Source organism: Photobacterium sp. DNB22_13_2 (assembly GCF_052873915.1).
Genome location: NZ_JBNNXU010000017.1, coordinates 57,672 through 115,342, shown reverse-complemented (window position 1 = coordinate 115,342; position 57,671 = coordinate 57,672). Strand labels below are relative to the sequence as shown.

49 protein-coding genes and 1 tRNA gene (2 of these 50 cut by a window edge) are annotated in these 57,671 nt (G+C 50.4%); 24 read left to right on the top strand and 26 right to left on the bottom strand.

What is annotated here, in order from left to right:
• The 10 genes from ACVA58_RS20875 to ACVA58_RS20830 all read left to right on the top strand — a co-directional run.
• A protein-coding gene (locus ACVA58_RS20875; RefSeq protein ID WP_446512292.1) for a hypothetical protein crosses the window boundary here: on the top strand, window positions 1-47 show its end. Its footprint begins 172 nt before the window's first position; only the last 47 of its 219 coding nucleotides appear in the window; its start codon lies off the left edge, out of view; the stop codon is at window positions 45-47.
• A gap of 147 nt (window positions 48-194) precedes the next feature.
• A complete protein-coding gene (locus ACVA58_RS20870; RefSeq protein WP_446512291.1) occupies window positions 195-1,640 on the top strand; it encodes a YfcC family protein in 1,446 nt (481 codons plus the stop codon).
• 848 nt (window positions 1,641-2,488) lie between these two features.
• Complete coding sequence (arcA, locus tag ACVA58_RS20865) at window positions 2,489-3,709, top strand: arginine deiminase (RefSeq protein WP_428655905.1); 1,221 nt, start codon at window positions 2,489-2,491, stop codon at window positions 3,707-3,709.
• Window positions 3,710-3,839: 130 nt separating this feature from the next.
• Window positions 3,840-4,751, top strand: coding sequence for a carbamate kinase (gene arcC, locus ACVA58_RS20860; RefSeq protein WP_446512290.1), 912 nt, complete (start codon window positions 3,840-3,842; stop codon window positions 4,749-4,751).
• A gap of 127 nt (window positions 4,752-4,878) precedes the next feature.
• Complete coding sequence (locus ACVA58_RS20855; RefSeq protein ID WP_446512289.1) at window positions 4,879-5,889, top strand: ornithine carbamoyltransferase; 1,011 nt, start codon at window positions 4,879-4,881, stop codon at window positions 5,887-5,889.
• 440 nt (window positions 5,890-6,329) lie between these two features.
• Window positions 6,330-7,259 carry an aspartate carbamoyltransferase gene (gene pyrB / locus ACVA58_RS20850; protein ID WP_446512288.1) on the top strand — a complete coding sequence of 310 codons (930 nt, stop codon included), beginning with the start codon at window positions 6,330-6,332 and terminating at the stop codon, window positions 7,257-7,259.
• A gap of 15 nt (window positions 7,260-7,274) precedes the next feature.
• Window positions 7,275-7,739: an aspartate carbamoyltransferase regulatory subunit gene (pyrI, locus tag ACVA58_RS20845; RefSeq protein ID WP_446512287.1), complete on the top strand. Its 465-nt coding sequence runs from the start codon at window positions 7,275-7,277 to the stop codon at window positions 7,737-7,739.
• Between the two features lie 207 nt (window positions 7,740-7,946).
• Entirely contained in the window at window positions 7,947-8,897 is a 951-nt protein-coding gene (locus ACVA58_RS20840) for a S1 family peptidase (RefSeq protein ID WP_446512286.1), read from the top strand.
• Window positions 8,898-9,135: 238 nt separating this feature from the next.
• Window positions 9,136-9,615 (top strand): arginine repressor, encoded by a 480-nt coding sequence (locus ACVA58_RS20835; protein WP_446512314.1) that lies wholly within the window; start codon window positions 9,136-9,138, stop codon window positions 9,613-9,615.
• A gap of 172 nt (window positions 9,616-9,787) precedes the next feature.
• Window positions 9,788-10,174: a RidA family protein gene (locus ACVA58_RS20830; RefSeq protein WP_446512285.1), complete on the top strand. Its 387-nt coding sequence runs from the start codon at window positions 9,788-9,790 to the stop codon at window positions 10,172-10,174.
• Window positions 10,175-10,264: 90 nt separating this feature from the next.
• Here the strand turns inward: ACVA58_RS20830 and idi are convergent, their stop codons facing one another.
• The 8 genes from idi to nudF form a co-directional block, all read right to left on the bottom strand.
• Window positions 10,265-10,795, bottom strand: a complete 531-nt coding sequence (gene idi / locus ACVA58_RS20825; protein ID WP_446512284.1) for an isopentenyl-diphosphate Delta-isomerase — start codon at window positions 10,793-10,795, stop codon at window positions 10,265-10,267.
• A 133-nt stretch (window positions 10,796-10,928) separates the two neighbouring features.
• Window positions 10,929-11,651 (bottom strand): 1-acylglycerol-3-phosphate O-acyltransferase, encoded by a 723-nt coding sequence (locus ACVA58_RS20820; RefSeq protein WP_446512283.1) that lies wholly within the window; start codon window positions 11,649-11,651, stop codon window positions 10,929-10,931.
• 173 nt (window positions 11,652-11,824) lie between these two features.
• The gene (gene parC / locus ACVA58_RS20815; RefSeq protein ID WP_446512282.1) at window positions 11,825-14,089 is read right to left on the bottom strand and encodes a DNA topoisomerase IV subunit A; all 2,265 of its coding nucleotides are present in this window, start codon (window positions 14,087-14,089) and stop codon (window positions 11,825-11,827) included.
• Window positions 14,090-14,200: 111 nt separating this feature from the next.
• Window positions 14,201-16,084 (bottom strand): DNA topoisomerase IV subunit B, encoded by a 1,884-nt coding sequence (parE, locus tag ACVA58_RS20810; RefSeq protein WP_446512281.1) that lies wholly within the window; start codon window positions 16,082-16,084, stop codon window positions 14,201-14,203.
• A 154-nt stretch (window positions 16,085-16,238) separates the two neighbouring features.
• The gene (yqiA, locus tag ACVA58_RS20805; RefSeq protein ID WP_446512280.1) at window positions 16,239-16,817 is read right to left on the bottom strand and encodes an esterase YqiA; all 579 of its coding nucleotides are present in this window, start codon (window positions 16,815-16,817) and stop codon (window positions 16,239-16,241) included.
• Entirely contained in the window at window positions 16,818-17,642 is an 825-nt protein-coding gene (cpdA, locus tag ACVA58_RS20800) for a 3',5'-cyclic-AMP phosphodiesterase (protein ID WP_446512279.1), read from the bottom strand.
• Window positions 17,643-17,672: 30 nt separating this feature from the next.
• Window positions 17,673-18,101 (bottom strand): DUF1249 family protein, encoded by a 429-nt coding sequence (locus ACVA58_RS20795; protein WP_446512278.1) that lies wholly within the window; start codon window positions 18,099-18,101, stop codon window positions 17,673-17,675.
• A gap of 26 nt (window positions 18,102-18,127) precedes the next feature.
• Window positions 18,128-18,766 carry an ADP-ribose diphosphatase gene (nudF, locus tag ACVA58_RS20790; RefSeq protein WP_446512277.1) on the bottom strand — a complete coding sequence of 213 codons (639 nt, stop codon included), beginning with the start codon at window positions 18,764-18,766 and terminating at the stop codon, window positions 18,128-18,130.
• Between the two features lie 278 nt (window positions 18,767-19,044).
• On the opposite strand from nudF, the gene tolC reads away from it, so the two are divergent.
• Entirely contained in the window at window positions 19,045-20,328 is a 1,284-nt protein-coding gene (tolC, locus tag ACVA58_RS20785; protein ID WP_446512276.1) for an outer membrane channel protein TolC, read from the top strand.
• Between the two features lie 88 nt (window positions 20,329-20,416).
• On the opposite strand, the gene hldE is transcribed toward tolC, so the two are convergent.
• From hldE to ACVA58_RS20770, 3 genes are all read right to left on the bottom strand, one after another.
• Window positions 20,417-21,847, bottom strand: coding sequence for a bifunctional D-glycero-beta-D-manno-heptose-7-phosphate kinase/D-glycero-beta-D-manno-heptose 1-phosphate adenylyltransferase HldE (hldE, locus tag ACVA58_RS20780; protein WP_446512275.1), 1,431 nt, complete (start codon window positions 21,845-21,847; stop codon window positions 20,417-20,419).
• A gap of 185 nt (window positions 21,848-22,032) precedes the next feature.
• Window positions 22,033-24,888, bottom strand: a complete 2,856-nt coding sequence (gene glnE, locus ACVA58_RS20775; protein ID WP_446512274.1) for a bifunctional [glutamate--ammonia ligase]-adenylyl-L-tyrosine phosphorylase/[glutamate--ammonia-ligase] adenylyltransferase — start codon at window positions 24,886-24,888, stop codon at window positions 22,033-22,035.
• A 162-nt stretch (window positions 24,889-25,050) separates the two neighbouring features.
• Window positions 25,051-26,652, bottom strand: a complete 1,602-nt coding sequence (locus tag ACVA58_RS20770) for a methyl-accepting chemotaxis protein (protein ID WP_446512273.1) — start codon at window positions 26,650-26,652, stop codon at window positions 25,051-25,053.
• 175 nt (window positions 26,653-26,827) lie between these two features.
• On the opposite strand from ACVA58_RS20770, the gene ACVA58_RS20765 reads away from it, so the two are divergent.
• Entirely contained in the window at window positions 26,828-27,586 is a 759-nt protein-coding gene (locus tag ACVA58_RS20765) for a potassium channel family protein (protein WP_446512313.1), read from the top strand.
• Window positions 27,587-27,642: 56 nt separating this feature from the next.
• On the opposite strand, the gene ACVA58_RS20760 is transcribed toward ACVA58_RS20765, so the two are convergent.
• Complete coding sequence (locus tag ACVA58_RS20760; protein WP_446512272.1) at window positions 27,643-29,160, bottom strand: CYTH and CHAD domain-containing protein; 1,518 nt, start codon at window positions 29,158-29,160, stop codon at window positions 27,643-27,645.
• A 184-nt stretch (window positions 29,161-29,344) separates the two neighbouring features.
• On the opposite strand from ACVA58_RS20760, the gene ACVA58_RS20755 reads away from it, so the two are divergent.
• The 3 genes from ACVA58_RS20755 to ACVA58_RS20745 all read left to right on the top strand — a co-directional run bounded on the left by ACVA58_RS20755 (window position 29,345) and on the right by ACVA58_RS20745 (window position 32,069).
• Window positions 29,345-30,025, top strand: coding sequence for a TIGR00153 family protein (locus ACVA58_RS20755; RefSeq protein ID WP_428655859.1), 681 nt, complete (start codon window positions 29,345-29,347; stop codon window positions 30,023-30,025).
• Window positions 30,026-30,057: 32 nt separating this feature from the next.
• Window positions 30,058-31,326, top strand: coding sequence for an inorganic phosphate transporter (locus tag ACVA58_RS20750; protein WP_446512271.1), 1,269 nt, complete (start codon window positions 30,058-30,060; stop codon window positions 31,324-31,326).
• Window positions 31,327-31,454: 128 nt separating this feature from the next.
• On the top strand, window positions 31,455-32,069 hold the full coding sequence (locus ACVA58_RS20745) for a TIGR04211 family SH3 domain-containing protein (protein ID WP_446512270.1): 615 nt from the start codon (window positions 31,455-31,457) through the stop codon (window positions 32,067-32,069).
• Between the two features lie 92 nt (window positions 32,070-32,161).
• On the opposite strand, the gene ACVA58_RS20740 is transcribed toward ACVA58_RS20745, so the two are convergent.
• On the bottom strand, window positions 32,162-33,085 hold the full coding sequence (locus ACVA58_RS20740) for a general secretion pathway protein GspB (RefSeq protein WP_446512269.1): 924 nt from the start codon (window positions 33,083-33,085) through the stop codon (window positions 32,162-32,164).
• The gene (locus ACVA58_RS20735) at window positions 33,085-34,794 is read right to left on the bottom strand and encodes an AAA family ATPase (protein ID WP_446512268.1); all 1,710 of its coding nucleotides are present in this window, start codon (window positions 34,792-34,794) and stop codon (window positions 33,085-33,087) included. Before ACVA58_RS20735 ends, ACVA58_RS20740 begins: the two co-directional genes overlap by 1 nt.
• A gap of 202 nt (window positions 34,795-34,996) precedes the next feature.
• Here ACVA58_RS20735 and ACVA58_RS20730 point away from each other — a divergent pair, with 202 nt between their 5' ends.
• On the top strand, window positions 34,997-36,235 hold the full coding sequence (locus ACVA58_RS20730) for a multifunctional CCA addition/repair protein (RefSeq protein ID WP_446512267.1): 1,239 nt from the start codon (window positions 34,997-34,999) through the stop codon (window positions 36,233-36,235).
• 80 nt (window positions 36,236-36,315) lie between these two features.
• On the opposite strand, the gene ACVA58_RS20725 is transcribed toward ACVA58_RS20730, so the two are convergent.
• The 3 genes from ACVA58_RS20725 to folB are packed head-to-tail and all read right to left on the bottom strand — an operon-like array spanning window position 36,316 to window position 37,966.
• Complete coding sequence (locus tag ACVA58_RS20725; protein ID WP_446512266.1) at window positions 36,316-37,119, bottom strand: undecaprenyl-diphosphate phosphatase; 804 nt, start codon at window positions 37,117-37,119, stop codon at window positions 36,316-36,318.
• An 8-nt stretch (window positions 37,120-37,127) separates the two neighbouring features.
• Window positions 37,128-37,616 (bottom strand): 2-amino-4-hydroxy-6-hydroxymethyldihydropteridine diphosphokinase, encoded by a 489-nt coding sequence (gene folK / locus ACVA58_RS20720; RefSeq protein WP_446512265.1) that lies wholly within the window; start codon window positions 37,614-37,616, stop codon window positions 37,128-37,130.
• Entirely contained in the window at window positions 37,613-37,966 is a 354-nt protein-coding gene (folB, locus tag ACVA58_RS20715; RefSeq protein WP_446512264.1) for a dihydroneopterin aldolase, read from the bottom strand. The genes folK and folB overlap by 4 nt, the downstream gene beginning before the upstream one ends.
• Before the next feature lie 214 nt (window positions 37,967-38,180).
• Between folB and plsY the strand changes: the two genes are divergently transcribed.
• Window positions 38,181-38,804 (top strand): glycerol-3-phosphate 1-O-acyltransferase PlsY, encoded by a 624-nt coding sequence (gene plsY, locus ACVA58_RS20710; RefSeq protein ID WP_446512263.1) that lies wholly within the window; start codon window positions 38,181-38,183, stop codon window positions 38,802-38,804.
• Window positions 38,805-38,858: 54 nt separating this feature from the next.
• Here plsY and tsaD read toward each other — a convergent pair whose 3' ends face one another.
• The gene (tsaD, locus tag ACVA58_RS20705; protein ID WP_446512262.1) at window positions 38,859-39,881 is read right to left on the bottom strand and encodes a tRNA (adenosine(37)-N6)-threonylcarbamoyltransferase complex transferase subunit TsaD; all 1,023 of its coding nucleotides are present in this window, start codon (window positions 39,879-39,881) and stop codon (window positions 38,859-38,861) included.
• Between the two features lie 184 nt (window positions 39,882-40,065).
• Between tsaD and rpsU the strand changes: the two genes are divergently transcribed.
• The 7 genes from rpsU to ACVA58_RS20670 all read left to right on the top strand — a co-directional run bounded on the left by rpsU (window position 40,066) and on the right by ACVA58_RS20670 (window position 47,875).
• Window positions 40,066-40,281, top strand: a complete 216-nt coding sequence (rpsU, locus tag ACVA58_RS20700; protein WP_005301411.1) for a 30S ribosomal protein S21 — start codon at window positions 40,066-40,068, stop codon at window positions 40,279-40,281.
• 28 nt (window positions 40,282-40,309) lie between these two features.
• Window positions 40,310-40,753: a GatB/YqeY domain-containing protein gene (locus tag ACVA58_RS20695; protein ID WP_446512261.1), complete on the top strand. Its 444-nt coding sequence runs from the start codon at window positions 40,310-40,312 to the stop codon at window positions 40,751-40,753.
• A gap of 167 nt (window positions 40,754-40,920) precedes the next feature.
• On the top strand, window positions 40,921-42,681 hold the full coding sequence (gene dnaG, locus ACVA58_RS20690) for a DNA primase (RefSeq protein WP_446512260.1): 1,761 nt from the start codon (window positions 40,921-40,923) through the stop codon (window positions 42,679-42,681).
• Between the two features lie 93 nt (window positions 42,682-42,774).
• A complete protein-coding gene (gene rpoD, locus ACVA58_RS20685) occupies window positions 42,775-44,616 on the top strand; it encodes an RNA polymerase sigma factor RpoD (protein WP_446512259.1) in 1,842 nt (613 codons plus the stop codon).
• A 195-nt stretch (window positions 44,617-44,811) separates the two neighbouring features.
• Window positions 44,812-44,887 (top strand) — tRNA-Ile (locus ACVA58_RS20680).
• A gap of 655 nt (window positions 44,888-45,542) precedes the next feature.
• The gene (pykF, locus tag ACVA58_RS20675; RefSeq protein WP_446512258.1) at window positions 45,543-46,955 is read left to right on the top strand and encodes a pyruvate kinase PykF; all 1,413 of its coding nucleotides are present in this window, start codon (window positions 45,543-45,545) and stop codon (window positions 46,953-46,955) included.
• Between the two features lie 293 nt (window positions 46,956-47,248).
• A complete protein-coding gene (locus ACVA58_RS20670; RefSeq protein WP_446512312.1) occupies window positions 47,249-47,875 on the top strand; it encodes a GntR family transcriptional regulator in 627 nt (208 codons plus the stop codon).
• Between the two features lie 11 nt (window positions 47,876-47,886).
• Here the strand turns inward: ACVA58_RS20670 and ACVA58_RS20665 are convergent, their stop codons facing one another.
• The 8 genes from ACVA58_RS20665 to ACVA58_RS20630 form a co-directional block, all read right to left on the bottom strand.
• Window positions 47,887-48,015 carry a hypothetical protein gene (locus tag ACVA58_RS20665; RefSeq protein WP_275937938.1) on the bottom strand — a complete coding sequence of 43 codons (129 nt, stop codon included), beginning with the start codon at window positions 48,013-48,015 and terminating at the stop codon, window positions 47,887-47,889.
• A 147-nt stretch (window positions 48,016-48,162) separates the two neighbouring features.
• The gene (gene ilvN, locus ACVA58_RS20660; RefSeq protein WP_255043053.1) at window positions 48,163-48,657 is read right to left on the bottom strand and encodes an acetolactate synthase small subunit; all 495 of its coding nucleotides are present in this window, start codon (window positions 48,655-48,657) and stop codon (window positions 48,163-48,165) included.
• Window position 48,658: 1 nt separating this feature from the next.
• Window positions 48,659-50,377, bottom strand: coding sequence for an acetolactate synthase 3 large subunit (locus tag ACVA58_RS20655; protein ID WP_446512257.1), 1,719 nt, complete (start codon window positions 50,375-50,377; stop codon window positions 48,659-48,661).
• 581 nt (window positions 50,378-50,958) lie between these two features.
• Window positions 50,959-52,773: an AMP-dependent synthetase/ligase gene (locus ACVA58_RS20650; RefSeq protein WP_446512256.1), complete on the bottom strand. Its 1,815-nt coding sequence runs from the start codon at window positions 52,771-52,773 to the stop codon at window positions 50,959-50,961.
• Between the two features lie 296 nt (window positions 52,774-53,069).
• A complete protein-coding gene (gene leuO / locus ACVA58_RS20645) occupies window positions 53,070-54,026 on the bottom strand; it encodes a transcriptional regulator LeuO (RefSeq protein WP_446512255.1) in 957 nt (318 codons plus the stop codon).
• Between the two features lie 348 nt (window positions 54,027-54,374).
• Window positions 54,375-55,481 (bottom strand): MJ1255/VC2487 family glycosyltransferase, encoded by a 1,107-nt coding sequence (locus tag ACVA58_RS20640; RefSeq protein ID WP_446512254.1) that lies wholly within the window; start codon window positions 55,479-55,481, stop codon window positions 54,375-54,377.
• Window positions 55,482-55,495: 14 nt separating this feature from the next.
• Window positions 55,496-55,999 (bottom strand): phosphatase PAP2 family protein, encoded by a 504-nt coding sequence (locus tag ACVA58_RS20635; RefSeq protein WP_446512253.1) that lies wholly within the window; start codon window positions 55,997-55,999, stop codon window positions 55,496-55,498.
• Window positions 56,000-56,133: 134 nt separating this feature from the next.
• Window positions 56,134-57,671, bottom strand: partial view of an efflux RND transporter permease subunit gene (locus ACVA58_RS20630; RefSeq protein ID WP_446512252.1) — the 3' portion only. It continues 1,573 nt past the right edge of the window; 1,538 of the gene's 3,111 nt are visible here — the last part of the coding sequence; its start codon lies beyond the right edge, outside the window; its stop codon occupies window positions 56,134-56,136.

Sequence of the window (57,671 nt, the reverse complement as noted above, 5' to 3'; positions counted from 1 at the left end):
ACCCATCGTTGACACCTCTATCCAGCCTGTTTCGACAGCAAGGATAAACAACCTGTAAACCATTTCCGTTAGCAACCGCTAATGCCTGGTTCTGCCTGCTCCGGCGTCATGTCCGGCGAGTCCCGTCATGCCTGACGACAGGCCTGGTAGATGAATCACCTTTGTACTGGATGTACAGAGGTAAGGAGATAACAATGACAACCGAAACAATGAAACAGGAAAAGAAAGGCGGCTTTTTTGCCAATTTCAAATTCCCTTCTGCTTACACCATTTTATTCGCTCTTATTGCCCTCGTCGCATTGATGACCTGGATTGTACCGGCTGGCCAGTACGACCGAGTAATGAATGAAGATCTTGGCAAAGAAGTGCCAATCACCGGTACCTACCATGCGGTAGAAAGCAACCCGCAAGGCGTCGTCGATGTCCTGCTGGCACCAATTGACGGCTTCTACGACCACAATACATATGAAGCAGCTGCAATCGATGTTTCACTATTCATCTTGGTGATCGGTGGCTTCCTCGGTCTCGTCACCAAGACTGGTGCGATTGATGCCGGTATCGAACGGGTAACCGCTCGCTTACAGGGGCGTGAAGAAATGATGATACCGATACTGATGGCACTGTTTGCCGCAGGCGGTACTATCTACGGCATGGCGGAAGAATCTCTACCTTTCTACACCCTATTGGTGCCAGTCATGATGGCTGCCCGTTTTGACCCTGTTGTTGCTGCAGCAACAGTACTACTCGGTGCCGGTATCGGTACCCTGGGCTCAACCATCAACCCGTTTGCCACCGTTATCGCGGCTAACGCTGCTGGCATCCCATTCACCGATGGTATTATGCTTCGCGTCGCGATGCTGGTAGTCGGCTGGTTGATCTGTGTTGCCTATGTTATGCGCTATGCCAAAATGGTTCGCGCCGATAAAACCAAATCAATTGTCTACGACAAGTACGAAGAGAACAAAGCCCACTTCTTGGGTAACCAGTCTGGCGAAATGCTGGAGTTCACCGCAACCCGTAAAGTCATCTTGGCTATCTTCGCCGCTTCATTCGGTATCATGATTTACGGCGTAGCCGTTGCAGGATGGTGGATGGCTGAGATTTCAGGCATGTTCCTGGCTTCGACCATCATCATCGGCTTGATTGCCCGCATGAGCGAAGAAGAATTCACGTCAAGCTTCATCGACGGTGCTCGAGACCTACTGGGCGTTGCACTTATTATCGGTATCGCCCGCGGTATCGTGGTAATAATGGACCGCGGTATGATCACAGATACCATCCTGAATGCTGCAGAGCATACAGTAACCGGCCTGTCTTCAATCGTATTCATCAACGTCATGTACTGGCTAGAGATCCTGTTGTCATTCTTGGTGCCTTCATCGTCAGGTCTAGCGGTATTGACCATGCCTATCATGGCACCGTTGGCAGACTTTGCCGGTGTTAGCCGTGACCTTGTTGTAACGGCATACCAATCAGCATCAGGTATTGTGAACCTAATGACACCAACATCAGCGGTAGTAATGGGTGGTCTGGCTATCGCCCGTGTCCCTTATGTACGCTGGGTGAAGTGGGTTGCTCCGCTGCTGGGTATCCTAACCGTTCTTATCATGGCGATGCTGAGTGTCGGCGCCATGCTGTAAATAACAATCCCCCCTTTCGATCTTGCTTGTTTCGCCGCCCCCTTTGGGGCGGCTTTTTTTTCTTGTCCAACCATACAGCCAACTACGACAGCGCAATAAGCGGTCGTGATACCCCGCATAACAGCTAGGTCACTCGCCTCAGCATAGGCCGTCAATGCCATTCTATTCCCCACTTTAAACTGAACCCATTGCTCACGCTCTGCCCCAGCGACTTAAGATCACCTGGTTATACCAGTACTTAACTTAGAACGTCACCGCACTCATATTCCACTGCCCTGAGATACTATTAACCAAAATATAAATAAAACACCATAAAAACGACACGCGTTATATTTACGACCCAGCCATCACATTTAATTCATCAACAAAAAAGCACGGATAAACCTGTGTATATAAATTACAAAAAAGCACTCACATCAAATAAAAAGAAAAATATTTGTTACCAACACAGTAACATTCCGATTATTTTTATATAGACAAACACTTTTAATGCATAAGATTATACTTTTTACATTACCATAACCTGAAACTTTCTGAATAAGATTCCAAGCACACCAAACAATCACATAAAAAACATAGACTTAAACAAAACAAAGCCACTTAAAACTTAGCGAAAACACATAAATACCCATGCATGTAACCCAGTGACAACTGCATTAAAAATGTTAATAAATCAGTCATATAGCGTTACCATGTTAATAATAAAAGTGTGATAGACCTCTAAGACTGCCCCCCCCTTTGGAGTAAAATGGACCCCAGATACGAAAGCAAAGAAATAAACAAACCTTTACTTTGCAATAAAATAAATACAGCCAAACAATTGGCAATAAATAAAGAGAGATACGATCATGAGTAAGTTCTACGTAGGTTCTGAAATAGGTCAATTACGCCGCGTTCTTATCCACCGTCCAGAGCGTGCACTAACTCACCTAACTCCATCAAACTGTCACGATCTACTATTTGATGATGTATTAGCGGTTGAGCGCGCTGGCCAAGAACACGACGTATTTGCTAACACACTACGTGAGCAAGGTGTTGAAGTAATGCTTCTTGGTGATTTGCTAGCAGATACGCTAGAAGTGCCAGAAGCAAAAGATTGGCTTCTTCAAACGCAAATCTCTGACTACCGCCTAGGTATGGCATTCGCTAACGATGTACGTTGCTTCCTTGCAGACCTACCAAGCAAAGAGTTGTCTTCAATTCTTCTTGGCGGCCTTAGCTACGCTGAGCTACCTATTCAATCTTCTTCAATGATGCAAGGCATGCACGAGCCAACTGACTTCATCATTGAACCACTACCAAACCACCTATTTACTCGCGATACATCTTGCTGGGTATACGGCGGTGTATCTATCAACCCAATGGCGAAAGCAGCTCGTCAACGTGAAACAAACCACGTTCGTGCTATCTACCGCTGGCACCCAACCTTCGCAGGTCAGGACTTCATCAAGTACTTCGGCGACGAAGAGAAGATGTACGACAACTCTACTATCGAAGGCGGTGACGTACTGGTTATCGGTAAAGGCGCGGTTCTTATCGGTATGTCTGAGCGCACAACTCCACAAGGTGTTGAGCAACTAGCATCAAGCCTATTTAAGCACGGTGAAGCGAAGCAAGTTATCGCAATGCAACTACCTAAGCACCGTTCTTGCATGCACCTAGATACTGTTATGACGCACATGCGTGAAGATACTTTCTCTGTTTACCCAGAAGTTGTACGTAAAGACGTTCAGTGCTGGAGCCTAACTGGCGACGAATCTGGCGCGGTCAACGTGAAGGAAGAAGGTTACTTCGTGACCGCTATCGAAAAAGCACTAGGCGTCGACAAGCTAAACCTAATCACTACAGGTGGTGACAGCTTCGAAGCAGAGCGCGAGCAGTGGAACGATGCGAACAACGTACTGACTGTGAAACCTGGTGTGGTTATTGGTTACGAGCGTAACACTTACACCAACGAGAAGTACGACAAAGCTGGCATCACAGTACTACCTATCCCAGGTGATGAACTAGGCCGCGGTCGTGGTGGTGCTCGCTGCATGAGCTGCCCAATCGAGCGTGACGGTATCTAATACCGAGGTAATTAGCCAAACCTGACGGCCGGTGCTTGGCACCGGCTACCAAACAGCAAGACCTCTCAGAATCCAGGCGAAAAGCCAAACAAAACACAATAACTGAGAGTAAACCAAGAGAGACGATCACATGACCAAGCAAACTGTTGTAGTAGCTCTGGGCGGTAATGCCCTGCTTCGCCGCGGCGAGCCACTCGAAGCCGATATCCAGCGCCAGAACATTGCCAAAGCGGCACAGACGATCGCGGAAATTGGCAAGGATTACAACGTTGTTCTCGTGCACGGCAATGGTCCACAGGTTGGCCTGCTAGCGCTACAAGGGTTGGAGTACAAAAAAGTTAACCCATACCCATTGGACGTACTGGGTTCAGAAACCCAGGGCATGATTGGCTACATGCTGATGCAAGAACTGAAAAACCTACTGCCGGAGCAAGATGTCTCCTGCATGCTAACCCAGATGACTGTAGATCCGAACGATCCGGCCTTTGCGGATCCAACCAAGCCTATCGGTCCGGTCTACGGAGAAGCCGAAGCCCGCGAAATGGCGGAAAAATACCACTGGACAGTCAAGCCTGACGGTCAGTACTTCCGTCGCGTGGTACCAAGCCCACTACCAACCGGTATTGTCGAAAGCGATGCGATCACGACCTTGATCAAACAAGAGCACCTCGTGATCTGCACCGGTGGCGGCGGTATCCCGGTCAAAAAAGAAAATGGCAAATTGGTTGGTGTAGAAGCGGTTATCGACAAAGACATGTCTGCGGCATACCTTGCCCAGCAGCTTAATGCCGATGCCCTGCTGATCCTGACCGATGCCGATGCGGTTTACCTAGACTGGGGTAAACCAACTCAGAAAGCACTGCGTAGCACCACCCCACGTGAACTAGCTCAATATGCCTTTGATGCTGGCTCCATGGGACCAAAAATCGATGCCTCCTGCAAGTTCATCGAAAAAGGCGGCAAGCTTGTTGGGATCGGTGCCCTAGCAGATGGCCTAGCCATCCTAAAAGGTGAAGCTGGCACAAATATTATTGCAGAATAAGAGAATACTTATTCACAAATCATACATAATGCGTTAAACAATACATAATAACTTCCGGTCGTGGGGCAGACTCATTAAACCCTGCCCCATCCGGCCAGAGAGATACAGATTCAGAGAGGATAACATCATGGCTTTTAACCTTCGCAACCGTAACTTCCTAAAACTACTAGACTTCACTCCTCGTGAGATTCAACACATGCTAGACCTATCTGCTGAGTTGAAAAAAGCGAAGTACAACGGTTACGAGCAACCTCGCCTAACAGGTAAGAACATCGCGCTAATCTTTGAAAAATCGTCAACTCGTACTCGTTGTGCATTCGAAGTAGCTGCATTCGACCAAGGCGCTAAAGTGACATACTTAGGCCCATCGGGTTCTCAAATCGGTCACAAAGAGTCAATGAAAGATACAGCACGTGTACTAGGCCGTATGTACGATGGTATCGAGTACCGTGGCTTTGGTCAGGAAATCGTTGAAGAGTTAGGCGCACACGCAGGTGTTCCTGTATGGAACGGCCTAACAGACGAATTCCACCCAACACAAATCCTAGCTGACTTCCTGACTATGATGGAACACGGCCGTGGCAAGCAACTACACGAAATGAAGTTTGCTTACCTAGGCGATGCGCGCAACAACATGGGTAACTCTCTAATGGTTGGCGCAGCGAAAATGGGCATGGATATCCGCCTAGTTGCTCCAAAAGCATTCTGGCCTGAAGAAGCGCTAGTGGCACAATGCCGCGAAATTGCAGAAGAAACTGGCGCAAAAATCACCCTGACTGAAGACGTGCAAGAAGGCGTTCAGGGCTGTGACTTCCTATACACTGACGTATGGGTATCAATGGGTGAAGCGAAAGAAGCATGGGCTGAGCGTATCAACCTAATGCTACCTTACCAAGTAAACATGGATATGCTTAAAGCAACCGGTAACCCACATGTGAAATTCATGCACTGCCTACCAGCTTTCCACGGTGAAGACACAACAGTTGGTAAAGAGCTAGCTCAAGAATACCCAATGCTGAAAGACGGCGTTGAAGTAACAGACGAAGTGGTTGAGTCTAAGCACTCAATCGTATTCGACGAAGCGGAAAACCGTATGCACACAATCAAAGCAATCATGGTTGCCACGCTAGGTCAGTAATCGACTCTCTTGAGTGTAATTACTCTCAAACCCATACCGGCCTTCGGGCCGGTATTTTTTATGCCTCCCTACCCACTTTCCGCTTTCTACCTACAAAAACAAGCCCTTATAGATCACAGGGTTAGTTCACCTTTCCTAGCCCGAAAAATACCCAACAAAACTGCATAAAGTTCCACTAAATGAATACTTTAGGCAAACGCTTGCGTTCGTTAGAAATGGGGGTATAATCCTTCGCAATTTGTCTAGAGAGAGATAAAAAATGCGCCCGTCTTTTCAGCTAAACCTGATGACCCTACACCGACTTTCGGTGCAGGCGCCGTTTTTTGTTTTTCCTGTTTTTGTAAAAAGAGCCTCCTTTATTAAGGGGGCTTTTTTTTGCCTGCTGCCCACACCAGCGGGCACCTGTCGTTCATCATCGTAATTAAAAGGGAAGAGAAGCCATGGCGAATTCGCTGTTTCAAAAGCACATCATCTCCATTCCGGAACTGAGCCGTAGTGAGCTTGAGCTAGTAGTAGAGACTGCCGGTAAATTGAAAGCCGATCCGAACCCTGAACTTCTGAAGAACAAGGTCGTTGCAAGCTGTTTCTTCGAGCCATCCACCCGTACCCGCCTATCTTTTGAAACCGCTATCCAGCGCCTGGGCGGTACCGTGATTGGCTTTGACAACGGCGGTAACACGTCACTGGCGAAGAAAGGTGAAACCCTTGCTGACTCCGTCCAGGTCATCTCCTCGTATGTTGATGCCTTCGTTATGCGCCATCCGCAAGAAGGAGCAGCGCGCCTGGCTTCTGAATTTTCAAACGGTGTCCCAGTGATTAACGGTGGTGACGGTGCCAACCAACACCCAACCCAGACCCTGCTGGATCTGTTCACCATCTACGAAACTCAAGGCACGCTGGATAACCTCAATGTTGCTTTCGTTGGTGACCTAAAATACGGACGTACTGTTCACTCCCTAACCCAAGCTCTTGCTAAGTTCAACAACGTGAAGTTCTTCTTCATCGCACCGGAAGTGTTGGAAATGCCAGACTACATCTGCGAAGAGCTGGACGAAGCTGGTATCAGCTACAGCGTTCACAGCGCGATGGAAGAGGTGATCCCTGAGCTAGACATCCTGTATATGACTCGTGTCCAGAAAGAGCGCTTCGACGAGTCTGAATACGCCCACATGAAAGCGGCTTACATCCTGACCGCATCAATGCTGGCCGATGCCCGTAGCAACCTCAAAGTACTGCACCCACTACCACGCATTGACGAAATCACCACCGACGTCGACAAGACAAAACATGCTTACTTCTTCCAGCAAGCAGAAAACGGTGTGTACGCACGTGAAGCCTTATTGGCACTGGTCCTAAACGAAGCAATCTAAGCAGGAGAGAAAACAATGGCGAAGGAAACACAACTACAGGTTGAAGCGATTAAGAACGGTACGGTTATCGACCATATCCCTGCAAATGTGGGCTTCAAAGTACTGAAACTTTTCAAAATGCACAAGACCAACCAGCGCGTCACTGTTGGCCTTAACCTGCCATCTTCGGCGCTTAACGGCAAAGATCTCATCAAGATAGAAAACATTTTCATCAGTGAAGAGCAGGCGAGCCAACTGGCACTGTACGCACCACAGGCAACAGTCAACCAAATCGAAAACTACGAAGTAGTAAAGAAGCTGTGCCTAACCCTACCAGAGCAAATCAATGCGGTATTCAAGTGTCCAAATACCAACTGTATCTCGCATGGTGAGCCAGTCGACAGCAGCTTCAAAGTGATCACCAAAAAAGCAGATATCCAACTTAAGTGTAAGTACTGCGAAAAAGTATTCTCACGCGAAATCATGACTGAGAACAACTAAGCTACAGGTTGAGAGCATCGCTAACCAGCTGAAAAGCTGTCTCATTAGCGAAATTTCCTGCCCAAGTAAAAAGAAAGCCTGCTCAAAGTTGAGCAGGCTTTTTTATTCTCACTTCCGACCATCTCCCGCTTCTCACTACTCACTACCTTTATTATTCCGGCCCTACATGCCGGCACTAAAAAAACTATAAAAAATAAGGCTAGTAAAATGAGAAATATTGCGCACCTTGTAAAAGCAGTCAGGTGCCTGCTTTCACGTCCCAGTCATATCTGTATTTCTGCCGTCGCCCTGTCTGGTTGTGTGGCCAGCAATGGCCCGGTCCAGCAAACCTACCAACATTCAGCCAATGAAATGGTGGTAATAGGGGTGCCCATGCTGCTAGGCGGCTTTGGCTCCGCGGTCCCGGTCAATAATGACTATATGATCACCGCCAAGCATGTGGCCCAGTTGTCCTGGGATGCGGGTGTCATCTATCACCCTGCGTGTGATTTGGCTTTGGTCCCTCGCTCCTCAAATGCCCAACCGACCTGGGGGTTAATATACCCCGACCAGCCCGTTATCCACCATGGTCACTCTCTGGTAGGGACAGCCGTTAGCGGTGAAGGGAGATACATTCAGGATGTGGTCGATACCAGTACCGACTGCCTCTACTCGCTCAGTGATGCCCCTGTAATGTCGGGGATGAGCGGTGGGCCAGTATTCAACGCTGATGGAGAGATAGCCGGGATCACCGTGGCCATCGTCGATAACCCGGAAGAATTGCAGAATCTGCAGCCTGCAATCCGCTACAGCCAATTTGTCCCCTCACCATTGATTTTTGACTGGCTGGACGCCTTGGGTATCGAAGTTCAGTCGGCCAGTACCGAGCTTGCAGGGGTCAAGGTCTCGGACTACGTCAGCCAACTCAACCGTCCGGGCACAGAAGAAATCCAGATTGCCAGCAACACCTCAGAGACCACCACGTACACTCAAGCAGGCAACCCTCAACGCCGCGCTTTCCTACCAACAAATCAAGGCAATACCTACTCAACAAACAACCTGTCAGGACTTAATTTTCCCGAAGAAAACGACGGTGTGGCAGCGAACCAACCCCAACAGGAAGTCAAGTTAAATCCTCGGACCCTTCTTGATCAATCGGGATATAATTCCTCATTCTAACCATATAGGTGGCGTTTTGTTTTGGTGATAGGGGTCAATAAATTACGGTTGCATTGTTGATATGATGCCATTGCAAGATTATGCAACCAAGGCATTATATCTTGCCAACCAGCAGCCCATTGTTCGCATCGTAAAGAAGCACAGACTTCCCGAACAATAAGCCAATGCGAGGGCTGTCCACGAGATACGATCAAAGACCCAACAGAATAACAAGGAGTTGCCCGTGAGTGGATACAGTATGCACGGAGCGATAGACGCTTTCTGTCAAGAAGAAAGCATGACTTCCGCCTGTAAGCGATTATTGCAGCAACAAAGCTTCTCAACCCAAGATGATATCCGCACGCAGCTCATCGATATGGGTTTTGAAGATGTCAGCCAATCTACCGTGTCCCGTTTGTTATCAAGACTGGGCGTGGCTAAAGTGCCTAATGCCTATGGTAAAAAGGTCTACTGCCTGACAGTGGAAAGCGAGCCGGTACAAGTCGGCTCATCGATTGCTTCCCAAATCGAATTTATCACCCACAACCAGCTCGTCGTGGTGGTGAAAACCCATCCCGGCGGCGCCCAGCTCGTCGCTCGACTGATCGATATCCAGCCGCATGCCGAGATCCTCGGCACTGTGGGGGGGAACGACACCGTGATGGTCGCACCGAAAGATATCTCTCGTATTGACGAGTGTGAGAAAGTGGTCAAGGCAAGACTTGGGATCCCAGCCTAAAACCGGGTTCCTCTAGAGCCGACTTGTTACCGACCGCTAAGCATAAAGGCAGCCAGAGTCCAATCGTGCTGCCTTTTCAACCAGCTTATCTGAAACCCTTTGACGTCTTCGCCGATGGGTTGCAAACTAGACCTCTAACGATGACCTAACATAATTAAAGTAAGGACAAGTAATGACTCAAGTACTTCACACAGAGCTGGCTCCAGCTGCTATCGGCCCTTATGTACAGGGTGTTGACCTAGGTAACATGGTTCTAACTTCAGGCCAGATCCCTGTAAACCCTGAAACCGGTGAAGTGTCTGACGATATCTCAGAGCAGGCTCGCCAGTCACTAGAAAACGTTAAGGCAGTTGTTGAGTCATCTGGCCTTAAAGTGGCTGATATCGTAAAAATGACGGTATTTGTGAAAGACCTTAACGACTTCGCTACCGTTAACGAAGTGTACGGCAAGTTCTTTGACGAGCACAATGCCCCTTACCCTGCGCGTTCTTGCGTTGAAGTTGCTCGCCTGCCAAAAGACGTGAAGATTGAAATCGAAGCGATTGCTGTTCGTAAATAATCGTTTCGTCGATTTGCTGTAAGCATACAAAAAAGCTGCCTGAAGGCAGCTTTTTTCATTTCTGTGGCAGAAAGTCGTCTTCCAACGGCATTAAGTGTTTGCAAGTGCCAATGTCAGCACTTGCGGGAACCATGCTGTAAACCGTTGAGGCTCTTGCTCTAACGCTGCCTGTAGATCGCTCTGAGCCCACCAGCGAAAAGCCATCACTTCCTCTGGGCTCGGATTGATCACGATGTCAGAGGTCGGCGCCACCAAAACATGGTCCAGTTCGTGTTCAACTAAGTCATTATCCAGCTCGGCGAAGTAAACGAAAGAGGCCACATCTGATAAGCGGTGGAGGCCAGAGATCCCCATCTCTTCTTCAAGCCGACGGATTCCGGCCTGTGCCATAGACTCCCCTAGGCGTGGGTGTGAACAGCAAGTATTGGTCCACAGTCCACCACTGTGGTATTTGTTCAACGCACGTTGATGCATTAGGAACTCGCGTTCATTTTCACCATCCCGGTACAACAGGACCGAAAACGCCAGATGAAGGGCACCGTCCCGGTGGGCCTGCATTTTTTCCTGAACGCCAAGCTCCCTGCCTTGCGGATCGACTAATATTACCTGTTCTTCAATCATGGTGTTTTCATCTACATACAATACCAACCTAAATAAATACTAGATCAAAGACTTATCTTGGGTGGTAAAAAACAAAAAGGACACGCACAGGCATGTCCTTCATCAGTCACATTTTGGCTAACAGCCCAGTCGATTAATTTGTCGAGCGGCGTGTCGCCTCAGCATTTAGCTCATCCAGTTTAGCCGCCATCATATCGCGGCACTGGTTCGATAGTGCTCGGACATCTTCTTTTGTCATACCGTCAACCGGTACGGGTGGTAGCATCTCAACGATCACCACACCGTTGTCCCATTTGTTCAGCTTAACATTTTCCGTGCTACTACACACAATCGGCACAACAGGCACACCAGCAGAGATAGCGGCATGGAAGGCGCCAGTTTTGAACGGCAGTAAACCACGGCCACGAGAGCGGGTACCTTCAGGGAACATCCAAATAGAGACATTGCGCTGTTTAATTTGCTCAACCACCTGGCCGATAGTACCGACGGCCTTACTGCGGTTAGCTCGGTCGATAAGTATATTACCGGTTAGCCAATAAAGCTGACCAAAGAAAGGCATCCACGAGATGCTTTTCTTGCCCACGGTCACGGTTCTTGGTTGGATAGCACCAGACACGGTAAACAAATCATAATTGTTCTGGTGATTCGCTAAATATACGCTTGGAACGGGCTGCTCGCCATCAGGGTAACGAAATTCCAGCTTAATACCGAAGATGCGGGCCATCTTGCAGAAATGACGACCGACAATATAAACATTCTTAGGGTTTCGAGGGCTTAGCAGACAATAGCCACAACCGAATACAAACATGACAACAGTAAATACTGCTACAGCAATCATGCGCAATACAAATAACATCAGACTCTCCTCAGCGTACAAGCGTTCGCTAGTATACTTAGGCTGCGGGAAAAAACACCTTTTATGTGCAGAAATTAGACCACATCCTACCTCTTTCTGCTCCGAACTACCGGAAAACGCCCAACAAAAAGCCCTCCATCAGGAGGGCTTTCATCATGGTTCATTCACCCAGCTTATTCTTCTCCGGGTGTTTGCGGTGAGTCAATTTCAAACCGAGTCACTCGCTGCAGGCCACGAGGCAGCATGCTACCCCGTCGGCCGCGCTCACCACGGAAATTATCTAGATCAGCAGGCTTGAGCCCAAGCTTACGCTTGCCAGCATACAATGTCAGATGACTGCCCTGTGGCAGCACAACCAATTGCGACAAAAACTCTTCCCGCGACTTCGACCGAGCCGCTGGAATATTGATGATTTTGTTACCTTTGCCCTTACCAAGCTGAGGCAACTCCTTGATCGGGAACAGCAACATCCGGCCTTCATTGGTAATAGCAAGGATCTCGTCATTGTCCAAATCAGCAATACATTGCGGTGGTACCACCTCAGAATTTTCCGGTACCGTCAGCAACGCTTTGCCGTTCTTGTTCTTCGACACCATGTCGCTGCACTTACAGATGAAACCGTATCCTGCATCCGACCCCATCAACCATAACTGATCATCATCGGACATCATGACCTGACGAATATGGCTCCCCGGTGTCAGGTTCAAACGGCCTGTGACCGGTTCACCTTGGCTACGGGCTGATGGCAAGCTATGGGATTCAAGCGCATAGCTGCGTCCATCCGACCCCAGTAAAACAGCTGGTTGATTACTCTTGCCACGGGCATGGGCCAGATAGCCATCGCCCGATTTGTAGCTCAAGGAAGTAGGGTCAACCTCATGCCCCTTGGCATGGCGGACCCAGCCTTTCTCAGACAATACAACCGTAATCGCTTCAGACGGAATCAGCTCACGTTCGGTCAACGCCTTGGCTTCTTCTCGCTCAACCAATGGCGAGCGGCGATCATCGCCATACTTCTCGGCATCAGCCAAGATTTCTTTCTTGATCAGGGTGTTTAAGCGACGCTCTGAGCCCAGTAGCTTCTCTAAGTAATCGCGCTCTTTCGATAGCTCATCTTGCTCGCCACGGATCTTAATTTCTTCCAGCTTGGCCAACTGACGAAGCTTGATTTCCAAGATCGCATCCGCTTGGATGGCTGACAGCTCGAAACGAGACATCAACTCGGCTTTCGGATCATCCTCGGTACGGATGATTTCAATAACCTCATCAATATTAAGGTAAGCCGCCAACAAACCCTCAAGGATATGCAAACGGGCATTCACTTTGTCCAAACGATACTGTAAGCGGCGACGCACCGTGGTACGGCGGAATTCGATCCATTCAGAAACGATCTGAACCAACCCCTTAACCTGCGGACGGCCATCAAGGCCTAGCATGTTGAGGTTGACACGGAAGCTCTTCTCCAAGTCGGTAGAGGCAAACAGGTGGTTCATCAACTGCTCGCTATCAACCCGATTTGAACGTGGCACAATCACAATACGGGTCGGGTTTTCATGGTCCGACTCATCACGCAAATCTTCTACCATCGGCAGTTTCTTGGCGCGCATCTGGCTGGCGATCTGCTCTAGCAGCTTCGAGCCCGACACTTGGTGCGGTAAAGCGGTGATCACGATATCGCCGCTTTCCTTGTGCCATACCGCACGCATTCTGATGCTGCCGCGGCCGCTGCGGTAGACTTTTTTAAGATCGGTTTTCGAGGTAATGATTTCGGCTTCGGTCGGGTAATCCGGTCCTTGGACAAACTCCATAACCTCGTCAAGCTCTGCTTTCGGGTTCTCAATCAGATGTACTGCAGCATTGGCCACTTCACGGGCATTGTGCGGTGGGATATCCGTTGCCATACCCACGGCGATACCGGTTACACCATTCAGCAATATATGCGGCAGGCGAGCGGGCAGCATTTTCGGCTCTTTCATGGTGCCGTCAAAATTCAGCCCCCAATCTACCGTACCTTGGCCCAACTCAGCGAGCAGAACTTCAGAAAAGCGTGACAGGCGAGATTCGGTATAACGCATCGCGGCGAAGGATTTCGGATCATCCGGTGCACCCCAGTTACCCTGCCCGTCGACCAACGGATAGCGGTAGGAGAATGGCTGCGCCATCAATACCATGGCTTCATAACACGCCGAGTCGCCGTGCGGGTGGTACTTACCCAGTACATCACCGACGGTACGTGCCGATTTCTTGTATTTCGCGGTTGCCGATAAGCCCAGCTCAGACATCGCATAGATAATGCGCCTTTGAACGGGCTTGAGGCCATCACCGATGAACGGCAAGGCACGATCCATGATCACGTACATGGAGTAATTGAGGTAGGCATCTTCGGTAAACTTCCGTAGCGGAAGCTGTTCTACGCCATCCATTGAGACATCAGTCATCGTTGGGTATTCCATTTATATTTCTAGCCCCGGCGCATTTAATCGCTCGGACTATCAAATCATCAGGCAAGGCCCGCCACTATACTCGACAGTACAGGCAGACCCGGTCAATCACACTTCGGCCATGTCGCCTTTGCTCTGCAGCCAGTGACGACGGTCTTCCGCACGCTTCTTGCCCAGCAGCATATCCATCATCTCGTTGGTCTGCTCATCATCATCAATAGTCAGCTGAACCAGACGGCGGGTGTTGGGATCCATGGTAGTTTCTCGCAACTGGAGTGGGTTCATCTCACCCAGACCTTTGAAGCGCTGAACATTGACCTTGCCGCGCTTGTTGCTGAGGCGATCGAGGATCCCGTCTTTCTCGGCATCATCCAAGGCGTAATAGACTTCCTTACCGAGGTCGATCCGGTACAGCGGCGGCATCGCGATATACACATGGCCGGCACGAACCAGAGACTCGAAGTGACGGACAAACAGGGCACACAGCAAGGTTGCAATGTGCAAACCATCCGAGTCGGCATCGGCTAGGACGCAGATTTTACCGTAGCGCAAGCCACTGAGATCATCACTGTCCGGGTCGATACCCAGTGCTACCGAGATATCATGAACTTCCTGCGAGGCCAGTACCTGATCGGCTGACACCTCCCAGGTATTCAGAATCTTACCGCGCAGCGGCATAATCGCCTGGAAAACACGATCTCGAGCTTGCTTAGCAGAACCACCCGCCGAGTCACCCTCGACCAAGAACAGTTCAGTGCGAGACAGGTCCTGCTGCGAACAGTCTGCCAACTTACCCGGTAAGGCCGGGCCCGAGGCGACCTTCTTTCGCACCACTTTTTTGCTGGCACGCATCCGGCGGTGGGCATTGGCAATACACACTTCAGCCAACTGCTCGGCAATTTGCGGACGCTCGTTCAGCCACAGGCTAAAGGCATCTTTTACCACACCAGAGACAAATGCCGCACACTGGCGCGATGACAGGCGCTCTTTAGTCTGGCCGGCAAATTGTGGATCCTGCATTTTCACCGACAACACATAGGCACAGCGGTCCCAGATGTCATCTGCTGTCAACTTCACGCCACGAGGCAACAGGTTGCGGAACTCACAGAACTCACGCATGGCATCAAGCAACCCCTGACGCAGGCCGTTGACATGCGTACCACCTTGAGCCGTTGGAATAAGGTTAACGTAACTTTCGGTGATCAACTCACCGCCCTCCGGCAGCCATAGCAATGCCCAGTCAGCCGCTTCAGTCTGGCCGCTAAAGACACCGGTAAACGGCTCTTCCGGTAGCAGGGTATAACCTTTGACACCTTCAGCCAGGTAGTCCTTCAATCCGTCTTCGTAACACCAACGGATGGTTTCATCATTGGTTTTATCGGTAAAGACAATTTCCAGCCCCGGACAAAGCACCGCTTTGGCCTTGAGGTTGCTTTTCAAACGAGAGACAGAAAACTTCGGGCTGTCGAAATACTTCGGATTCGGCCAGAAATGGACGCTGGTTCCCTTGGCACGGCGGCCGCAAGTACCAATTACTTCCAGCTCACTGACCTTATCGCCATTTTCAAAGGCGATCTGGTAAACCTGGCCATCACGTTTCACCGTGACTTCTACCCGGTTAGATAGGGCGTTTACTACCGAGATCCCAACCCCGTGCAGGCCACCAGAGAATTGGTAGTTTTTGCCTGAGAATTTACCACCGGCATGAAGCTTACATAGGATCAGCTCGACCCCAGAAACCCCTTCTTCCGGGTGGATATCTACTGGCATCCCCCGTCCGTCATCAATCACTTCCAGCGACTGATCCGCATGAAGAATGACCTCTACCTTGCGGGCATGGCCAGCCAAGGCTTCATCGACACTGTTATCGATGACTTCCTGGCCAAGGTGGTTTGGCCGTACCGTGTCGGTATACATCCCCGGACGGCGGCGTACTGGCTCAAGGCCATTTAGAACCTCTATGGCTCCAGCGTTATAGCTTTGATCTGTCATAATTACGGAAAGTTACTGAATAATTTTTTGCCACAATAGTCAGTAACCCCAGCTCGGTTGTCAAGCTGGGGTCGAAAATGTGGCCCACAAATGTGAGTCGAATTTGATCCAAGTCGGGACAAATCCCTCTCAAGCAACAAGTGCTAGAAAGGTATTACAATCCCAAGAATTGAATGATTTGTTCAGGATAACGATCAAATCCGACAAAACTATGATCCCCTTCGGGCTCAACGGTTTGCCGGCAGGACGAGTATCTCTCGACAGCCTGGCGATAATCCAGTACTTCGTCACCTTCTTGTTGCAGCAGCCACAGTTGCTCGGGACGGCTAGGTTGGGCCACATTCATCTGGCGCAGTTCATCCATATGTTTGGGCTCAAGGAAATAACGTTCACCCGTGTAAGGGTTTTCTTGCTCACCCAAATAGTCCTGCAGCAGCTCATAGGGCTTAACCGCGGGGTTAACCAAGACTGCAGGTAACTGATAACGGTCATTGAGCCATGTAGAGATGTAGCCTCCCAGCGAACTGCCGACCAACGCTATCTGGTATTCATGACGTAATGATTGCACCAGCTCATCAATAAACGTCGCCGCCTCCAAAGGATAGCAAGGCATTTGCGGGATCTCGACTCGGATATCCGGTCGCTCACGCTGGCAGTATTCCGCCATCAGGGTTGCCTTGAGAGATTTCGGAGAGCTATTAAAGCCATGGATATACAGTAGCAGCGGCTTCATCTAGTAACCTGCAGATTCAAAGTTTGGTGTAAAGTCATGGCCTTCCAGACGACAGACTTGGGTGTCGAGCTGCCCATTGCTATGCAAAACAAGGTAGCGCCAACCCGGGCTTTTCTGGTCCAAAGCAAAGTCATGGGAGTCAGGCTGGAACTGGATACAGGTTGACGGTGTTGCTAGCACCCTCACTCCTTGCTGGATTCGGTCCAACTCTTGGTGAATATGGCCACACAAAATCGTCTTCACCTGTGGGTGACGACCAATAACCTGCCAGAACGGCTCACTGTTATGCAACTGGTGCTGATCCAACCAACTACTTCCCGCTGGCAGCGGGTGATGGTGCAAGAGAACCAGCGCATGGCGATTAGGCTGGGCTGATAACGCCTGCTCCAGCATCTCAAGCTGAGCCTGGCTCAGATCACCATGGGGGACCCCCTGAACTTGGCTGTCGAGCAGGATCACCTGCCAATGCTCACCGGCCAAGACTTGATGACAAGACTTGATTTGTGCTGAAGGCAAAACCGCTTGCATACTCGGCTGGTAGTCATGATTACCCGGCAGCCAGAAACATGGCTGCGACCAGCGGGCAATACCATCGCAAAAGCGCTGGTAGGAATGCTCAGTATGATCTTGTGAAATGTCGCCCGTCGCTACTATGGCATCAAAAGGACGCGCAGCAACATCTACCGCATTCAGTACGGCATGAAAGCTGTCTTTCGTCGCAACACCCAATAAACTGCCGCCATCGTCGGCAAAAAGGTGGGTATCGGTAATTTGCAGGAGAACCACACTATCGCGGTTCGTCTGTGGCAGAGTAAAAGTCTGCAAAACGTCAAAAACCTTGTCTATCTGATTCTGTTAACAAACCGACTGTCTGCTGATCCCGTTTCTTAGGCAGTATGCCAACCAGTCTCCCAGAAAACGGTTAACCTGATGCTTCTCATCTTTTTGGTGCATCCGCATATTCGGATAATCATACCTTGGCTTCAGACGTGAAGTCTGCTGAGCGGAACACACTTCTGCGACCCTAGCATCGTGATATAACCTGATCGTCATTTTCGGGATCAAGTAATCCGGCAGCGATTCTTCTGCCTCTAGCAGCAGCTCAACTACCGTGGTGTAGCGGGTCGACTCAATAATGGTCAGATGATATTCCTGTTCCGAAACACAATAAATGCAATGGTCGCCGACCTGATCGCTTTTTGGCAGCAATGGGAGCAGCTTCGCATAGTTGGTTTCGTAGAGTCGCATGATACCAGCAAAATCAACAGTGTATCTTTTATTCAATCGGTATCCTCAGTGGTCTTAGTCGTCTAAGGAGCAGCTTGCAACCGAGTGTAGTTCAATTGCAACCATTGCAGGGCAATGATCGAGGCTGCATTCTCAATTTTACCAGATTCTACCCAATGGTAGGCATCTTCTCGAGAGACCACATGCACTTTGATATCTTCACCTTCCTCTGCCAGACCGTGGATACCACCGGCAAGGGTACTGTCGACCTCACCGACAAAGATATCCAGCGTTTCGGAGCAACCACCGGAGCTTGACAGATAACGGGTAATTTTATGTAGCGGCCCAACATCAAGGCCAGCTTCTTCCACGGCTTCTCGGCGCACGACCTCAGCAGGTTGCTCGCCAGGTTCAATAATGCCAGCCACGATCTCCAACTGCCAAGGCGAACAGCCCTCGGCGGCCATTGCGCCGACCCGGAACTGCTCGACCAGCACGACATGGTCAGTAGCAGGATCATACGGCAACATGGCAGCAGCATGGCCGCGCTCGAACAGTTCTCGGTCCATTGGCTCACTCCAGCCACCAGCAAACAAGCGGTGGCGAAAACGGTACTTCACCATACTGAAAAAACCGCTGAACAATGGCTCCTGCTCGATAACATCGACATCACTGGCAGAAAACTGTTCTGGACCAGTGTTCTTATTTGCTGTTTTTGCCATGTTTTTACCCTTTAGGCCCTTGCTAGCACGGCCTCCGGCCGGCGAAAGCGTATATGATTCCATCCCCGACAAGGAACGGCAATGATTTAATTCAACATTTATGACAATACTTATGATTTTTTTTAAGTCATTTTTGCCAGCGAACGGATTAGAATCACAATTAATCCAGTAAAATATCGTAAAATAAAGTAAATTGTTCAATGATCAGTTTCACGCAAGGAAACATAGGTTAAACTGGAGCCTTGCTCTTATTTTTGTCAGGACCAGGATAGGCATACATGAAAAAATTGCTTCCGCTTATTGTTAGCTTTGCGCTTGGCGGTCTTAGCCATACTGCACTGGCTGATGATCTCGCCGAAATCTACCAACAAGCAAAACAAAATGACCCTCAGTTGCTGCGCGCGGCTGCCGATAAAGATACTGCGTTCGAAGCGATTAACTCAACCCGAAGCGCACTGCTACCACAGATCAACCTAACAGCTGGCTATAACGTCTCCCGTATGGATGGTGATGCCGATGGTTTCAACGGCGGTCTATCCCTAGACCAGTCGATCTACAACCGTGCCAGCTGGGTAAACCTAGATATCAGCGAGAAGGTTGCCCGCCAGAGCGATGCATTTTATGCAACCTCTCAGCAAGGCCTGATCCTGCGTGTTTCTGACGCCTACTTTGCCGTGCTTCGTGCAATGGATGACCTAGAATTTGTCCGTGCCGAGAAAGCCGCCGTTGGCCGTCAGCTAGAGCAAACCAAACAGCGTTTTGAAGTCGGTCTATCGGCTATCACCGATGTACACGATGCCCAAGCACAGTACGACAGCGTGCTGGCTGATGAGATCTTGGCAGAAAACGCCCTGACCAACAGCTACGAAGGCCTACGTGAGATCACAGGTCAAGAGCACACCGACCTGAGCATTCTGGACACTCGTCGCTTTAGTGCCAGTGCACCTCAGTCTCGCGTGGAAAGCCTGCTTAAAGATGCCGAGACAGAAAACCTTAGCCTGTTGACCTCTCGCATTTCACAAGATATTGCCCGCGATGAAATTACTCTGGCAGAATCTGGCCACTTGCCAACCCTGTCTTTCAATGCCGGTTATAACTACGACGAAAAACAGTCATTCAATGATGACGGCACACTAAACGCAGGGATCAACCTGGCGCTACCGGTCTACACCGGTGGCCGTGTGACGTCTGAAGTGAAACAGGCCCAGTTCGGCTATGTCGCTGCCAGTGAAGATCTGGAAGGCTCATACCGCAGTGTAGTAAGAGACGTTCGCGCCTTCTACAACAACATCAATGCCTCAATCGGTGCTCTTCGCGCTTACCAACAGTCCGTTGTGTCTGCCCAGTCAGCCCTTGAAGCGACCGAAGCCGGTTTCGATGTTGGTACCCGTACAATTGTCGATGTACTGGATGCAACACGTCGCCTATATGATGCCAACCGTCAGCTGGCCAATGCCCGCTACGATTACATCATCAGCCAGCTTCAGCTAAAACAAGCTGTGGGCTCACTGACCGAGCAAGATGTCGTCGATGTGAACTCAGGCCTAGTTAAAGCGAAATAATCGCTATCTAGCATCAAACGTTAGACATAAAAAAAGCGCTCTCAGCAATGATGGCGCTTTTTTATTGTCTTGATAAGGCCTTAGGCGACTAGCCCCGGCCCCCTTTAATGGCTTCGATAATTTCAGTTGTCGAGCAGCCATCTTCGAAGTTCAACACCAGTACTTGACCACCAGCCGCAATCACTTCCTGACCACCGGCAATCTCTTCCGGCTTGTAGTCACCCCCCTTTACCAGCAGGGTCGGCAAAATTTCACTGATCAAACGCTGTGGTGTTTCTTCACTGAATGGCACCACCCAGTCAACCGCACCCAAACCTGCCAATACAGCCATACGGCGATCTTCCGGATTGACCGGACGCCCCGGGCCTTTGAGAGCCTGTACTGAGCTGTCAGAGTTCACGGCTACGATCAGGCGGTCACCCAATTTTGCCGCCTCATTGAGATACGCGACATGACCGGCATGTAAAATATCGAAGCAGCCATTAGTCATCACCACTTTCTCGCCACGCGCACGGGCAGTTTTTACCGCCTGCTTGAGCTGGGCTTCGCTGATCACACCAAACCCACTGTCCTGACTACCATGAATCGCTTCGGTCAGTTCAATCGTCGATAAAGTCGAGGTCCCCAACTTGCCAACCACAACACCTGCCGCGGCATTCGCCAGCTTGCATGAATCCGACAGCGACTTACCCGCAGCCAGCGATGCTGCCAGTACCGAAATAACCGTATCACCGGCACCGGTCACATCGTACACTTCTTTGGCCTGCGTCGGCATATGCAGCGGCTCTTGGCCTCTTTGCAGCAACGTCATACCATGCTCACTGCGTGTCACCAGCAACGCATCGAATTCATAGCGCTCGATCAGCGCCAGACCTTTTTCGACCAAGTCTTGTTCCGACTGGGTTTTACCCGCCACCGTTTCAAACTCGGACAGATTAGGAGTCAGCAAAGTGGCACCACGATAGCGTTCAAAGTCAGCCCCTTTCGGGTCAACCATCACCGAGATACCTGACTTCCGTGCCAACTGGATCATTGCCTGCACATGCTCAAGGGCACCCTTGGCATAATCAGACAGCACCACCACCTTGCTTGAAGACAGGGCTTGCTCCATACGCGGCAAAATCATATCCGCCGGCACGTTATGGAAACCTTCTTCGAAGTCCAGGCGGATCATCTGCTGGCCACGGCTCATGACGCGCAGCTTGGTGATTGTCGGATAATCCGGCAGAGTCACGAAATCACAGCGCACATCCAGCGACGACAGTTTTTCAGACAGCGCACGGGCTGGCTCATCAATACCGGTCAAACCAACCAACCGAGCGTGGCCGCCCAGTGCTGCAATATTCATCGCCACGTTCGCGGCTCCACCCGGACGCTCCTCAACCTGATCAACTTTCACCACAGGAACGGGGGCTTCAGGGGAAATACGACCTGTCGGTCCATACCAGTAGCGATCCAGCATGACATCACCCACGACCAGCACGCCTGCTTGATCATAATCAGGAAGAGTCAGTTTCATTTTTTTCTCCGGGATTGTGTTAACCCCCAAATATTAACACAAAGCCAAATTAGCATGCATCTGCTCAGGGGATTTCAACGGTGATTCAATCACAAAGAGCGAGGCGATGCCCCGCTCTTGCTTCTTCTACGTCACCCTATACCAATTTGGGTAAGTCATTGATCAAATATTGATGTAGGTTGGTATTAAACGTCGGGCTCCAACAAAGCCTGCCAGATCTGCTGTACCGCTTGGCGTTCAGCCGAAAACTGGCCTTCTTCCACATAGGCGGGTAAGCCAAGCAGACTCAGGCGATGGATCTCATCACGCATCACACAGTAAGCTTGCTTGAGCTGCACCGCTTGCTCCGGAGCCAAAATTTCGTAGTCGGCCATGGTCTCGAACAAACGAACATTATCAGACCAGCGGATAAGGGCTTTTTCCTCAGCCGCATGCCGCAGTACCAAATACTGGGCCAGAAACTCAACATCGGTGATCCCACCTTCGTCCTGCTTGAGACCGAACATACCCACTTTTTTACTGCCTAGGTGATCGCGCATCTTATGACGCATCTCAACCACCTGCTTACGCAAAGGAGCCGCTTCCCGGGTAGACATTAATATTACCCGTCTAACATCAGCAAACGCCTGCTGCAACGGGGCGTCGCCATATATCATTCTGGCTCTTACTAAGGCCTGGTGCTCCCAGGTCCACGCTTCTTTTTGCTGATAATCAGCAAACGCCTCCATGGTGCTTACCAATAAACCCGAAGCACCGGATGGTCGTAAGCGAACATCGACTTCATACAGCACACCCGAGGCTGTGCGGGTGGAGAACAGATGAACAATTCGCTGGGCCAAACGCAGGTAGAACTGACGGCCGTCGATTTCTTTGCGACCATTGGTATACACGTTATCCGGGCAATCATGCAAAAACACCAGATCCAAATCCGATCCATAGCCCAGCTCCCAACCACCGACCTTGCCATAGCCCAATACCGCAAACCCGCGGCCACTTCTCTCGAGCAGGTGGGTCGGCTCGCCATATTTTTCTGCCATCTGCAACCAGGCCTGATTAACCACAGCCGCGACAATCGCCTCGGATAGATAGGTAAGGTGATCGCTCACCTTCATCAGCGGCAACGCCCCGGCAATATCCGCGGCCGCAATGCGCAGCAGTTGGGTCTGCTTGAATTGACGGATTGCCTCCATTTGCTGCTCCATATCCTCTTCCGGGATACGGGCAAGGAACTCACGCAACTCATCACCGTAATGTTCCAGCGGCGTAGGGTTATACAGGTGCTGGGGATCAAGCAGTTCATCGAGCAAGATCGGATATTGGGCGAGCTGGGTGGCGACCATCGGGCTGGCGGCGCACAAGCGCACCAACTGTTCAAGGGCCGCAGGGTGCTCACTGAGCAGCTCAAGGTAAGTTGTTCGGGTTGCAATTCGGACTATCAGCTTACACACCCGCTCGAGCACCGCTGGGGCATCCTCGCGAGTGACAATCAACATCAAAACCGTTGGCATTAATTTGGCCAAGACTTCGCGCCCTCTGGGTCCGAGGGTGCGCTTGGAGAGCTCGGCTTTCATATTGGTCAAAATAGCAAACTGACTGCCTGCCTCAGGCGCGTTGAGTTCGGTAAGGATCGCCGTCACGACTTCTGCGTCTTTGATCATTGCCCACATTTCATGAAATTGGGCTGTTGCCTCACTTTGTTGCTCTTCCTCATCGGCACCGATAATGTCATCGAACACCTCATGGATCGCTGCCATTCGCTGGCTCACGGCTTGCTCCAGCCCGGACCAATCCTCAAAGCCCATCGCCAAGGCCAACCTGTATTGATCTAACGGTTTGTCCGGTAAGGTCTGGGTCTGCATATCGTCGATTGCCTGCAGCAAATTTTCTAGCCGGCGCAAAAAAGCATAGCCCTGATCCAGATCGTCAACCTGTTTCTCAGGCAATAGCCCTTGCGATCTGATCGCCTGCAGGGTTTCGCGTAAACCACGGCCACGCAACTCCGGTGTCCGGCCTCCGCGGATCAACTGAAACGACTGGGCAATAAACTCCACTTCGCGGATCCCGCCCGGCCCAAGCTTGATATTGTTGGTCAAGCCTCGGCGACGAACCTCACTACTGATCATCGCCTTCATTCGTCGCAACGACTGGATGGCACTGAAGTCGATATAGCGGCGGAACACGAAAGGCCGCAGCATCTGGCGCAGTTCCTGATACTGGGAGAAGCTTTCTTTACCCATCACCCGGGCCTTGATCATGGCATAGCGTTCCCAGTCACGGCCCTGCTCCTGGTAGTAATCTTCCAGTGCCGCATAGCTCATCACCAAGGGGCCACTGTCACCAAAAGGACGCAGTCGCATATCAACCCGATAACAGAAGCCATCAAACGTTTGCTGATCGAGCGCCTTGATCAAGCGCTGTCCCAAGCGGGTAAAGAACTGAGCATTGGCCAGACTTCGCCGTCCCCCTTGGGTCTCACCATTTTCCGGGTAGGTGAAGATCAAATCGATATCGGACGAAAAGTTCAGCTCACCCCCTCCTAGCTTACCCATCCCAAGGATCAGCATCGGCTGCGCTTCGCCACTACTGTTCATCGGTGTCCCCCAATCACGACAACACTGGGCGTAAAGCCAGTTGTAAGTTTCCATGATCATCGCCTCTGCCAACATCGATAAATGGCTAAGGCTCAGATCCAAGCTATTGCGGCCAATAAAGTCACGCCATGCTATCCAGACCATTTCGCGGTGACGGAACTTACGCAAAACCCGCATCATGCCCGCTTCATCACTCACCGTTGCCAACTGGTGGGCAAGATCGCTCCGGTAATCTTCTGCCCGGCCAGGATCATCCAAACGCAAGGCCAGCCACGGTAATAAGGCGGCGTCGCGCACGACCGAAGCTGTCACAAAGTCGCTGTAAGCTAAGACTTGCTTAAGCTCATCGAGCTTATTCTCCGGCCAGTCTGCAATAGCATCTGGCTGGGCATTGTTTACCTTATCCCACGCCTTTTCCATCGCCGTTTGGAAGTGATCCTGCACTGTCATAGGGGTTCCTTTTCAAATACCTGTCGTCTTATCTGTCCAGCAAGTGATAGCGAACAAAGCCTTACTGCCAAGCTGGATATTAACTGTCCTTACGATAGCACAACGCCCACCATAGGCGGGCGTTGATTTGGCTGAAAACCAGCACGTATCTAAACCATTAATTTACACATGAAAAGCCTGAATTTTCTTTTCCAGCTCAGAGGCATGATCCTGCATGGAATCCGATGTTTCCGACAGTTCGGTAACGACCACGACCGATGCCTCTACCAGCTCACGAACATTGGTCAGGTTCTGGTTCATCTCATCAGCCACGGTGCTCTGCTGCTCAGCGGCCGAGGCTATCTGGAAGTTCATATCATTGATCAGGCTGACCTGCTCAACGATCTTATCTAGCTCTCCACCGGCACTGGTCACAAGATCAACCCCCTCGGCCGCTTCAACGACACTTTGCTCCATCAAGCCAACAGCCTGCTGAGCACTGGATTGCAACTGGGAAATCATCTCCTGGATCTCAACGGTTGCCGTCTGAGTGCGCTGAGCAAGATTGCGGACTTCATCGGCTACCACGGCAAAACCCCGCCCGGCATCGCCAGCACGGGCTGCTTCGATAGCCGCATTGAGCGCCAGCAAGTTGGTCTGCTCGGAAATGCTCTGGATAGTGACAATCACACTGCCGATCTGCTCAACCCGCTCTTCCACTTGGTTAACAGCATTAGCTGATTGGCTGATGTCTTGTGATAACTGGTTAATCGTGCCGATAGTCTGGGAAACAAACTGCTGCCCCTGTACGGCTTGGCCTGACGTCCCTTCGGTAGCACTTGATGCCTCACGGGCGTGCTCAGCAACGGTTTGCACGGTCGAGGTCATTTCGCTCATTGCCGAGGCCAACTGGTCGATTTCATTGAACTCTTCCTGCGCCGACTCCTTGGTTTCCACCATACTGATTGACATCACCTCGGCAAGGCCGGATAGCTCACCAGCAGCATCTCGCTGATTACCTATCACATCACGCAGCTGAAGACGGGTTTTCTCAAGCTCTCGGGCCAGATCGCCATATTCATCACGGCATTCCATTACAATGGGTTGGGTCAGATCGCGGGCAGCTAGCCGTTTAATGCTGTCGGCTAAGTATCTAGTCTGACGCAGCATGACATGGGAGCCTCCCAGCAGGATCACCACAAAAGCAATGATCATCAATGCGGTTTGCCATGCCACCTGCAACAAATAATGCTGATAATAGGCATCCGCCTCTGAGGCTGGCTGTGAAGCTACTACCACCCAATTAAGACGCGGTAATTCAACCGCATATTCAAACCGGGACTGATCGGAAAAGTTCAGCTTGGCCTGCCCTGACAGTTGCTGCAAGGCACGATTAAGACTTCCCTTGCTATCAATATTGTCCTGCAGTTCAGACAGTGCATTGGCACCTGGGTGGCCGATGACTTTATTGCTTCCCCGCTCCACCAGATAAACATAAGCCTCACGATTCATCGCCGCCGCTTGGGCGGCAACCACGCTTTCCACCCAAATAACATCCTGCTGGCTATCCGATGGCAAAGCCTGTATCACGGCCGCCGTAGCCAGCGCTTGCTCTTGCGCCCTGTCCTGTTGGATTTCCACTACTGTTTGATAGAAGGTACTGGCATCCCAAAGCTGCTTGCCAACCAGCAAGATGGTACTGAACACCATCAACAGTAACAGCTTGGGAACCAAGCGAATATTTGTCAGTCCTTTTTCCCACGGCTTGAAAACCATTTTGGTCATGTGGTATCTCCATATATTCTTATTACGTCCCAGAGCAAGAGTTACTTGATCATCCAAATGACCTATAGTCATGCACTGGAAAGTGGGGAATCGGTGCCTAGAAATCTATTTATTTTTCGCAACGAAACAATATACCTCATTGTAACTATCGGCCGCGCAGTAAAAAGATTTAATGATGAAAAAGATCGACCCCGTCAAATATGAACTCAACCCGATGAGCCTGATGTCACTGGTTCTATCGTTTCTATCACTGACTATTGTAACCACCATGATTTTCCTGCCTAAGCAGAGTAACAGTTATATGCTGCTACTTGGTATCGACACGTTTATCTGTCTGGTATTCTGGTGCCAGCTACTGGCTGATTTTTTCCGCAGCCAAGACAAATTACACTACCTCAAAACCCACTGGCTCGATTTTATCGCCAGCATTCCGATTATCGAGCAAATCCGTTTTGCCCGTTTGCTACAAATATTCCGGGTGATCCGACTGATCCGCTCCAGCCAACAAGTCCTCAACCAAATCCGCAGCAACCGCCGAGAAGCTACTGTCGCCAGTATTTTCTTGCTGTTGACCGTACTGATATCGGTCGGCTCCGCCTTGATGCTAATCCTCGAGGGCAATGTACCGGAGTCCAATATCAAGGACGCCAGCGACGCCCTGTGGTGGGTTTTCGTGACGATATCCACAGTCGGCTATGGTGACCACTACCCGGTGACCGAGATTGGGAAAATACTAGCAGCCGTCATTATTATCTGTGGCGTCGGCTTGTTCGGTATGGTGGCAGGCTTGGTCAGCTCTATTATTTCCGATCCCAAACAAAATAAAGAGAAGGACGATGCCCGCCAAGAACGAGAATGGCAAGCGATGCTGACCAACCAACAGCGGCTGATAGAGCGCCTCGAAGCGATAGAGAAGAAAATAGATAAGAAGTAGCGGCTAAAAAAACACCCGGCGCATGGCCGGGTGTTGATGGGACGCAACTGTGTCGCTTACGGCCAGTATGGGACCAATTCAATCCCCATCTGGCGGGTTTGATCCATTGCATGGATCAATGATTCTTCCTTGCGCTGTAGCCATTTTTCTATCTGGCTACGGTCCTCTTCATCATCCTGTTGGCTCAGCACTTGACGGATAGGCTCGAGGTGACGCAGATCTTCAATGCCCTGCAATAAATCCAACCAAGGCATCCGAAATACCAAGCGCTTATCGTCTTCATATAAAGAAGCAAAGCTCAGGCCACTCATCAGGTTGCGGACCAAGCGCGGTTGCTGGTCAAGATAATCAACCCGGTTTAGCTGCCGCTCAGCCGGAAAGACATCCAGCAGCTCCTGCCACGAGCGAGCCAACATATTATCGGCAAAGCCTTTGATCGGTTCAGCCAAACGTGTCCGGGATTTATCATCGAGGAACGGCTGCCAGCCACGACTAAGCAGCCAGCGGCTTAAATCAAGCAGCAAACCACAATAGCGGGCCGAGCTCAGCAGCAACAACATTTCGTTGTCATCAGGCAGATCCGCCTGAACCTCTTCAAGCTGCTTAACCAGCTGCTTGCGCGCATTCAGCTTTTTCAGGGCATGACCTTTTTCCGCCAGCAAATAATCCAAGCCGGCCGCTTCACCCAGCCAGTCCAGTTCGCCTTCCAGCCATTGCAGTTCCTGGCGTAGCAAAGCACTTGCACGGCGTGGGATCATGCCACCGAAAGTCACCAAGGTCTGACGAAGCAAGCCCAGTGCCTGCTGGATTTGTACCAGCGCAGCTGGCTCTTGGCACTCGGCAAAAATTTGTTCATGGTAATGCCAGTGGCCGAGCGCATGCTCAAGCGTTTTGACAAATACCACTTCCACAGATTCACTGCCATTGAGTTTGACCGGGGCCAACGGAGCGACTTCATCACCCTGATAACCAGCCGCCAAGCGGTAACCTCGCGCGGCTTTACTCAGGTTACCCAATCGCATGCCACCATCGACGCACAGTTCACGAGCCAAGGTAAACAAGGCGTCGGTCTGGCCCGATTTCAATTCAAGCTCAACTTCGCAGATTGGCGAGGTTTCGCCATTGGCGCTGACTGTGCCCTGATCAAAAGCCAACTCGACTTGGCTCCCGTCCGGCATCGCGACAAGCCATTGCTGGCGGACAAAGTCAGTAGAAAAAAGCGGGGCCAGCTGCTGCTGGGTGCTATCGACATCAAAACCTTCCGGCCAGGCATCAGCTGGATGCAGAGCAAGATCAGGATCGGTGCTGTTGGTTTCGGCATTGTATTCCGGACGCTGGTGCAACCCGGCGACCACGCGGCCCGCAGTCTTCAATGTTTGGACAAATACATCATCAAAACGACGGATCCGAAGACCGATATCGTGCTGGCGAAGAATTTGGTCTGGGGTGTCGAAGTAGACATTACCTAACTCACGACGACTTTGCTGCAGAACTTTCGCTTCAGCGATTTTTTTGAGTAGCTGGCTCGAAAATTCTGGTGAGACGAAAAACTTCAGTTCTATCTCAGTTTCCATAGTTCTACCTATAAACAGTGGCAAAGCAAGGATATTGGCAATTGCACTCTGGGGCAAGCATGAAATATCAACAAAACCTTGATCGAAATTAGTTCCCCTATACTTACTTATGCGTTACCATGCGCGCCTTAATGACCATCGCTCAAGAATTAGCCACTTAAGGCACTTTCTAGGTTATTCGGCTATGCCAGTAAATACTATTATGGGGCTATTTGCTAAGTCCCCAATCAAACCATTGCAACGTCACGTTACTCGTGTAAATGATTGTTGTGAACTACTTGTCCCTTTCTTCGAAGCCTGTAAGGCGGGTGATTGGGAGCAAGCGGCTGTCCTGCGCGAGCAAATTTCCCAGCTTGAAAAAGATGCGGATGTGCTCAAGCGTGAAATCCGCTTGAAACTTCCTCGTGGTCTGTTCATGCCAGTCGATCGTACTGACATGCTAGGCCTATTGACCCAACAAGATAAGCTTGCCAACCTGTCGAAAGACATTGCAGGTCGCGTCTTGGGTCGCCAGCTTCAGATTCCTTCCGAAATGTACCCTGACTTTATTGCCTACGTTCAACGTTGTCTTGACGCCGCCAATCAGGCGAACCGAGTGATCAACGAACTGGACGAGCTTCTTGAAACAGGCTTTAAAGGTAGGGAAGTGACGCTTGTGGCAGAGATGATCAACCAGCTTGATGTTATCGAAGACGATACTGACAGCATGCAGATCTTGCTTCGCCAGCAGCTCATGTCCATCGAAGACCAATACAGTCCGGTGGATATTATGTTCCTTTACAAGATTCTCGAGTGGGTTGGTGCTATTGCTGATCAGGCACAACGTGTCGGCTCTCGTCTTGAAATCATGCTATCGCGCTCATAAGCGAAAGAATGTAACAAAAACAAGGTTTTACAATGGAAATCCTGGCTAACTACGGCACCATTCTTATTTTGGTGGCGGCTTTTTTTGGTCTATTGATGGCTATTGGTATTGGTGCAAACGATGTTGCTAATGCCATGGGTACCTCGGTTGGTTCGAAAGCACTAACCGTTAAACAAGCAATCATCATTGCGATGATCTTCGAGTTTGCGGGTGCCTACCTAGCAGGTGGTGAAGTAACAGATACCATCCGTAAAGGGGTTATCGAAACCTCTCTCTATGCTGCCAATCCTGAAGTATTGGTGTACGGCATGATGTCGGCCCTATTGGCTGCGGGTACTTGGCTACTGGTTGCATCCTATATGGGTTGGCCGGTGTCTACGACCCACTCCATTATTGGTGCCATCATCGGTTTTGCCTGTGTTTCAGCGGGTACAGAAGCTGTTGACTGGAGCTCGGTACAGGGCATCGTCGGTAGCTGGCTTATCACTCCGTTGATCTCGGGGTTGTTTGCTTACGCCATTTTCATTAGCGCCCAGCGCCTGATTTTCGATACCGATAATCCAGTTGTAAATGCAAAGCGGTTTGTGCCTGTCTACATGTTCATGACCACGATTGTCATCGCTCTTGTGACTATCAAAAAGGGTCTGAAACATGTCGGTCTTCACCTTTCTAGCGGTGAAGCATGGGTTGCCGCTATTGCAGTGTCATTCATTGTAATGGTGTTTGGTTACATTTATATTAATCGCAAGTACACAGATGACGGTTCGTCAGTAGATAGTAACGGTTACGCCGGTGTTGAGCGTATTTTCAGCCTGCTGATGGTGGTTACAGCTTGTGCGATGGCCTTTGCCCACGGCTCTAACGACGTAGCCAATGCTATCGGTCCTCTTTCTGCCGTTGTCTCTACTGTTCAGAATATGGGTGAAATCACGGCCAAGAGCCAAATCGCTTGGTGGATCTTACCACTAGGTGGTATTGGTATCGTTGTTGGTCTGGCAACCATGGGCCACAAGGTGATGGCGACCGTTGGTACCGGTATTACCGAACTGACACCAAGCCGTGGCTTTGCTGCACAGCTAGCAACCGCATCAACCGTTGTGCTTGCTTCTGGTACAGGCCTTCCAATTTCAACCACGCAGACTCTAGTCGGTGGTGTCATTGGTGTTGCCTTTGCCCGTGGTATCGCAGCATTGAACCTGGGTGTGGTACGTAATATCGTCGCCTCTTGGGTTGTTACCCTGCCAGCTGGCGCCCTGCTTGCAGTCATTTTCTTCTACGTAATGCAAGCGGTGTTTGGTTAAACACCGTCAAAGCGGGCTCAAGATCAAAAGAGGGAGGCGATGCCTCCCTCTTTTCTTGCACCCAGCCCACAAAATTCTTAGACTTTGCCTCTTAGAGAAAAACAGGCTCTCCCCCAAGGAATCAAATTGTGAAGCAGCTAATCAGCTTACTATTATTCGCTTGTGCAATGGCGACCATGCCTGCACAGGCCCAAACTCGGTATATCTCCGACAATCTATTTACCTATATGCACAATGGGCCAAGCACCCAATACCGCATTATGGGCAGTGTTAATGCCGGTACCAAAGTAGACCTACTGGAAACCAACCGCGAGACGGGATTTAGTAAAGTCCGTGATAGCCGCGGCCGTACCGGCTGGGTAAACTCTGATTTTGTTTCACCGCAAGTTGGCCTGAAAGTTCGTTTTCCCGCCTTAGAGAAAGAGCTCACAGAAGTCAAAGCCCAACTTGAAGAAGCCCTTGAGTCAGGCGATGAGAAAACGGCTGGCCTGCAAAGCTCTCTCAAGCTTCGTAACGAACAGATTACTGATCTGGAAACCCAGAACGGCCAGCTGAACGAACAGCTAATGACATCACAAGCAGAGATCCGCGAGCTACGTGCCCGCCTGGATACACAAAAAGACGACTTGCTGATGCGCTGGTTCACTTACGGCGGTATGGTTGCCGGTGGTGGTTTGCTATTCGGTCTGGTTCTGCCTCACCTTATCCCTCGTCGCCGCAAGCGCAATAACGGTTGGGCATAATCTGGCTAACAGCACAGGTTCAAAAAAAGGCAGCTTAGCTGCCTTTTTTATTGCCTAATTTTCTGTGGTTTACATACGCGCTAGCTTTATGGTTACCACTCCGACAGCGCCGGCATCGATATCAAGTAAGATTCAAAATCGAACACCACCTCGCGCGGGTCAATACGTCGTAATGTCACTCCGGGCGCGATCTCATCTCCTTCATAGGCTTCGCTGCCGTTGACTTTCACCCAGCGGCTATTGGGTGCGGAAGAGTAGATATGGGTCTGGAAGTTAAGCGCTGGGATCCGGTCTTGAACCGATGCCGGTAGCGCACCAATGGATACCGCGTCCATCGGCTCCTGTGGCTTAGGCATTGATGGCAAGCGCTCTTCCTGCAACAGTTGAGGCAAGGTTTCCCCGTCGCCGGTGGCAGCGATGGCAGACCGCAGTTGGCTGGCTAGCTCTGGGGACAGCTCGGAATAATCAAGCGCGTCAAGATCCCAGCTATCATTCACTGAACGCTCAGCCGCCCTACCCACCGGTATAGGATCACTGTCCCAGCCACTGGGCTCATTGGCTGCCAGCTCTACAGGCAATGAAGAGGACTGCATTTGATTATAGCGGGCTCGCTGGGGCACTATTGACCGGCTCGGCAACGGCTCGGTATACAGTTGAGGGTAATCAAGCGACTCAATTCCTTGTGGATAGGCGAGTGCTACTGGGACAATGTCAGCCTCCGGCGGCAATATAGTGTCTGGTACAGAAACAGGCACGGCAGCTGACTGGACGGCCTCCGGGATCGTCACGCTAGCGGCGACAGCCTGCCTTACCGGCACCGGTTTGACATCGGCCTGTGATGACAAAGACAAGTATCCCAGAATGCCGATCACCGGCAGGGCAAACCCCAGTCCCGGTAGCAACCATGGATTTGCTTGCTTGGGAGCAAGGCCTGTGCGGTAAGCTGCCCGTGACGAAACCGTTGCCGAGGCGCGCTGGGCATCTGACTGGGCCAGAGCTGAGAGTAACTTCGACATTAACTTTTCTCCGGTTGCAGGGTGGGCCCCGGCAAATTCAGTGCGGAATCAATCACCATCAGGGTACGAGGCCCGGCAATGCCATCCACAGACAAATCTTGTGCGCGCTGGAAGCGACGTAGCTTATTGAGCAATGCCTGCTCAAAGGTATCCTGGTTCTCTGGCATGACACCTAACAACTGGCTCAATTGGCGATCGAGCCACTGTACCCGGGGGCCTTGCTGACCGTAGCGTATCGCCGTTTTCTCTCCCAATGGCGGACGCCACAGCAATGTATACTGGCCATCCCAGCGCTGTGATAGCCATTGTGCACTCACCGCAAAGCGCTGCCCAGCCAGCAACAATTCAACCTTATCTTTTCCGATGGCATAAATAGTGGCAAAGAATGCCTCACCACTAGGTTCATTGAGCGCTACGATGGCAGGGCGGTTGATCAGGGCCAACTGTTCCAATGACCCGTTACCGTTAAAACAGCTAAGCTGGACACGGCTCCCCGATTCACAATTGGCCTGGTTGAGCTGGGTACTATAGCCCCATAAGCTGTAGAGGGTTTGCATCGCGAGACGCTCGGACCCCGCTTGCTTGACAACCGCCAGCCACTGCGCCTGAGGAGACAATTGCTGCGGCAAAGAAGGTGCCAACTGTACCTGTACTGAAGCCAGCACTGGATTGGCTGGCTGGGGTACCGCGGCAGAGGCAGCCGTCTTAGTCACTTCCTCCGTCGCTACTTGCTCACTTGCTGCGGTTTCCACCGTCAAGGCTGAGCTCGCGGGCAAGGACAGCAACCCCATCCCATACCCCACACCAACCGCTGTGATGATCCCGGCGGCCACGGCCACCAGCAAGGGCTTGCGTGAAGCCGAAGGAGCATCAAGTTGGCCCGGCGCGGTATATTGCGGCAGCTGCCAGCTCAACACATCATTGCAAGCTTGCTCGACCAGCTCTTTATTCAACAAATGGGTCGATTGTTGGTGGGCCAGCTGCATCGACTTGTCACACACCAAGTTGATCAGCCTTGGGATCCCGCTTGTCGCCTTGGCAATCTGCTTGGTTTGGGCCGGAGGGAACACCTCATGCAGGCAGTCCACCGCCTGCAAACGGTAATGGATATATTCCCGTACTTCCTCTTCGGTCAGTGGCAATAGGTGATAACGGGAGGTGATACGCTGGGCCAACTGACGTAGCCTATCCTGCTGCAATAACTGTTGCAGCTCTGGCTGACCGACCAGCACCACCTTGAGAAGTTTGACACTGTCGGTTTCAAGGTTGGTCAAAAGACGCAGCTGCTCCAACACTTCCGGTAGCAGATGCTGAGCTTCATCGATGAGCAACAAGGTCTGGCGTCCTTCACGATGATTAGCCAACAGGTGCTGGTATATCCCATCGGTCAGGACTTTGATCGTCGCTTCATCGTTATATTCAATACCGAGTTCATCGCAGATACTGGCGAGCAATTCCCTGGTCGATAGCGACGGGTTCATGATGATCGCCACCTGGGTTTCCTGTGGCAGGCGCGATACCAGTGCCCGCAGAACAGTTGTCTTGCCTGTGCCAACCTCGCCGGTCAATAAACCAAAGCCGCCCCCTCCATTGAGGCTGGACAACATATGGGTCAGTGCTTCGCGGTGGCGCTCACTCAGGTACAGAAAGCGTGCGCTGGGCACAATTGAAAATGGTGATTCGGTGATCCCAAAAAAGTCCTTGTACATGCCATTTGATCTCTTATTGTTGGCCTGGAAGGGGAAGCCCCTACGTTACCTGTCCCTTTACTGAATGTATAGCCCTTCAGCTCAAGCCTGACAAGCGTTTAGCCTTTAAAGCTCGGTCTGCAGCAAGCCATTCGTGAGAGCCTTTAAGGTTTGGTATACTCGATAGATAACAGTCTGCAGTCAGAGCAAAAAGGATAAAACAGTGCAAACGTATTTAGTTGGCGGGGCTGTTCGTGATGCCCTGCTTGAATTGCCAGTGAAAGACAAAGACTGGGTGGTTGTAGGGGCAACTCCGGAGCAAATGCTGGAGCAAGGTTACAGCCAAGTTGGCAACGACTTCCCGGTCTACCTACACCCGAAAACCAAGCAAGAGCATGCCCTTGCCCGCACCGAGCGTAAGTCCGGCCAAGGCTATACTGGTTTTACCTGCTATTCAGCGCCGGATGTCACTCTGGAGCAAGATCTAATGCGCCGCGATTTGACCATCAATGCCATAGCCCAAGCGCAAGACGGCTCCCTGATTGACCCCTATCATGGCCAGCAAGATCTCGCATTGCGCCAACTTCGCCATGTCTCGCCCGCCTTTGTCGAAGATCCACTAAGAGTTCTGCGCGTTGCTCGCTTTGCCGCCCGTTTTGCCCATCTGGGCTTTACCGTCGCCCCCGAAACCATGGCGCTGATGCAGGATATGGTGGTCGCCGGCGAGTTGTCCGCGCTAACCCCTGAACGGGTTTGGGTCGAATGGGAAAAATCATTGCAGTCAGACAACCCTGAGATATTCCTTAAGGTTCTGCGCCAGTGCGGTGCCCTCGCAGTGGTCATGCCTGAAATCAACGCCTTGTTCGGTGTTCCCCAGCCAGAAAAATGGCACCCGGAAATCGACTGCGGTATCCATACCCTGCTGGTCGCAGAGCAAGCTGCAGGTCTTAGCACTTCGACAGTGATCCGCTTTGCCGCCCAGGTCCATGATCTAGGAAAAGCCCTGACCCCGAAAGAAGAGCTACCGAGCCACAAAATGCACTGCCAAACCGGACTCGGTGCGATACGCAAGCTATGTCAACGTCTACGGGTACCCAATGAGTACCGTGACATCGCATTGATGGTCTGCGCCCAGCATACCAAGTTACATTTTGCTGCCGAGCTGCGCCCAGCCACCTTCATCAACATCTTTGATCAAATCGATGCCTGGCGTAAGCCTGAGCGGGTGGCACAACTGGCGATCTGCTGTCGGGCAGATGTGCGTGGACGTACTGGTTTTGAAAATGACCCGTACCCACAGGCCGATATCTTCGAGGGTGCCTTTGCTGCCGCCCAGTCCGTCGACGTAAAACCCATTGTCGAAACTGGGTACAAAGGCAAGGAAATCAAAGAGCAACTGGCCTTGAGGCGCGCAGATGCGGTGACAGCGGTACTGACCACATTACGCCAGCAGATGAATTAGACTCCAGCCAACTACAAAATAAAGAAAAAAGCCCGGCAATAGCATTGCCGGGCTTTCTGTATCAATTGCTGATCGCGAAATTACTGAGTGACCAGAAACGCAATCAGACCAGCACCAAGCAACAGGCGGTAAACCACAAACGGGAACATCCCCAAACGAGTGACGAGCTTAAGGAAAGCATGGATACACGCGTATGCACTGACAAAAGAAACCGCAATACCAATCATCAAGGCATCAATCTGAATCGGCGCACCACTTACCACCAACTTCATACTGAGGTAACCGCCGGCCAGCAGAATAATAGGGATCGACATCAGGAACGAGAAACGCGCTGCCGCTTCACGGGTGAAGCCCAGGTAAAGCGCCGCCGTCATAGTGGCACCAGAACGAGACGTCCCAGGGATCATCGCTGCAGCCTGCGCCAGACCGATAAACAGCGAGCGTTTCCAGTCAGCCTGGTATTCATCATCTTTCTGCATAGCACGCACATCCACCCACCACAGCAACAGGCCGAAGAAGATGGTGGTACAGGCGATCACCCACGCTGAGCGCAGATAGATCTCGATGATATCTTTCATGAACAGACCAAAGATACAGGCAGGAATAGTGGCTAACACAATCATCCATGCTAGCTTGGACTCGGCGCTATGTTGCTTTTTGAAAATAGATTCAATCCAAGCCGACAGCAGAGCAACCACTTCCTTACGGAAGTACCAGATCACCGCGGCCAATGTACCAACATGGACAGCTACATCAAACGCCAACCCCTGATCATCCCACCCCAGAATGGCAGAAGGCAAAATCAAGTGAGCAGAACTCGAAATCGGCAAAAACTCAGTCAAACCCTGGATAAGGGCCAGCACAAAGGCTTCAAAATAACTCATAACTATCCCTAAACAACAAAATGATGCTCAACAGGCCAAAGGGCCTGTTCAAAACGAGAAGCATGCCAAAGCTCGGTGACCGTGCGGCCATCACCAGGGATCACCAGGTGTGGGCACAGCTCCATCAAGGGCAACAACACAAAGGCAAACTTATATATATCGCTACGTGGAAGAACCGGGTAAGCGTCCTGTACGGTGTCCCCGTATAGGAGGATGTCCAGATCCAAGGTACGACTTTGGTTTTTGACCGCATTGGGTGAACGGCCGTGCTGCAACTCTAGCTGCTTCAGCGCGTGCAGCAGTGTATCCAAAGACAAAGACGTTTCGATGACAGCGACACAATTAAAAAAGTTCGGCCCGCTAAACCCTACCGGTTCAGCTTCATAAATGGTCGACACCTTCATCCCCGAGCCAAGCAGACTGAGGCCAGCCAAACCGGCCTGGAGATAGCGTTCGCGATCAATGTTTGAGCCAAGGCTGACATAGACCGTGGTCACTTGCTTCCTCGCTCAATCACAACCCCCACACCGCGGGCATTAGCCACCGCTCCGGGCTTGGTAACACGTACCTTAATCCATGGCACAGAGAACTGGGTCATGATCAGGTTAGCTATTTCTTCCGCCACCCGCTCAACCAGCAAAAAACGGCCATTTTGAATATGTTCTGTCACGGCATCGCTTACCGCCGCATAGTCAAGGGCATAGGCGACATCATCACTTTGTGCGGCAGGACGATTGTCGTGCGCCATTTCCAAATCAAGCACCAATTTCTGCTTAATTTCCTGTTCCCAGTCATACACACCAATGGTGGCGATGACTTCTAGATGTTCGATAAATACTGAATCCATGTTCAATCGCTAATTTTGTTAGAGGTCGGATACCTAATTTGAGCAAAAACGCGTATTATCAGGTCGTAATCGTCAATATACTATGATCTTGATTTATATGATCATCGTGTTGCCTATCGGCGTTGGCTGAGCACTATACCATATGCCGGCCCATGCATCATGGCTGACGACCGATAAAATCGGCGGCTTAAGGCCACTAGTGACAGGACCTTGCATGACACCACTTGTACTCATGATCATTATCGGCGCTTACCTACTGGGCTCAATCTCCAGTGCCGTTCTGATCTGCCGCCTGTATGGCCTGCCTGATCCGCGTGAAAACGGTTCTGGTAACCCCGGAGCGACCAATGTCTTGCGTCTGGGCGGACGCGCGGCAGCCGCTAGCGTGCTGGTGTGCGATATCCTCAAGGGAATGCTGCCGGTATGGTTTAGCTACTTTATCGGGGTCAATCCATTCATGCTGGGGTTCATCGGGATCGCCGCGTGCCTCGGTCATATCTATCCGATCTTCTTTCATTTTCGGGGGGGGAAAGGGGTGGCAACAGCTCTAGGCTCACTGGCTCCCATCGGCTGGGATTTAAGCGGCTTGCTGATCAGTACTTGGGTGCTGACCGTGTTGGTGACCGGTTATTCTTCGCTGGGCTCCATGGTCACGGCCCTTGCCGCGCCACTCTTTACCTGGTGGGTCAAACCCGAATACACCATGCCAGTGGCCATGCTGTCATGCCTTATCGTCTTACGTCATCACGACAACGTTCGTCGCCTAATGGAAGGTGAGGAAAGCAAGATTTGGAATAGATTCCAGCGCAAAAACAAAACAACCCCGCCACAAGACTGAGTTACAGCTTGCCGCAGGGTTGCTTATCTAATCGATTTATCTTCTAAGCCGCTTTTATTCGCCTTGAATCGGCTTAAGCTGGTCGATAGGCCAACGTGGGAAAGCTTTCACCCCCAAGTCCATCGTCTCTTGGTTTTTCAGGCGCTGCATACCGGCAAAGGCGATCATCGCCCCGTTATCTGTACAGAATTCGGTACGCGGGTAGAAAACCTCACCCCCCATCTTCGTCATCATGACCTCCAGCTGCTCACGCAAGTGCTTGTTGGCACTTACACCGCCGGCAATCACCAAGCGCTTGAATCCCGTCTGCTTGAGGGCTCGCTTACATTTAATCGCCAAGGTATCGACTACGGCTTCCTGAAATGCGTAGGCAATATCTGCGCGAGTCTGATCGTCATCATCATTGGCGCGGATGGTGTTCGCGGCAAACGTCTTCAGACCAGAAAAGCTAAAGTCCAGCCCTGGGCGGTCGGTCATCGGGCGCGGGAATTTAAAGCGACCAGCCGTGCCTTTATCTGCCAAACGCGACAGCAACGGACCGCCAGGGTAATCCAACCCCATCAGCTTGGCGGTTTTATCAAACGCTTCACCGGCTGCATCATCGATCGATTCGCCCAAGATTTGATACTCGCCAATGCCTTTGACTTCTACCATCATGGTGTGACCACCCGACACCAGCAGTGCCACAAACGGGAACTGAGGCGGGTTATCTTCCAGCATTGGGGCTAGCAGGTGACCTTCCATATGATGTACCGCAACAGCGGGTAAGTCCCAAGCATATGCTAAGCTACGGCCGATCGTTGCCCCGACAAGCAATGCACCGACTAGACCTGGGCCCGCGGTGTAAGCCACACCGTCTAAATCTGCAGGCGTCAAGCCGGCATTGTTAAGCGCTTCCTTGATGAGCGGAATCGTCTTCTTGACATGGTCACGGGAAGCCAGCTCAGGAACAACACCACCGTAGTCGGCGTGCAGTTTTACCTGACTGTAAAGCTCGTGTGCCAATAGGCCTTTTTCATCATCGAAAATAGCCACACCTGTTTCGTCACAGGAGGTTTCGATGCCCAGTATACGCATAACAACCTCTATACTTATGGTAATTGGGGGCCATACTACCGCCCTTGACAGAAATTAACCAGTTCAGGGTTGCAGAATGCTTTACAAATGCCCCCAGATCAGATTAGAATTTCGCACCATTTTTAATCAGCTGATACTTTAGTGAACATCAGCATTAACCGAATCACTCTGAGGTGAGTATTACATGCCAGTAATCAAAGTACGTGAAAACGAACCGTTTGACGTAGCACTACGTCGTTTCAAGCGCTCTTGCGAAAAAGCAGGTATCCTTTCTGAAGTACGTCGTCGTGAACACTTCGAAAAGCCTACTACTGTACGTAAGCGTGCGAAAGCAGCGGCAGTTAAGCGTCACCTGAAGAAATTGGCTCGCGAAAACGCGCGTCGCGTTCGTCTGTACTAATCTGTCTGATTAACAGAAGGAACGTGTTATGACTCTGATTGAACGTCTAAAAGACGAACAAAAAGCAGCGATGAAAGCCAAAGACAAACCTCGTCTTGGCACGATTCGCTTGGTAATGGCTGCCATTAAACAGCGTGAAGTTGACGAAAAGATCACTCTTAACGAAGACGACGTGCTGGCAGTATTGACCAAAATGGTAAAACAGCGCCGTGATTCTGTTGCTCAATACGAAGCAGCCAATCGCCAAGATCTTGCTGATGTTGAGCTTGCTGAAATCACAGTACTGGGAGAGTTCATGCCACAACCACTGACCGACGACGAAGTCGCCGCTCTGCTGGATGAGGCAATTGCAACAACCGGTGCTGCCAGCATGCAAGACATGGGCAAACTGATGGGCGTGTTGAAGCCACAAGTTCAGGGTCGTGCCGATATGGGTAAAGTTAGCCAGTTGGTGAAAGCCAAGCTAGGTTAATTCCTACCCTATTTCTGCAACAAGCCGTGCTATCCGGTTCCGGACTGCGCGGCTTGTTCGTATTCAGCTTCCCGTCAATTATATTTCTACGATGCCAAATCAAAGTGCTATCATCAGCGATAACACTTTGATTTGGCACCCCCACACGCAGTAGGTAACACCACGCTATGGCAGGAAAAATCCCACGTACATTTATCGATGATCTCATCTCCCGGCATGACATCGTGGATATTGTGGATGCCAGAGTTAAGCTCAAGAAACAGGGCAAGAACTTTGGCGCCTGCTGTCCGTTCCACAACGAAAAGACCCCCTCATTCTCTGTCAGCCAGGAAAAGCAGTTCTACCACTGTTTTGGTTGCGGTGCCCACGGCAATGTTCTCGACTTCGTCATGGAATTCGACCGTCTGGAATTTGTCGAGGCGATCGATGAGCTAGCATCGCAACTTGGCCTCGAAGTACCGCGCGAGCAAGGCAGCGGTGGCGGCCAGCCTGCCGCCCGCAGCAAAGAAAAGCTCGGCTTGTACGATATGATGGGGCAGATCTCCCAGTTCTACCAAAGTCAGCTACGCACCCAGGAAGGTGAGGTTGCGATCGACTACCTCAAAGATCGCGGGCTATCCGGCGAGGTCGTCAAAAAGTTTGGTATCGGCTTTGTGCCGGATCAATGGGATCAGGTCCGTAACCGTTTTGGCCGCGACATGCAGGCCCAGCAGGCGCTGGTCAGTGCCGGCATGCTGATCGAAAACGACAACGGCCGCCGCTATGACCGATTCCGTGGCCGGGTCATGTTCCCGATCCACGACCGCCGTGGCCGAGTGATCGGCTTCGGGGGCCGGGTACTGGGGGACGGTACACCCAAATACCTCAACTCACCGGAAACCCCGATTTTCCATAAGGGCCGTGAGCTCTATGGCCTATACGAAGTCCTACAAGCCCACCGCGAACCGGAAAAATTACTGGTAGTAGAAGGCTATATGGATGTTGTTGCCCTGGCCCAATTCGGGGTCGACTATGCCGTTGCTTCGCTGGGCACCTCGACCACCGGCGATCACATCCAGATGATGTTCCGCCAGACCGGTACCGTGGTATGTTGCTACGATGGCGACCGAGCCGGCCGTGATGCCGCGTGGCGTGCAATGGAGCAAGCCCTGCCCTACCTCAACGACGGCCGCCAGCTCAAGTTTATGTTCCTGCCCGATGGCGAGGATCCCGATACCTATATCCGCCAGTACGGCCAAGAAGGGTTCGAGCAGCAAGTCAACCAGTCGATGAACCTATCAGACTTCATGTTCACGACCCTACTCCAGCAAGTCGATACCAGCAGTAACGAAGGCAAAGCCAAGCTCAGTACGCTGGCAGTGCCGCTTATCGACAAGGTACCGGGCGGTACCCTGCGGCTATATTTACGTGAGATGCTGGGCAGAAAACTGGGATTACCCGACGAAAGCCAGTTGCAACAGCTAATCTCTAAACAGGGGGCCGACGCACCAAAGAAAGTTGGCCAGCCTGAAATTAAGCGCACCCCGATGCGGGAAGTGATCGCGTTGCTCATCCAGAACCCAGGATTTGTCAATAGCCTAGAATTTGATATGGCGGCATTTGAAGGAATTGATGTTGCTGGACTAAATTTATTGATAACAGTAGTTGAAAAATGTCGGGCAAACCCCAATGTTAGAACTGGACAACTTCTAGAGGGTTGGCGCGGAAGCAAAAGCGAAGGGATGCTGGCTCGTCTAGCGGCCTGGCAGCTACCTCTCGCCAAGGAAGAGGACAACACTCTAGATGTTTTTCTTGACGCAATGGACAAAGTCATTGACCAGTGCGTTAAACAACAAATCGAAAAGTTGCAGGCTAAATCGAGAACCGTCGGCTTATCAGTCGAAGAGAAGCGGGAATTGCAGTTGCTGATACTCAACCGTCCCGGCTAGTAAGTAGTCATCAATTAAGAAATTTGTTATAATTATCGGTTTGCATATCTGCATACTACTATTCTCAATCAGACCCTAAGTTGGATATCGTCTATGGAGCAAAATCCGCAGTCACAGCTAAAGTTACTTGTTGCTAAAGGCAAGGAACAAGGCTATCTGACCTACGCCGAAGTAAATGACCACCTACCAGAAGACATCGTTGATTCTGATCAGGTGGAAGACATCATTCAGATGATTAATGACATGGGTATTAAGGTGGTTGAAACTGCCCCTGATGCCGATGATCTGATGATGACAGAAGACAATGCGGACGAAGACGCGATTGAAGCCGCGGCCCAGGCCCTCTCAAGTGTTGAAAGCGAAATTGGCCGCACCACTGACCCAGTACGTATGTACATGCGTGAAATGGGTACAGTTGAACTCCTTACCCGCGAAGGCGAGATTGATATCGCGAAGCGCATTGAAGATGGTATTAACCAGGTTCAGTGCTCTGTTGCCGAATACCCTAGCGCCATCGCATACTTGCTTGAGCAGTTTGACAAGGTAGAAGCCGAGGAGCTTCGCCTGACAGATATCATTTCTGGTTTTGTTGACCCGAATGAAGAAGCAACCGCAGCACCAACAGCCACGCACATCGGCTCTGAGTTAAGCGATGCAGATCTTGAAGATGAAGACAAAGATCTGGAAGAAGACGAAGACGAGGATGACGAAGAAGAAGATACTGGTATTGATCCAGAACTCGCGCGTGAGAAGTTTAATGAGCTGCGAATTGCCTATGACGACATGGCATTGGCGATTGACACCCACGGCCGTCAGGATCCAAAAACAGCCGTAGCCGTTGATGCTCTTTCTGATATCTTCAAGCAATTCCGCCTGATCCCTAAACAGTTCGATAAGCTTATCAGCTCACTGCGTGAGTCGATGGATAAGGTTCGCACCAACGAACGTCTGATCATGCGTATGTGTGTCGATAACAGCAAGATGCCGAAGAAAACCTTTGTCGGCTTTTTTGCCGGTAACGAATCCTCTTCAGAGTGGATTGACGAAGCGCTGAACTCTGGTAAGCCTTACGCAGAACGCCTGAAGAACTACGAAGAAGATCTTCGTCGTGCGACGACCAAACTGCGTATTCTGGAACAAGACACAGGCTTGTCCATTGAGCGTATCAAAGACATCAGCCGCCGCATGTCAATCGGTGAAGCGAAAGCTCGTCGTGCGAAGAAAGAAATGGTTGAGGCTAACCTGCGCCTGGTTATTTCGATTGCCAAGAAGTACACCAACCGTGGTCTTCAATTCTTGGATCTAATCCAGGAAGGTAACATCGGCCTGATGAAAGCGGTCGATAAGTTCGAATACCGCCGTGGTTACAAGTTCTCGACTTATGCGACATGGTGGATCCGTCAGGCTATCACTCGTTCGATTGCTGATCAGGCACGTACTATCCGTATCCCGGTTCACATGATTGAGACAATCAACAAACTGAACCGTATCTCTCGCCAGATGCTGCAGGAAATGGGCCGTGAACCATTGCCGGAAGAGCTGGCCGAGCGTATGCAGATGCCGGAAGACAAGATCCGCAAAGTACTGAAGATTGCCAAAGAGCCAATCTCAATGGAAACCCCTATCGGTGATGATGAAGATTCGCACCTAGGTGATTTCATTGAAGATACTACGCTTCAGCTACCAATGGATGCAGCAACGGCAACCAACCTGCGTATGGCAACCAACGACGTACTGGCTGGCCTGACACCACGTGAAGCCAAGGTACTACGTATGCGTTTTGGTATCGATATGAACACTGACCACACCCTTGAGGAAGTAGGTAAGCAGTTCGACGTTACTCGTGAGCGTATCCGTCAGATCGAAGCCAAGGCATTGCGTAAGCTACGCCACCCAAGCCGCTCAGATGTTCTGCGCAGCTTCCTGGATGAATAACCACGCATCCTGACACGATCGATACAAACGGGCCATCGGGCCCGTTTTTTTATGTCTTTCGTTTACACCATCAAGTACTTACCTTGTGTTGCCAACGAGAATAAGTAAACATTGTTAACTGCCTAAAAAGCAAGCAAAACAAACACTTTAATCACTAGACAAGCCCACAGCCTTCCCATATAATTTCACCCATTCGGCCCCTTAGCTCAGTGGTTAGAGCAGGCGACTCATAATCGCTTGGTCCCCAGTTCAAGTCTGGGAGGGGCCACCAAATTAAAAAAGCCTGATGAGGAAACTCATCAGGCTTTTTGCTGTTTGCTCCACAAACCCTTCTGTCTATTTGCGATTTCCATCGGCTGCTGTATGTCATCAGAGATGAAGCCATCCCATTCGTAGCGCAACCCCGCTCACACTTGCTGAAACCTTAACCAACTAACCGCTTATGATTTATTTTTCCCTCCTAAATAAATCATCAATTGATAAGAAACAAAAAAAATCTGTGAAATATGTAGATAATCTCAGCTTCTCTTTGAGTAGGCGTTAAAAATTTGCGCGTTATCACAAGGTGATTAAACAGATTGACTATGCTAATATACGCCCCTTGTGTGACCAGCCGATTTATGTCAGGCCGACACACAAGCGTCATTCAGCTACAGTATACTGATGACATCTTGCCAATAACCCTCTCGGTGTTAAAGGCAGCTTTGGCTCACAAGAGATGCCTTACAAAAGCAACTCAACTGCTTTTGTAAGGCAATATTTTTGAAAAATTTGTATTGTCACAGACGACAACTGGAGTGACGTTGCATTTGTTTGACGTTCGCCACACTTTGTAGGCGTATTTCAACATCAATCGCACGTTTTTTCAGGTATAACCTGTGACTCAAATTTCCCATGGGTAAAAGTTCGTCCGGAGACCATTCTCAATGAAAAAGACCAAGATCGTATGTACGATTGGACCTAAAACAGAATCTGTAGAAATGCTTACTAAGCTAGTTGACGCTGGCATGAACGTAATGCGCCTTAACTTCTCTCACGGTAACTTCGAAGAGCATGCAGCACGCATCACTAACTTCCGTGAAGTAATGGCCAACACTGGTAAGCAACTTGCGATTCTTCTAGACACTAAGGGTCCAGAAATTCGTACTATCAAGCTTGAAGGCGGTCAAGACTTTTCTCTGGTTGCTGGTCAGGAGTTCACGTTCACAACTGACACTTCTGTAATCGGTAACCAAGATCGCGTGGCGGTAACTTACCCTGGCTTCGCTAAAGACCTGGCAAAAGGCAACACTATCCTTGTTGACGACGGCCTGATCGAAATGGAAGTACTAGAAACCACAGAAACTGAAGTTAAGTGTAAAGTACTTAACAACGGTGACCTAGGTGAAAACAAAGGTGTTAACCTACCTGGCGTTTCAGTAAACCTTCCTGCACTATCTGAAAAAGATAAAGCTGACCTAGTATTCGGTTGTGAGCAAGGCGTTGACTTCGTTGCGGCTTCTTTCATCCGTAAAGCGTCTGATGTTAAGGAAATCCGTGAGATCCTTACTGCAAACGGCGGCGAAAACATCCACATCATCTCTAAGATCGAGAACCAGGAAGGCGTTGACAACTTCGACGAAATCCTTGAGCTATCTGACGGTATCATGGTTGCTCGTGGTGACCTAGGTGTTGAGATCCCAGCTGAAGAAGTTATCTTCGCTCAGAAGATGATGATCGAGAAGTGTAACCGTGCTCGTAAGATGGTTATCACTGCAACTCAGATGCTTGATTCGATGATCAACAACCCACGTCCAACTCGCGCAGAAGCCGGTGACGTAGCGAACGCCGTAATGGACGGTACTGATGCAGTAATGCTATCTGGTGAGACGGCGAAGGGTAAATACCCTGTTGAGTCTGTTTCTATCATGGCTCAAATCTGTTCACGTACTGATGGCGCACTGAAAGCTGAACTAGGTTCTCGCCTAGACAGCCCACGCCTACGTATCACTGAAGCGGTATGTAAAGGTGCAGTAGACACAGCTGAGAAACTAGCTGCTCCACTAATCGTTGTTGCAACTGAAGCGGGTAAGTCTGCACGTTCAGTACGTAAGTACTTCCCAACTGCAAACATCATCGCAGTAACAACTAACACTAAGACGGCTGCACAGCTAGTTCTTACTAAAGGTGTTACTCCAGTTGTTGTTGAGTCTATCGACAACACTGACGCGTTCTACACTTGCGGTAAAGAGATTGCACTGAAAACTGGCCTAGGCGTTAAAGGCGATATCGTTGTTATGGTATCTGGCGCTCTAGTTGCTTCAGGCACAACTAACACAGCTTCTGTACACGTACTATAAGTGTCATTTCGCTGATTGTTAAAACGGGAGCTTCGGCTCCCGTTTTTTATTCCGTTCGGTCATAGCATCCCTGCTGGTTTCCTAACCAATCGCATCAATGATCTGTGGTGACCTCTCACAATTATGAAACTTAGCAATCGCTCTCCACTTTTTTCCTCGATATACTTCACCATGCAGTATACCCCCAAGACATACCCCCTCTAGGTTACTCTTTGCGGATAACACTGTGCATTTTGCGCTGAATTAACACAATGAGGAAGAACGTGTCCAGCCCTACCCTTGCCGATAAAGTCATGGAAATGATCCGCCAGGATATATTGACTGGTGAATTGTCCCCCGGCCAAAAACTGGTTGTTGCCGACCTGAAGCAACGATACGACGTCGGCGCCTCCCCGATACGTGAAGCCCTTGTCCAACTGGCATGGCGTAAATACGTGCATTTCGCTCCACAGAAGGGATGCTGGGTTGCCAACGTCTCGGCAGCTGAGCTGGAAGATCTGTTCAATACCAATCAAGAGCTCTCGAAGATCCTACTAAAACGTGCCATTGAGCACGGGGATGAGACTTGGGAAATCAATATCCTCACCAGTTTTCACAAGCTGAGTCGATTAAATCCGGCACAAGCCGACACAGACTTTTGCGAATGGGAGCAACGACACAGCGACTTCCACCATGCGCTGCTAGCAGGTAGCCAGTCACCAACGATGTTGGCGTTATATCGCCAGGTATATGAGCAAATCGAACGCTATCGCCATATCTGGGTCAGTCGCTACCGCCAGTATGAAGAGCGCTACCACGACAATGGCGAGCATGAGGCCATGATGAAGGCGGTACTGGACCGTAATACCGAACAGGCGCTAGCAATTATAGCGACGCATTCAGAGCGTGCCTTAGAAATGATTAAAGGTGATCTGGAGTAGTCACACAAGCACTACCAGAAGATCTCCTTGTGGTGAGTATTAAGCACTAATACCGCCAGTAAGAAATACAAGGCGCTGACATTGAAACCGAGCAACAACAGGCCAAGTACCGTCAGCCTTGCCAAGAATTTATGATTCATCGCTTCCCCCTAGTGCCATACTACCCAGTTGGCACCTAGCCTTATTAGACTTTAGTCTAATAAGGCTAGACTTTCAGGGAGGCAAAAAAACAAAACCCGGTGAAAGCACCGGGTGTTTTATACCTAAGACATTCTCTCGATCGACGATTAGGCCTTAAGCGCTCGTTCACCTCTTGCGATACCGACCACACCACTGCGGGCGACCTCGATAATCTCGGTCGCTTCTCCGACTGCCGAGATAAAAGCATCAAGCTTCTCACCCGTACCGGCTAGTTGAACGGTATAGATCTGGCTGGTCACATCGACAATTTGGCCACGAAAGATATCGGCAGTCCGTTTGACTTCCGCTCGGGCAAAACCGCTTGCTTTGACCTTGACCAGCATCAGCTCACGCTCGAGATGCTCGCTCTCGGTTACATTACTGACCTTGAGGATATCAATCAGCTTATGCAGCTGCTTCTCAATTTGCTCCAATGCTGCATCTTCAACATTGGTGGTAATGTTCAATCGAGATAAGGTGGAATCATCGGTAGGGGCAACCGTCAAAGACTCAATGTTATAGCCGCGCTGGGAGAACAGCCCCACTACCCGTGACAATGCGCCCGGCTCATTTTCAAGAAGTACTGATACAATCCTGCGCATATTAAGTTCTCTCCGTTTTACTCAGCCACATTTCGCTCATTGACCCACCGCGGATCAACATTGGGTAGACATGCTCGGTCTCATCGACGCTGATATCAATAAACACCAGCTTATCTTTCATCGCCAATGCTTTCTCCATCTCTTCTTCCAGTTTATTCGGATCGGAAATACGTACCCCGACATGGCCATAAGCCTCTGCAATCGCGGCAAAGTCCGGCACCGAATCCATGTAAGAATGGGAATGACGACCTTGGTAGATCATATCCTGCCACTGTTTCACCATGCCCAAGAAACGGTTATTCAGGTTGATAATTTTAACCGGGATATCATACTGCAATGCCGTAGACAGCTCCTGGATGTTCATCTGAATACTGCCATCACCCGTTACACATACGACCTCGGCATCAGGCAGGGCAAATTTCACCCCCATTGCTGCGGGAAGACCAAACCCCATGGTGCCAAGACCACCGGAGTTCAACCATCGACGTGGTTTATCAAACGGGTAATATAGCGCAGCAAACATCTGGTGCTGGCCGACATCTGAAGCCACATAGGCATCACCGTCTGTCAGCTTGTGCAGAACCTCAATCACCTCCTGCGGCTTGATACGTTCGCTATCCTTGCTGTAGCTAAGACATTGACGACCACGCCACGACGCTATCTCACTCCACCAGCTATCAATCGCCGCATCGTCATTGTGGCCGCTTTGCTCATCGAGCATTTTCAACATACAGTTAAGTACCGTATCAGCGGAGCCGACAATAGGAATATCAACTGCAATCGTCTTGGAGATAGACGACGGGTCGACATCGATATGCATGATGGTGGCATTCGGGCAGTACTTCTCGACGTTATTGGTTGTACGGTCGTCAAAACGCACGCCGATACCGAAGATCAAATCCGAGTTATGCATCGCCATATTGGCTTCATAGGTACCGTGCATCCCCAGCATACCCAGATTATTCTTGTGTGTGCCTGGGAATGCACCCAGGCCCATCAGGGTATTAACGACCGGAATATTCAGACTTTCGGCCAACTGTATAAGCTGCGGGCTACAATCTGCCATGATCGCACCACCACCAACGTACAACACTGGTTTCTTGGCGGCGAGCAAAGCTTTTAAACCACGCTTAATCTGTCCCTTGTGACCCTGAGTGGTCGGATTATACGAACGCATCGCAATAGACTCAGGATACTTATATGGATAACTCTCGGCGGGATTGAGCATGTCTTTGGGAATATCAATGACAACCGGGCCAGGACGGCCACTAGAGGCAATATAAAAGGCTTTCTTGATGATCTCAGGAATATCTTCCGGCTTTTTCACCAAGAAGCTGTGTTTGACGACAGGGCGAGAAATACCCACCATGTCACACTCCTGGAAGGCATCGTTGCCGATGAGATTACTCATAACCTGGCCTGAGAACACGACCATTGGAATGGAGTCCATATACGCAGTTGCAATACCAGTGATTGCATTGGTCGCTCCCGGACCGGATGTCACCAGTACTACCCCGACATCACCAGTAGCTCGGGCATAGCCATCAGCCATGTGGACTGCTGCTTGCTCATGGCGCACCAGCACATGCTCAATATCACTTTTCTCATGTAGCGCATCATAGATGTCGAGTACTGAACCGCCAGGGTATCCGAAGATATGTTTCACGCCTTGATCGATCATCGAACGAACAATCATATCGGCGCCGGACAACATTTCCATATTTCTGCCTCCAGGTCGCGTATACCACCCTGCATAGCTAATTCATTCCTGGTCGTCGACTAGCGGCCTGATACCGACGGCTTGGCTGGAGGAGCAAGCAGCAGGAGATCAGCACGGGTTGCGCTAGCCCACAACCGGAATACAGCAGCCAAATATTCATGGCCACCTCAATTAGCTATACAGGCTGATATAACATAGTTAGGGCTTATTTTTAGCCTAATAAAATGAAATCATGCTTTCACGCTATGTCATCTGCTCAGAGTCATAACCCAAGCAGTAATCCGCAACAACTGTAACGTTTTTTTATCAACCAAGTCTATTGGTCTAAAGCAGTTAACAAGTTTCGGCTGAAATGAGCAAATATCCATCAGGATAATCGCTAAAAGACTGTGAATTTACGGTATATATTCTCGAAAAATCAACTTAAACCGAAAGGTTTAACTGCTCAAACCAGCTGACCAGCTAAGTCACGAAAGGCTCCCAATAGCAGCATCGATGTAAGCGTAATTAACAGGGCCAATTGGCAGATATAAAAAAGGAGAGCCGAAGCTCTCCTTTTCCAATCCGGTTGGCGCTGAGTATTATTTACTCGCCGCCTTGTGGCTTTCTTCGTACATACGCTCGATTTGCTGGTGATAGCGATCATGGATCACCTTTCGGCGTAGCTTCTGGGTCGGCGTCAGCTCCCCCTTATCCATCGAGAACGCGCTCGGCAGCAGGGTGAATTTCTTCACCTGCTCAAAACGGGCCAAGTCTTTTTGCAATTCAACCACCCGCTTTTCAATCAACTCGATGATCTGGCTATGTTTGACCAGCTCCATCCGATCTTGATACTTGATGTTCAGCTCGCGGGCATGCTCTTCAAGCGTTTCAAAGCAAGGTACAATCAGGGCAGATACGAACTTACGCGTATCGGCAATCACCGCGATCTGCTCGATAAAGTGATCTTTACCAATGGCGCCTTCAATCACCTGCGGGGCAATATACTTACCGCCGGAGGTCTTCATCAGCTCCTTGATACGGTCAGTGATAAAGACATTACCTTCCTCATCAATATGGCCCGCATCACCGGTTTTCAGGAAGCCGTCCTCGGTAAAGTTCTTGGCGGTTTCATCCGGCATGTTGTAATAGCCGCGCATCACCATCGGGCCACGCACCAAGATTTCGTTGTTTTCGCCAATCTTCACTTCGGCGCCCGGCATTGACATACCGATTGAATCTGGGTTGAAGCACTTGTCATCCCAGCATGATACCGTCGCCGTGGTTTCCGTCATACCATAACCCAGCTTGACGTTGATACCGATAGCATGGAAGAAGCGGCCGATGCTCTCATCCAACTTGGCTCCACCGCACGGCATAAACTTGATGTTGCCGCCAAGAATGGTGCGTAGCTTCGACAATACTAGCTTGTCAGCCAGGGCGTGGCTCTTTTTCAGTATCCAAGATGGCTCACGGCATTCTTGGCGTGCCAGGGCCATGCGAGCGCCCATATTGACCGCCCAGGTAAAGATAACCTTGCGCTGGAAAGGTGCACGGGCAACCTTGTCGTGGACGGTAGAGAAAATCTTCTCGTAAACCCTTGGCACAGCCGCCATGACATTCGGCTTCACCTCGGCCAAGGCTTCTTTAAGCAGGTTGGTATCAGACAGGTAGCAGTTCACCCCTCCACGGTGCAATACATAGAAGGTCCATGCACGTTCAAAAACATGCGACAGGGGAAGGAAACACAGCGACACATCGCCCTCTTCCAGTGCCAGCTTCTGGTCGTGGCCTTCAAGTTGTGAACCGATGTTGGCGTAATCGAGCATCACCCCTTTCGGCGTACCCGTGGTGCCCGAGGTGTAAATCAAGGTCAGCAGATCATCCATTGCCGCGTCATCCAAACGCTGGGCCAAGACGTCTTGCGTCGCTGTCTCAGCTGCCGCCACAAAATCCTCAAAACGGATCACCAGCGGATGCTCAGTCAGGCTTTCAACGTCACCCATCACCACGATATGTTCAAGCTCAGGGCAATCCCCCGCGACAGAAACAGCAGCATCAAGCTGAGATTGCTCGCCAACAAACAGGATACGGAGCCCGGCATCATTAATGATGTATGCGGCTTGCTGTGGGGTATTGGTTGGATAAATTGGGACAGTTATAGCTCGGTTATATAAGGTTGCGAAGTCAGCCACTGTCCATCGCGGCATGTTGTTGGAGAAGATACCGACCTTATCTTGGACATTCAGACCATGTCCAACCATAGCCAACGCGAGCTGTTGGATCTGCTCGCCGAACTCACTCCAGCGGATATCCTGCCATTGACCTGCCACTTGGTGGCGTAATGCAACCTGATCACCTAAACGTTCAACTTGAGAACGAATACGGTTGACGATATGAAATTCACGTTTAGCCATAACTACTCTGCCATTCGGGCTTACACCTGTAAGCCTATTCCGCTGGGGAGTCTACCCGTGACGTAGGGAGAAAGGCAACTCTGTGACCTCACAAAATCCCCATTTACCTGGTACGACCAGAACTGAAAAGCCAGATATTACAAAGGCTCTACCTTTCCCTAATAGCGTGGCTACAAAATGTAAGGAAATACGTCTAACTGACCGTCAACTAATAGTATAACGGCATAATCTGACTCATTATGAAAAACAGAAGCCAGCAATCGCTGGCTTCTGTTCAAAAAAGATATTCATTCCTATTAGAAAGAGCTGTCACCACACACGGCTAGTAGCTGGTCACGCATCCAGATATGGCCTTTGTCCTTTTGTGATGACTCGTGCCAGCTGAGGTAACCCGAAATCTTGGCCGACTCCACAGGAAGTGGCAAAACCTTCAACTGCTGGCTGGCGGCAGTCACATTAGCAAGCCAGCGTGGTACTACGGCAATCAGCTCAGACTGGCTAACGACATACATAATGTTGCTCAGGCTTGCCCCTTGATAAGCTTCCTGATAGCTAGCATGGCTGTTGTAGATATGATCGGCAAACATCTTCACCCCAGGGATCGACTTCATAATTGCATGCTGCTCTTGGGTGAATTCTGCTTCAGTAATGCTCTCACCAATACGCGGGTGATTACCGGCAGTCACGACGACCAGCTCATCGCTAAATAACTCGGTACTGCAGAAGCCTGGCTCATCGAAACGTACATAATCGATCACAAAGTCGATATCTTGGTAGCGCATTTTCTGAGTCAGCTCGGCATCCAGTTCGGCTTCAACCTGTACACGGACGCAAGGTGCCTGCTCAGCCACATTGCTCAAAATACGAGGCGCAAAACGCATATCAGACGGGCTACAAACAGCCAGCTTGAAGGTGCGGGTCGATGTCTCCGGCGAAAAGATAGAGGAGGGCAATTCGTTTTTCACCAACTGCAGCGCCTGGCGAAGCGGACCGAATAGCTGCTTGGCACGTTGAGTAGGTTGGATCCCACGACCATGGCGGATAAACAGCTCATCGTTGAACATCACTTTTAATCGCGCAACGGCATTGCTCACTGCCGGTTGGGACATACCCAGGTTGTGCGCTGCACGGGTAATATTTTGCTCCTGCATAACCGCGTCAAACACGGTCAGTAGGTTTAGATCAACACTACGTAAGTTGGATTCCATTTTATACCCATCAGCAGGGTGAATAGATGAATTTCTGCGTGCCATTATTTGCCTCTATAAATTACCGTTATGGGGCAAAATCCGTTATGCCGCCGGTGAATAGTTGGGCAATCCGATGCCTCTGAAAACTGACTCCCTCTTGCGGGGTGAGGCCAGTATGTTTCAAATAGATTGACGAAATAAATAGGCGAGCATCAGCAAATTGATGCAGTTATATATAAAAAACTGAATTCAGAATACAAACACAAACAATACATAGGCTTAAGGCTGATATAAAAAGATCTAAAATATCTATAATTAAAATAAAGCTATAATTATAAGCAAAATTAAAAAGTTAGAAGAAAGAAAAAAGGGCCTAAATAGGCCCTTTAACTAACAACAAGCCCACAGATGTTAAAACGTCGTTATCGGCGATTTATAGTTATTGGCGTCATGATTGGTATACCATTCAACCATTGCCTCTTCGACGACCTCTGGGTACTCCACCTGCTCCCACAGCTGCTGCCATAATTCATCACAGTTATGCCAGTTCCCCGTTAGCACCCAGCGTGCGATAGCCGTTGCCACATCTGGTATTATCACCCGGCCGACAGAGTCACTGTCCAGCCAGTTTCTCACCGCAGCGGGATCGAGGTAGCTCATTGAACTGGCCAGCCCCATCATTTCTAAAGTCATAACATTACTGATTTGCTCATATTGGCCATACAATGGTTTGAGCAGCAGTCTCTTGCCCAAGTTCATCGCCTCTGAAGGTAGCTCGAATCCACCGTTGGCTATCACTCCGCGGCAAAGGTGCAACCGATGGTGAAAACTATCCCGGTTAAGTCTGCGGATACTGACATTGCCATACTCACTGTCATGGCTAGCCTCGGGGTGGTAACAATAGAAACGGACTTGGGTAAAACGGGTAAGCAAATCAAGCACCGCCTGAAGGTTCTCGAAAGGCAGGTAAACCAACACCGATTGCTCGCTGTCTTGCGAGACTTCACTCATCGGCACAATCGGCGGCAAGATCATCTGATTGAAGTGGAACCAATGGACGCCCAACTGCTGAGCCGTCGGGGCAAAGCGGCGCAGTACCATACTATCAAACCAAGTCTGCCCCTGGGTCGGGATGTCATGCAAAAAAGCGTTTTGGTGGCTGATCCCGATACTGTGAATTTTCTGTTTTTTCGCCGCCCAAGCCGAGACTGGCTCAAAATCATTAAGTACCACATCATAGGCCGATAAATCGAGGTTGCGAACATCACGTAAGAACGTCGCTGAATGATTACTGGTGAGAGTTTTCCAACGGCTTACCTCACCATTTTCAGTGGCAAAGGTCAGCCCGCGCCGGATTTTGAAATCACCAAAGCACTCCATATCAAAATAGCGGTTATCAGGGCGACCTGAAAACAGGAAGTCGACATCAGCCCCCAATGTCGAAAATGCCCGGGCCATTTCGCGAGCCCGTGAAATATGGCCATTACCAGTCCCTTGGACACCATAAAGGATCTTCATCTATTAACTGCTCCTCAGAAGCTCACCAACTGGAAGCAAAGTATTCCCAGCAAGGCTCCAGCAATGACATCAGTGATATAGTGCACGCCTAGCAGTACACGGGAAAAACCTATCGCTATCGCCCACGGCCAAATAAACCAAGCGGTATCCGGATAGAATGCCGTGATGAGCGAGGACATAACAAAGGCCGCCGCAGTATGGCCCGATGGTAGGCTGTACTTATCCGACGGCGTAATAAAACTCGGCAACGCCACCGGACGATTGCGCTTCAAACTGTTTTTTAGAATGAGGTAAACGGGAAGCTCAAGGGCAAATGCAAGTAACCCTCTTTGCACCACTTCTGCTCCCTGCAGAGGATCAGCTACCCATACCAATACCGCAAAAATCAGATACAAGTGACCATCTCCCGTATGGGATACAGCACGACTCAAGCGCGCAACTTGTAAATTGAAGCGGTGGCAAAGGCAAAGTGCTGAAAATGCGTAATCCAATCGCTGTAACGGTGTCAGTAAGGTCATTTCCCGATCCTAATCTGATTAATTCAGCATCAGATTAGGAAAAGGATATGACAACGCAGTGACGCTTTAGAGGAGGGATAATGACAATCCTTCCGTACAGAATACGGAAGGATTACCAAACAGTCGTAGGGCAATTAAGCAGAGGCTAAATTTTCGTGGCGGTGTACCAGCTTAAAGTCAGATAGAATCACGTAGGCTGCCGGGATCATAAACAACACCAGTAAGGTCGAAGTGAAAATACCGAATACAATCGAGATCACCAACGGCTTGATGACCTGGGCCTGCAAGCTGGTTTCCAACATCAACGGCAACAAGCCGGCAGCGGTGGTTAGCGATGTCAGGAAAACCGCCCTGAAGCGCTCACGACTTGCCTGTACTACCGCTTTTTCGATGTTATCACCATCATCGAGGTGATGACGGATATACTGCACCAGCAAGATGGAATCATTGACCACCACCCCGGCCAACGAGACAAAACCCATCATGCTTGGCATACTGAGTGGATGGCCCAATAACAAATGGCCCCAGAACACCCCAATCAAAGCCAGTGGAATAGCCAGCAGTACCACAAAGGGTTCGAGGTAGCTGCGGAACTGAAAGCTTAGGATCACAAACACCCCAAAGATCCCCAGCATAAACCCTGTTGCCATCGACTGACCAGTTTCTGCGGTATCTTTGGCGGCCCCTTCAAAATCAAAGCGAAGCCCCGGGTAATCCTGTTGTAGTTTAGGCATCAACTTGATTCTAAACTGGTTCAACACCTCGCCAGAGCTGATCACACTCTCTTGCAGATCACCGTAAACGCTGAGAGTACGTAGGCCGTTAATACGTTGGATTCGCACATAGTTACGCTGATGTTCAAGGATTGCCACCGAGGCCAGCGGGATCTGGCTACCATCAGATAAAATGATCGGAAAGCTTGAAAGGACCTGCAGATCCGCCGCCCGCTCTTTATTGAACATCACCTCGATTTCAATATTTTCGGGCCCGATCTGGATCTCATCGGCGGTCTGACCGAAATACGCCGCCCGAAGCTGCGAAGCAATCATTTGGCCATCAACCCCGAAGGACTCGGCCCCCGGACGCAAACGGATCAACACCTCCGGCTTGCCCATCCGCATATCATCCAGCACACCCGATACCCCAGCAAATTCATTGAAGAACTGCTGGGTCTCGATAGAGGCCGCTTTGAGCATCGCCAAATCATCATGCTGCATCCGCACTTCAATCGCTCGCCCACCCGGTCCCATCGCTGGCTGCTTGAAGACCAAAGCGACCGGTGAAGCAAGCTCACCGACGTCTTCTCGCCACGCATCGATAAATTCATCGATTAGGCTATTACGGATCTCGGCACTGAGCAAATCAAGCCTGACAGTCGCTACATGCGGGCCACTTTCGTCGGCATCGGCATTGAAGTTGAACTGCTCGGTAATGTTCTTGACCAATGACATACCATCTTCGTTACGTTCGCTCCATTGCGCATTGAGACGTTTCGCCGACGTCACCACTTCATACACTACCGCTTCCGTCTGTCTTAACGTTGAGCCCGGCGGTAAGATAATTCGTGCTTCGGCAATATCACCATCCAGCTCAGGAAAGCCGACAAACTTAAGGCCACCGCCTGCCAGCAAGGCAAAGGAGGCAAACAACAAGCCAATCACCCCGCCGACAA

What these genes read in the sequence shown, in the direction of transcription:
- ACVA58_RS20870 (WP_446512291.1), top strand. Translation starts at nt 195, where the DNA reads ATGACAACCGAAACAATGAAACAGGAAAAGAAAGGCGGCTTTTTTGCC.
- arcA (WP_428655905.1), top strand. Translation starts at nt 2,489, where the DNA reads ATGAGTAAGTTCTACGTAGGTTCTGAAATAGGTCAATTACGCCGCGTT.
- arcC (WP_446512290.1), top strand. Translation starts at nt 3,840, where the DNA reads ATGACCAAGCAAACTGTTGTAGTAGCTCTGGGCGGTAATGCCCTGCTT.
- ACVA58_RS20855 (WP_446512289.1), top strand. Translation starts at nt 4,879, where the DNA reads ATGGCTTTTAACCTTCGCAACCGTAACTTCCTAAAACTACTAGACTTC.
- pyrB (WP_446512288.1), top strand. Translation starts at nt 6,330, where the DNA reads ATGGCGAATTCGCTGTTTCAAAAGCACATCATCTCCATTCCGGAACTG.
- pyrI (WP_446512287.1), top strand. Translation starts at nt 7,275, where the DNA reads ATGGCGAAGGAAACACAACTACAGGTTGAAGCGATTAAGAACGGTACG.
- ACVA58_RS20840 (WP_446512286.1), top strand. Translation starts at nt 7,947, where the DNA reads ATGAGAAATATTGCGCACCTTGTAAAAGCAGTCAGGTGCCTGCTTTCA.
- ACVA58_RS20835 (WP_446512314.1), top strand. Translation starts at nt 9,136, where the DNA reads ATGCACGGAGCGATAGACGCTTTCTGTCAAGAAGAAAGCATGACTTCC.
- ACVA58_RS20830 (WP_446512285.1), top strand. Translation starts at nt 9,788, where the DNA reads ATGACTCAAGTACTTCACACAGAGCTGGCTCCAGCTGCTATCGGCCCT.
- idi (WP_446512284.1), bottom strand. Translation starts at nt 10,795, where the DNA reads ATGATTGAAGAACAGGTAATATTAGTCGATCCGCAAGGCAGGGAGCTT.
- ACVA58_RS20820 (WP_446512283.1), bottom strand. Translation starts at nt 11,651, where the DNA reads ATGTTATTTGTATTGCGCATGATTGCTGTAGCAGTATTTACTGTTGTC.
- parC (WP_446512282.1), bottom strand. Translation starts at nt 14,089, where the DNA reads ATGACTGATGTCTCAATGGATGGCGTAGAACAGCTTCCGCTACGGAAG.
- parE (WP_446512281.1), bottom strand. Translation starts at nt 16,084, where the DNA reads ATGACAGATCAAAGCTATAACGCTGGAGCCATAGAGGTTCTAAATGGC.
- yqiA (WP_446512280.1), bottom strand. Translation starts at nt 16,817, where the DNA reads ATGAAGCCGCTGCTACTGTATATCCATGGCTTTAATAGCTCTCCGAAA.
- nudF (WP_446512277.1), bottom strand. Translation starts at nt 18,766, where the DNA reads ATGGCAAAAACAGCAAATAAGAACACTGGTCCAGAACAGTTTTCTGCC.
- tolC (WP_446512276.1), top strand. Translation starts at nt 19,045, where the DNA reads ATGAAAAAATTGCTTCCGCTTATTGTTAGCTTTGCGCTTGGCGGTCTT.
- hldE (WP_446512275.1), bottom strand. Translation starts at nt 21,847, where the DNA reads ATGAAACTGACTCTTCCTGATTATGATCAAGCAGGCGTGCTGGTCGTG.
- glnE (WP_446512274.1), bottom strand. Translation starts at nt 24,888, where the DNA reads ATGACAGTGCAGGATCACTTCCAAACGGCGATGGAAAAGGCGTGGGAT.
- ACVA58_RS20770 (WP_446512273.1), bottom strand. Translation starts at nt 26,652, where the DNA reads ATGACCAAAATGGTTTTCAAGCCGTGGGAAAAAGGACTGACAAATATT.
- ACVA58_RS20765 (WP_446512313.1), top strand. Translation starts at nt 26,828, where the DNA reads ATGAAAAAGATCGACCCCGTCAAATATGAACTCAACCCGATGAGCCTG.
- ACVA58_RS20760 (WP_446512272.1), bottom strand. Translation starts at nt 29,160, where the DNA reads ATGGAAACTGAGATAGAACTGAAGTTTTTCGTCTCACCAGAATTTTCG.
- ACVA58_RS20755 (WP_428655859.1), top strand. Translation starts at nt 29,345, where the DNA reads ATGCCAGTAAATACTATTATGGGGCTATTTGCTAAGTCCCCAATCAAA.
- ACVA58_RS20750 (WP_446512271.1), top strand. Translation starts at nt 30,058, where the DNA reads ATGGAAATCCTGGCTAACTACGGCACCATTCTTATTTTGGTGGCGGCT.
- ACVA58_RS20740 (WP_446512269.1), bottom strand. Translation starts at nt 33,085, where the DNA reads ATGTCGAAGTTACTCTCAGCTCTGGCCCAGTCAGATGCCCAGCGCGCC.
- ACVA58_RS20735 (WP_446512268.1), bottom strand. Translation starts at nt 34,794, where the DNA reads ATGTACAAGGACTTTTTTGGGATCACCGAATCACCATTTTCAATTGTG.
- ACVA58_RS20725 (WP_446512266.1), bottom strand. Translation starts at nt 37,119, where the DNA reads ATGAGTTATTTTGAAGCCTTTGTGCTGGCCCTTATCCAGGGTTTGACT.
- folB (WP_446512264.1), bottom strand. Translation starts at nt 37,966, where the DNA reads ATGGATTCAGTATTTATCGAACATCTAGAAGTCATCGCCACCATTGGT.
- plsY (WP_446512263.1), top strand. Translation starts at nt 38,181, where the DNA reads ATGACACCACTTGTACTCATGATCATTATCGGCGCTTACCTACTGGGC.
- tsaD (WP_446512262.1), bottom strand. Translation starts at nt 39,881, where the DNA reads ATGCGTATACTGGGCATCGAAACCTCCTGTGACGAAACAGGTGTGGCT.
- rpsU (WP_005301411.1), top strand. Translation starts at nt 40,066, where the DNA reads ATGCCAGTAATCAAAGTACGTGAAAACGAACCGTTTGACGTAGCACTA.
- ACVA58_RS20695 (WP_446512261.1), top strand. Translation starts at nt 40,310, where the DNA reads ATGACTCTGATTGAACGTCTAAAAGACGAACAAAAAGCAGCGATGAAA.
- dnaG (WP_446512260.1), top strand. Translation starts at nt 40,921, where the DNA reads ATGGCAGGAAAAATCCCACGTACATTTATCGATGATCTCATCTCCCGG.
- rpoD (WP_446512259.1), top strand. Translation starts at nt 42,775, where the DNA reads ATGGAGCAAAATCCGCAGTCACAGCTAAAGTTACTTGTTGCTAAAGGC.
- pykF (WP_446512258.1), top strand. Translation starts at nt 45,543, where the DNA reads ATGAAAAAGACCAAGATCGTATGTACGATTGGACCTAAAACAGAATCT.
- ACVA58_RS20670 (WP_446512312.1), top strand. Translation starts at nt 47,249, where the DNA reads ATGGAAATGATCCGCCAGGATATATTGACTGGTGAATTGTCCCCCGGC.
- ACVA58_RS20665 (WP_275937938.1), bottom strand. Translation starts at nt 48,015, where the DNA reads ATGAATCATAAATTCTTGGCAAGGCTGACGGTACTTGGCCTGTTGTTG.
- ilvN (WP_255043053.1), bottom strand. Translation starts at nt 48,657, where the DNA reads ATGCGCAGGATTGTATCAGTACTTCTTGAAAATGAGCCGGGCGCATTG.
- ACVA58_RS20655 (WP_446512257.1), bottom strand. Translation starts at nt 50,377, where the DNA reads ATGGAAATGTTGTCCGGCGCCGATATGATTGTTCGTTCGATGATCGAT.
- ACVA58_RS20650 (WP_446512256.1), bottom strand. Translation starts at nt 52,773, where the DNA reads ATGGCTAAACGTGAATTTCATATCGTCAACCGTATTCGTTCTCAAGTT.
- leuO (WP_446512255.1), bottom strand. Translation starts at nt 54,026, where the DNA reads ATGGCACGCAGAAATTCATCTATTCACCCTGCTGATGGGTATAAAATG.
- ACVA58_RS20640 (WP_446512254.1), bottom strand. Translation starts at nt 55,481, where the DNA reads ATGAAGATCCTTTATGGTGTCCAAGGGACTGGTAATGGCCATATTTCA.
- ACVA58_RS20635 (WP_446512253.1), bottom strand. Translation starts at nt 55,999, where the DNA reads ATGACCTTACTGACACCGTTACAGCGATTGGATTACGCATTTTCAGCA.